We start from the raw sequence: 57671 nt of genomic DNA on the forward strand, positions 1-57671 counted from the left end.
TGGCCTGCGAAACCGAAACTGCAGCGGCGCTTTACCGCCTGGCCGATGAGCTGCACATCTCACCCAACGTGGAAGTGGCCACCGACCTGCTGCCCGTAGTGGCCGAAGACCTGGCCAAAAGGTACCAGCCGGCCCTGTTCGTGCTCAGCCAAGCCGACCCGGAAAGGGCCGAAATCAGCATCGCCGCCGACTGCGCCGAGCTGCTACGGGCAGGGCACTTTCCCGTGCTGCTGGTGCCACCCACCATTCCGGCCGACCAAGCTCCGCGCCGCATTTTAATTGCGACCGACCGCGAGCCCTTCGCCCTGGCTGCCAATGCCCAGGCCCTGCGCCAGCTGCTCGCGCTACCCGGCGCGGAGCTCATTGTGGCCCACGTATCGAGCGGGGTGGAAGACGACGAAGGCTGCAGCGCCGCGCTGCGGAACGTCCAGCTAAGTGGGCTGGTGCAGGGCCTGCCCACGCCCGAGCTGCGCGGCTACGTAAACGACGACTATGCCAAAGGCCTGCTCGCAGCCGTGCAGGACACCCAGGCCGACTTGGTGATTGTGCTGGCCCGCGAGCGCAGCTACCTGGGCGAGTTGTTTCACCATAGTGTGACGGCTTACCTGCTAGCCCACTGCCCCGTGCCAGTACTGGTGCTGCCGGTGGCACCTGTAGCCGTCGCGTCCGATTCCGGCCATCTTGCCACGGCTACTCTGCTTACCAATTCGGTGCTTTCCGGCCTGGCGCCCGCCAACTGAGCTTCTCGCCGAAGCCACGCAATACATCCGCTTTTCTTTTTCACCACGGGCTGAAACCAGCCCTTAAAACCACCCTTGCCATGATAACGCCCACCATTCTTTTCTCGGTATTTATGCTGGCTACGCTGGCCGTGTTCAGTGCTTACAAGCACGCTTCCAGCTCGAACCCGACGCCGCTGCGGTAGCGCTTTCAAGGAAGTGTTTCTACCAGCCTGATGCCTGCTACCCTGCAAGTAATTGCCCGCTTTTTTATGAGACAGAAGCCAGCGGTTGAAGCCGCTGAAATTGAAGTTCAGGCACCGCCGGCCGGCCGCGTGCTGGCCCTAAACGGCGGCTCGTCGAGCATCAAATTCGCGGTCTATGGCCTGGGCGAAACGTCGGAGCGAGGCCTGCACGGCCACCTCGACCGCATTGACCTGCCCGGCACCACGCTCACCATTGCCGATGCCGGGCAGCCGGCCACCACCGTTGCGGTGGCGGCGACCGACCAGCGCGCCGCCGTGGCTTTTTTGCTCGATTGGCTCGAAGCAAACGCCGATTTCGGCACCATCCGGGCGGTGGGGCACCGGGTGGTGCACGGCATGGCGCACCACGCGCCGGAGCGCATCACTCCGGCGCTGGTGGCCGAGCTGCGCCAGTTTCGCGCCTTCGACCCCGACCACCTGCCCGGCGAGCTGGCGCTGATTGAAGCCTTGCAAAAGCGCCACCCCAAGCTGCCGCAGTTTGCTTGCTTCGACACGGCTTTTCATCACGACATGCCACGGGTAGCGCAAATGCTCCCGCTCCCACGTCGCTTCGAGGCGCAGGGATTGCGGCGCTACGGTTTCCACGGCCTGTCTTACGCCTATTTGCTGGAAGAGCTGGGCCGACTGGCTGGCCCTGCAGTCGCGAATGGCCGCCTGATTTTGGCGCACCTAGGCAATGGGGCCAGCCTGGCCGCCGTGCACCACGGCCGCAGCCTCGATACCACCATGGGCTTCTCGCCGGCCGGCGGCCTGCTGATGGGTACCCGCCCCGGCGACCTCGACCCCGGCATCACCAACTACTTGCTGCACACCGAAAAGCTCACCGGCCCGCAGCTCAACAACCTGCTTAATCACGAAGCCGGCCTGCTCGGCGTCTCCGAAACCAGCTCCGACATGCGGGATTTGCTGGCTGCTCAGGCAACCGACGAGCGCGCCGCCGAGGCCGTGGCGCTGTTCTGCTATCAAGCCCGCAAAGGCGTGGGCGCATTCGCAGCCGTACTGGGCGGGCTCGATACGCTGGTGTTTGCCGGCGGAATTGGCGAGCACGCGGCCGAGGTGCGCGCCCGCATTTGCCAGGGGCTGGCGTTTCTGGGCATCAAGCTGGATGAAGCCCGCAACGCAACCCACGCGGGCGTGATTTCTAGCGTGGGTAGTCGCGTGACGGTGCGCGTGATTCCGACGGACGAGGAGCGCATGATTGCCCGCACAGTGGGGCGCCTGGTTTCAGTGGCAGGTAGCTAAAATCAGGCGGTCATGCTGAGCGTAGTCGAAGCATCTCTACCGCGCAACCAATCAGGTTTACTGCTGCGGTAGAGATGCTTCGACTACGCTCAGCATGACGTTCTAAATGCCCTAAAAACGACCAAAATCATAACCCCAACATGCAAACCGAAACCCTCACCGAAGCGCCCGTGGCCACGCCCCTCACGCCGGATATGCTGCGCCGCATCGACGCGTATTGGCGGGCGGCCAACTACCTGTCGGTGGGCCAGATATACCTCCTCGACAACCCGCTGCTGCGCGAACCGCTCACCCTGGCCCACATCAAAAAGATGCTGCTGGGGCACTGGGGCACCACGCCGGGCCAAAACTTCATCTACACCCACCTCAACCGGGTTATCAAGGCGCACAATTTGGACATGGTGTACCTCTCCGGGCCGGGCCACGGCGGGCCGGCGGTGGTGGCCAGCACCTACCTCGAAGGCACGTACAGCGAGGTGTACCCCAACATCAGCCAGGACGCGGCGGGGCTGAAGCGGCTGTTCACGCAGTTCTCGTTTCCGGGTGGCATTTCGAGCCACGCGGGGCCCCAGACGCCAGGCTCGCTGCACGAGGGCGGCGAGCTGGGCTACTCGCTGAGCCACGCCTTCGGGGCGGTGTTTGATAATCCGGACCTCATCGCAGCCTGTGTGATTGGCGACGGCGAGGCCGAAACCGGCCCGCTGGCCACCGCCTGGCACTCCAACAAGTTCCTCAACCCGGCCCGCGATGGCGCCGTGCTGCCCATCCTGCACCTTAACGGTTACAAGATTTCCAACCCCACGGTCCTGGCCCGCATCACCCACGAGGAGCTCGACCAGCTGCTGCGCGGCTACGGCTGGACGCCATACTTTGTGGAAGGCCACGAGCCCGCACTGATGCACCAGGCCATGGCCGAGGCCCTCGACCACATCATCGCCGACCTTTGGGATATTCAACTAAACGCCCGCGAAACCGGCGACCTCACCCGCCCGCGCTGGCCGATGCTGGTGCTGCGCTCGCCCAAAGGCTGGACCGGCCCCGCCACCGTGGACGGACGGCCCAACGAAGGCACGTTCCGGGCGCACCAAGTGCCGCTGGCGGTATCGGCCAGCGCCCCGCCCGAGCATTTGGCGCAGCTGGAAGCCTGGCTCCGAAGCTACAAGCCGGAGGAATTATTCGACATTAACGGCTGCCTGATGCCTGAATTAGCCGAGTTAGCTCCCGCCGGCACCCGCCGCATGGGCGCCAACCCGCACGCCAACGGCGGCCAGCTGCTGCGCGATTTGCGCCTGCCCGATTTCTGCGACTACGCCGTGGCCGTGCCCGCGCCGGGCGCGGTGCTAGCCAGCGACACGGCCGTGACCGGCCAATTCCTGCGCGACGTGCTGCGGCTGAACGCGGAGCCGCGCAACTTTCGGGTTTTTGGGCCCGATGAAACCGCGTCGAACAAGCTCGAAGCGGTATTTGAGGCCACCAACCGGCAGTGGAATGCTGAGGTGGAAGCCAACGACGAATTTTTGTCGCCCGATGGCGGCGTGCTCGAAATGCTGAGCGAGCACCAGTGCCAGGGCTGGCTGGAAGGCTACCTGCTCACGGGCCGCCACGGGCTGTTCAACAGCTACGAGGCCTTCGTGCACATCGTCGATTCGATGTTTAACCAGCACGCCAAATGGCTGAAGCTGACGCTGGAAATCCCGTGGCGGCGCAAGCTGGCTTCGCTCAACTACCTGCTCACGAGCACCGTGTGGCGGCAGGACCACAACGGCTTCACGCACCAGGACCCTGGCTTTATCGACCACGTTATCAACAAGAAAGCCAGCATCGTGCGCGTGTACCTGCCGCCCGATGCCAACTGCCTGCTCTCGGTGATGGACCATTGCCTGCGCAGCCGCCATTACGTGAACGTGATTGTGGCTGGCAAGCATCCCGGGCCGCAGTGGCTGAGCATGGATGCCGCCCAGAAGCACTGCACCGAAGGCATCGGCCTCTGGCCCTGGGCCAGCACCGACGCCGGCCAGGAGCCCGACGCCGTGCTAGCCTGCTGCGGCGACGTGCCGACGCTGGAAGCTCTGGCCGCCGCCAGCATCCTGCGCGAGCACCTGCCGGAGCTGAAAATCCGGGTCGTAAACGTGGTCGATTTGCTGAAGCTCCAGCGCAGCACCGAGCACCCCCACGGCCTGAGCGATGCCGACTACGACGCCCTTTTCACCCGCGACAAGCCGGTGGTATTCGCCTTCCACGGCTACCCCTGGCTGGTGCACCGCCTCACCTACAACCGCGCCAACAACCAGCACTTGCACGTGCACGGCTACCGCGAGGAAGGCACGGTTACGACGGCCTTCGACATGGCCGTCCTCAACGAACTCGACCGCTTCCACCTCGTGCTCGACGTGCTCAACCTCGTGCCCAGCCTGGGCAACAAGGGCGCCTACCTCAAGCAGTTTATCAAGGATAAGCTGGTGGAACACAAGCTCTACATCACCCACCACGGCGAGGACCTGCCCGAAATCCGGGAGTGGACGTGGAAGGGATAACTGGCTCGCGTAACCATAAAAAAAACGTCATGCTGAGTGCAGCCGAAGCATCTCTACCGCGCAACTAATCCTTTCGATTGAGTTTACTGCTGCGGTAGAGATACTTCGGCTGCGCTCAGCATGACGGCCTAGGGAATAGACTCTACATCTAGCCATTTGCCAATTGACGAATATCTCCTCCTCTTCCCACCTGACATTATGAACGTTACCGTCTTCAGCACCCTGGCCTTTGAGCGCCCTTTTCTGGAACAGGCCAATGCCGGCCGCCACGAGCTGCGGTTTTTCAAAGCCAGCCTCAACGCCATCACCGTGGCCCTGGCGCAGGGCTCGGAGGCCGTCTGCGTATTCTCCCCCGACGACGTGTCGGCTCCGATTCTGGAGCAGCTGCACGCCCACGGCGTGCGCTGCGTGGTGGTGCGCGCCGCCGGCACCGACAACGTGGACCTGCCCGCCGCCACCCGGCTGGGCCTGCGCGTGGCCAATGTGCCCGACTACTCGCCCTATGCCATCGCCGAGCACGCCGTGCTGCTGATACTGGCCCTGTGCCGCCACCTGCGCCAGGCCAGCCAGCAGCTGCGGGCCAATGACTTTTGCCTCGACGACCTCATTGGCTTCGACCTGCACGGCAAAACCGTGGGCATCATGGGCGTGGGGCGTATCGGGGGCGTGGTGGCGCGCATTCTGCACGGTTTCGGCTGCCAGCTGCTGGGCGTGGATGTGCAGCCCAACCCCGACCTGACCGCGCAGTTTGGCCTGCGCTACGTGACGCTGCCCGAGCTCTGCGCCCAGGCCGACATCATCTCGGTGCATACGCCCCTCACCGCCGAAACCCGTCATCTGATTGATGACCAGCTGCTGGCGCAGATGAAGCGTGGCGTGCTGCTGGTGAACACCGGCCGGGGCGGCGTGCTCGCCACCGAAGCCGCCCTGCGCGCCCTCGATTCGGGCCAGCTCGGCTACCTCGGGCTCGACGTGTACGAGCACGAAAAGGGCCTCTTCTTCGGCAACCACAGCACCGAGCAGTTGCGCGATGCCACCTACGCCAAGCTGCTCACTTACCCAAATGTGTTCCTCACCGGCCACCAGGCCTACCTCACCCGCGAGGCCCTCACCAACATTGCCGATGCCACCGTGGCCAGTCTCAATGCCTGGGCTCAGGGCCAGCCCGTGCCCCACCAGTTGTAAGGGGCTTGGCCGAATAGGCGAAAAAAAAACGGTTATGCCGCGCGCAGCGAACCGAAGGGCGGCGTAGCCGAAGCATCTCTACCGCGCAAGCAATTCATTTACTCTCGCGGTAGAGATGCTTCGGCTGCGCTCAGCATGACGTGCTGTTTCTCCTGCTCCCTTCTCAAATCCCTCCCGCAATGTGGTCCTACCTGTTTGTTTTTCTCGGGACCTTCCTGTTTGATGTGGTGCCGTTTCCGCTTCTGCCGGCATTCACCGTCATGATTTTTTTTGCACGTTTACTACGGGTTATCTGTGTGGCCGGTGCAGTTAATTGGGGTGGCGGGGTCCATTCTGGGGCGCTACCTGCTTACGCTTTACTTCCCGGCGCTGTCGAGCAAATACTTCAAGCCGGCGAAGAACGAAGACGTGCAGTTTCTGGGCGAGCAGCTGAAAGCCAAAGGTTGGAAAAGTCAGCTGTTCATCGTCGGCTACTCGCTGGTGCCGCTGCCCGCCACACCCTTATTTCTGGCTCGCGCCATGGCCCGAATAGTCCCCCGCTACCGCATTCCATCCTTCTTTGTGGGCAAGCTCACCCGCGACAGCGCGGCCGTGGCTACGGGTCGCTACGCCTCGCAGAACCTCAGCAGCCCGCGCGCGAAGCCGGGCGGGTTGGCCGTGATGTACTGCTCGCTCTGGACGGGCACCCCATCCGGCCCTTCGTGCACAAAAATGCCGTGGCCACCGTGGGCACCGACGGGCTGGTGGACAACACCATCATCAACCTGACCGCCGGCCCCGGCCCTGCCGCCCCGCCCGTGAACCCCGGCGACGCGCGGCAAACCCGCACGGCCGTAGGCATCGATGCCATGCTGAGCACGCTGGATGTATCCAACAAAAACCTGGTGGGCATCACCCGCGACCTGCGTGAGATTACCGGCAAGCTCAACGGCAGCAAAGCCCTCTGGGACCTGCTTAACGACCAGACCCTGGCCAGCAGCGTGCACCAGAGCATGGAGACCCTGCAGCACAATTTCCTGCTGCGCGGCTACTTTTGGCGCCAGGAAAAAAAGAAGGCGCAGGCGCTGGGTAAACAAGGGGATGCCCACATACCCAACCCGGCAGCCCGGTAGCGCGGTTTAACGGTGCCGCTGCACTAGCGCGTTAAACTTATTCCGGCAGAAATTTCATTTGGGCGTCCAGATAAGCGTATATTACATGAACTCGGGGTAATCCCGACTGAAGTGTAAGGCATAAAGCGTGCGCATTCAGGCTTGCTGCTTACACGGAGAAGAATTCTCACCGTCTGTTTTTTGGGTTACCCAATTGGGCCGCTCAGCCTGCATTCTTGCGCTGCTGCCATGCCTACTGTTGCCCCACCGCTACGCGCGGCCCTGCACTTTCCTGCCGAACTGCTACAGCCTTTGCTGGAGGTGTCGCTCACGGCCATCAACCTGCTACGGCCGGTGTACCGGCCTGATAGCGAGGAAATCGAGGATTTCACGCTGGAATACCTCAACCTGGCCGGTCAGCGCATCATGCGCCTGCCCGAGCAGCCGGACGGCACCCTGCTTACCCACCTGCCCCACGCGCTGGCCACTGGCATCTTCGCCTTCTACCGCCACGTGTACGAGACCGGCGAGGCCGGCCGCTACCACCTCAATTACCCGCACGACGGGCTCGACCAGTTCTTTCGGCTGGCCGCCCGGCGCTGCGGGGAAATGCTGCTGGTGAGTTTTACCGCCGATGAAGTTTCGCCCGACCGGGACGCCATAGAAGCTGCCTTGCGCGCCAGCCAGGCCCGCGAGCAGGCGGCCCGCACCGAGGCGGAAACCCAACGGGGCGAGTTGCAGCGCGTGGTGGAACAGGCCCCTGTGGCGCTGGCCATTGCCCGCGGCCCCGACCTGGTAGTGGAAGCCGCCAACCCGGCCATTCTCGCCCTGTGGGGCAAGCCGCCCGAAGAGGCCCTCGGCAAGCCCTTGCTTGAAGCGGTACCCGAAGCGGCGGGCCCGGGCCATCGCGCATTGTTTGAAAGCGTGCTGCGAACCGGGCAGCCGGTGGTGGCCCGCGAGCACGCGGCGCCAAACTTGTCGACCGGCAGCCAGGAGACGCCTTTTTTCGACTTTGTGTACCAGCCCCTGCGCGACGAGCAGGGCCAGGTAACCGGCGTGATAACCGTGGCCACCGAGGTAACCCAGCTGGTGCAGACGCGCCAGCAGGTGCAGGACCTCAACGAACAGCTGGCGGCCGCCAATAGCAAGCTCGAAAGCCTGAACGCGGGGCTGCGGACCACCAACGCCACGCTGCTCACCGCCCAGGGCGAGCAGCAGCAGCTCAACGACGTGCTGGAAGCCCGCGTGGCCGAGCGCACCCTGGCCCTGCAAGCGGCGCTGGCCGAAACCGAAACGCAGCGGCGGCGGCTGCACGAGCTGTTTGAGCAAATGCCCCTGGCCATTGCGGTGCTTCAGGGCCCGGAGTACGTTATTGAGATGGCCAACCCCACGGTGTGCACGTTGTGGGGCCGCACCCCGGCGCAGGCCTTGGATACGCCCTTGTTCGACCTGCTACCCGAAATCCGGGACCAGGGGTTCAAGGAGCTGCTGGACGAGGTGGTGCGCACCGGGGTGCCCTACGTGGCTACGGAGCTGCCGTCGGTGCTGCTGCGCCACGGGCGGCGCGATACGCTGTACTGGAATTTCGTATACCAGCCGCTATTTGCGCCCAGTGGGCAGGTTACCGGCATCACGGTCATGGCCACAGAGGTGAGCGCCCAGGTAACGGCGCGCCTGCACCTGGCGGCGCAGCAGCAGTTGCAGGCCGTGTTCGAGCAGGCCCCCGTGGCGATTGGGGTATTCAGCGGCCCCGACTACGTGGTGGATGTGTGCAACCCCGGCCTGCAGGCTATTTGGGGGCGCACGGCTGCGCAAGCGGTCAACCGGCCCTTGTTCGAGGTACTGCCCGAGATTCGCAACCAAGGCTTTAAAGAGCAGCTGGACGAAGTGGTGGCCACAGGGGTGCCCTACCTGGCCCACGAAGTACCGCTGCAGGTGCTCCATCAGGGCCAGCCAACTACGCTGTACGTCAACTTCGTGTACCACCCGCTGCGCGATGCCCAGGGGTACGTGAGCGCCGTGGCCGCCGTGGCTACCGATGTGACGGAGCAGGTGAGTGCCCGCCGGCAGGTGCAGCGCTTGAACGAGGCCAACGTGCAGCGCCTGAACCGGGAGCTCGCCGCCAGCAACGCCGACCTGCTCGCGAACAACCACGAGCTGACCGACACCAACCGGCAGCTCACCCGCGCCAACGTGGATTTGGACAACTTCATCTACACCGCTTCCCACGACCTGAAAACGCCCATCACCAACATCGAAGGCTTGCTGCAGGAGCTCTTATTCTCCTTGCCGGCCAGCATCCAGCGCTCCGAACCGGTGCGGGAGGTGCTGGCCATGATGCAGAAGGCCGTGGAGCGGTTCCAGCAAACCATTGTGCACCTCACCGACATTTCCCGGTTGCAGCTGGCCCATGTCCAGCCCGCCGAAGAGGTGAACCTGGCAGATGTAATAGAAAACGTGCGCCTTGATTTGACCCCCCAGCTCGCTGCCGCGGGAGCACAGCTGGAAGTGGATGTGGTCCGCTGTTCCCGCTTGTCGTTTTCGCCCAAGAACCTGCGCAGCATCGTGTACAACCTGCTCAGCAACGCGGTGAAGTACCGCGCCCCGGCGCGCCCCTTGCGGGTGCAGGTGCGCTGCCACAGTGCCGCCGGCGCGACCGTGCTCGAAGTGCAGGACAACGGATTAGGGCTTGATGCGCTCCAGCAAGGCAAGCTTTTCGGGATGTTCGTACGCTTCCACGACCATGTTCCGGGCTCGGGCATTGGGCTCTACATGGTGAAGAGAATTGCGGAAAATGCCGGCGGTACCGTAACGGTACGCAGCGAGCCGAACGTGGGGACGACCTTCGTCGTGACCTTGCCACGCATGGTCCGGGACCACGAAGCCGGCGCACATCAAGTGCCTTAGTCTGGGGTGAGGGCCATGGGCGCAAGCTTGCGCAATACCAGCAAGATGGTTTCGGCGTCGGGCAGGCGGCAGGCGCGCCACAGCTCAATGCCGTGGTGCAGGAGCACGAAACACGGCAGGTCGGTCGCGTGGAAGCTGCTTACGACGGAAGGATGGGTAGTGGCGTCGATGCGCAGCACCCGCACGGCACTGCCCAACTGCAGCTGCAGCTCCGTGAGCGCCTCTGAGCTAACCGATGGGCCCAACCGGGTGGGGCCCGGCACTGCCAGCAGCGCCAGCAGCACGGCGGCTTCGGTAGCGGGAAGCCAGGCAGAAGGTCGGGCGGTGGCCATCAGTAATTTGAACAAGCAAGCATGAGCAAATGTACCGGCCTCCCCCCGTGGCCAGCATGATGCCCATCAGGTCGCGGGCTGACGATTGTCAGGCCGGGGATATTAAATACCGACCTTGCACCCCGGCCGAAACGTGGGCCGCCCCTTACCAACGACCTTGTGCCACCATTCCTTAGCCTGCCATGCTGACGAGCTCCTACCCTGGCGTCCTGACCGACCTGCTCTACACGCAGGCCAAAGAATTTATGGGCATTTACGACCCGCAGCTGGGGTGGTTCACCCAGGTGAACCCGGCCGGGGTGCGGCTGCTGGGCTACCCCTCCGAGCCCGCCTTTCTGGCCGACCCCGACCACTCGCTGCGCACCCCGCCCTGGACCGGCGCCCAGTGGGATGCCCTGTGCGAGCAAGCCCAGCGGGAAGGCCGCCAGACGGTGCAGGCCCAAATCCGGCGCCACACCGGCGAGTCCTTCAGCGGCTACCTGGAGCTGGCGTATTTTCAGGTGGAAGGCCGGCGGTATTTTCTGGTGCACATCACCGAAAAAAGCCCGCTGCAGCAGGCCGAGCGCGAGCTGGCCCACAGCCGCCGACGCTTTGAGGCGGTATTTGCCAACGCCACCATCGGCATTGTGGTGTGCGACCGGGCCGGCAATATGGTGTCGGCCAACGAGCTCGCCGGCCAGCTGTTTGGCTACGCGGCGGCCGAGCTGCTGGGCCAGCGCATCGAAGTGCTGGTGCCCGACGCCATTGGCCGCAAGCACGCGCAGCTGCGCGAGTCCTTCAATGCCCAGCCGCAGGTGCGGAGCATGGGCGCGCACCGCGGCGATTTGGTGGGGCTGCGCAAAGACGGCTCGGAGTTTCCCGTGGAAGCCAGCCTAAGCTACTTCCACCTCGACGAGGAGCTGTACGCGGTGGCTTACATCCTCGACATCAGCGCTAAAAAGGAAGCCGAGCAGGAGCTCACGGCCCAGCAGCAGCGCGTGACGCGCCTCAACGCCGACCTGGAGCAGACGGTAGCCGACCGCACCCACGCTCTGATGAATACCCTGGAGCAACTGGAGCAGCGCGGCCGGGAGCTGGCCACGGCCCTGGCCGCCGAGCAGGAATTGGGCGAGCTCAAATCGCGCTTCGTGAGCATGGCCTCGCACGAGTTTCGCACGCCGCTCACGGCCGTGCTCAGCTCGGCCGAGCTCATTGGCGAGTACGCCGAAGGGCCGCACCAGGAAAAACAGCTTCGGCACGTGCAGCGCATCCGCTCGTCGGTGAAGCACCTGAACGATATCCTGGAAGAGTTTCTCTCGGTGGGGCGCATCGAGGAAGGCCGCATTGAGGCTCGGCCGGTGCTGCTGGACCTGCCCGGCCTGCTCCACGAAACAATGGCCGACGTGTACAGCCTACGCAAAGCCGGCCAACGCATCGAGAGCGAAATGCAGTGCCCCGAACCCCTGCGCGTGGATCCCTCGCTGCTGCGCAAAATTGTGGTCAACCTGCTGTCCAACGCCCTGAAGTATTCCGGCGAAAACGCGGTGGTGTGGCTGCGCGCCGACTGCCGCGACCAGCGCCTCACCCTGAGCGTGCAGGACCAGGGCGTGGGCATTTCCAAGGAAGACCAGGAGCATTTGTTCGAACGATTTTTCCGGGCCCGCAACGTGAGCACGGTGCCGGGCACGGGCCTCGGGCTCTACATCATTGCCAAGTACCTGGAGCTCATGCACGGCACCGTGGCCCTGCACAGCGAGCTGGGCGTGGGCACCACCGTCACCATTACCATTCCCTATGAAAACCATTCTGCTGATTGAAGACGACGACGCCATCCGCGAAAACACGGCCGAGCTCCTGGAGCTGGCCGGCTTCGGGGTGCACACCGCCGAGAATGGCCAGCTAGGCGTAGCGCAGGCGCTGGCCACCAGGCCCGACCTCGTCATCTGCGACATTATGATGCCCGTGCTCGACGGCTACGGCGTGCTCCAGATATTTAATCAGAACGCGCAGCTGGCGGGCGTGCCCTTCATCTTCCTCACGGCCAAAACCGAGCGCACCGACCTGCGCCGCGGCATGGAGCTCGGCGCCGACGACTACCTCACCAAGCCCTTCGACAAGGCCGAGCTGCTGAGCGCCATCGCGGGCCGCCTCCACCGCTTCCAGCACCTCAAGCCCGAGTACGATTTGCAGCAGGGCGGCCTGGGCGAGTTTCTGGACGACGCCCGCGTCGTGGGCAACTTGAGCAGCTTGTCGGCCGACCGCAAGGTGCACGCCATCCGCCGAAAGCAGAACATCTACCTCGAAGGCGACGAGCCCACGCGGGTGTACTTCGTGAAAGCCGGCCGGGTGAAAACGCTCAAATCCAACGACAGCGGCAAGGAGCTGATTACGGGTTCCTACGGCCCGGGCGAGTTTTTTGGGTACCTGCCGCTGCTGCAGCACACGGCGCACCACGATTCGGCCGTGGCCACCGACGACTCAGAGTTGGTGTACATCCCGAAAGACGACTTCACCCAATTGCTGCTTCGCAACCCCGAGGTAGGCCAGCAATTCATCCGCCTGCTGGCGGGCCGGGTGAGCGAGCGGGAAACGCAGCTGCTGGCCATGGCCTACAGCTCCATCCGCCGCCGCGTGGCCGACACCCTACTGCAGCTGCACGCCCAGGCCGGGCCCGACGCGCACATCCACTTCACCCGCGAAGACCTGGCCGCCATGGTAGGCACCGCGCCGGAGTCGCTGATTCGCACGCTCAGCGAGTTCAAGGCCGACGGCTTGGTGGAGCTGCTGCCCAAAAGCATTCGGGTGCTGCAGCCCGACAAGCTGCGCCAGGCGCGCTGGTAGTTGGGTTGGGATGCGGTCGGGAAACGAAAACAACGACTGTTTGGCAGGATATGGAAGGGCTTATCGGCTTATTTGAAACACCGCTTGGCTGAACAGCTGGCTACTTTGGTCAAATACTCAACCGTCTCGCCGGTTGGCCAATCCAGCTCTTCACCTTTTTATGGGCACTGCCAACTTTTGTGGAAGTTGGTAATGCCCATCCCCGCTCGCCTACGAATCTGCCCTTGCAGGGCCGACTCTTTCCCTCGTTCCTATGTGCTTCTCATTCTCATTGCCGGTGGCGTGCACGTGTTGAGAAAAAGAGGCGACAACCCTCCATTGATAAAGACGCGTGGTCCGGGCTACCCCGCACATGCATGTCAGCCTAACAAGCATCTACACGGCTATTTGGCAGAAAAATTGGCTATCACTTCGACCCGAGACCCGTCTTGATAGGTTTCTTGTGAGAATACGTAAGATAAAGTACTTGTGGTGAGGTTGGCAATTCGATAACGGTCGACGTGGGATTGGGCGTTTGTCATGACCAATTCTGTTTCATTGGAAGCAAGTGCCCAGGTTCCGGTCACTGATTGCCGCTGGGTACAAACAAGTGGTCCTTCGTCAATTGTAAACTTCCGGTCAGCATGGAATTGGGTGCGGTCATCCGAGGAGCAAGGGTCAAAAACAAAGGGGCTCGACGTAGCGACGCCCGCGGCTGTCGTTTGTACCACCCTGGAATTATCGTATATCCAAACAGGAGTTGTTAACATTTCTTCCTTTTTGGTAAGCTGCGGTACCGAGGGGTCAGCTTTTTTGCGGCACTCAGTAAGCACAAAGGTGCTACCAGTGAGCAGCGCTAGCGTTAATAGGCGCAAGGTCATAGTCATGTTAAAAAAAGGTGTGGATAGCTACAACGGCGACTGCCCTATGAATATGCGCCGAATTTGCTTTTTAATTTTAAAGGGCTGTTTCCACCCTAGAAACGACCTTTTTTTTTGCAGCACATATTCTTTGAGATGCTATGGAAATGGCAAAAATCACAACAGTGCACGTCGAGGTGTTCAACGACTACATGAAAAATTCAACCAAAAAACGTGAAAAACCGCCCGCACAGTACCGTTCAGCTAATACCCCATGAGATTGGCCCAATAAAGGTTGGGAACAGACTGGCAAAATGCCTGTTAAGGCAATTAGAGGTAGCAATCCCACCATGGCGGCAGCCGCCTACGCAAAGTCTCCTTTCGGTGAACGGCAGGAATCGGCCCAAACCCAGAGGCTAGCCTGCCCCTATAGCGCGGGTCGAGTTTAAGAAACCCGTCTACGATTCATCGTTCACGAAATACTCCGCAGAGATGAGTTTCGTAAACGCTCAAACCGGAAGTCCCGTCCCCGGCAAAGCATCACGGCGGACGCGGCGGCGCGTTTCGCTGGCCGCCAGGGCCACAGCCGGGGCTGATGAAGCTCAGGCCGGGGGGTGAAGTTTGTCAGGTGGGGGCCGAAAAGGGGCCGGTAGTTTTGGGCTATCCAATGGCAGTCAGCAAAGGGCGTTTCTGCATAAGTTGGAAAGCTCCTTTGCCAACTGTTGCTACTCACTGACCCATGACGCTGGAATTACAATTCGAACTGGCGAACAACGCGAAGGAATGGCTGCCACTGTCCATTTCCTTGGCAGAGTGGCTATCATTTGGCAACATTCACGACCCGTTTTTCCAACCAAATTTCTAATGGAGTTGACCTATCCACCCCTGAAAAGTGGCAGCCTGTTGGCAGGCAGCCACCCTGCCGCTGGCGAACAAAAAGCCTTGGTGCTACTGGAGAAAAACGGCCAGAAGGTTATCTACAAAACCTTCGCGGCCGGCGAAACCATGCCCACCCACCATGCCTCCGTCGACGTATTGGTGGCCGTGCTGGCTGGCCGGCTCACCATCACCCAAGAAGCCATTCCGACCCAGGTGAAGGCCGGTGACTACGTCATCATCCCACTGGGTGCGCCGCATTCGCTGCACTGCCTGGAAGCCGCTCGTATTCTGATATATCGGTAGCCCCCTTCCGGAGCCGTGCCAGAGCGGCAAACTAGTTGCCCAGGGTATGACGGGCAGGCACCTATGCCAATCGTTCGGCCTCGGCCAGCAGGTAATCAACCCCTTGCTGGCCAATCTGGGCCGCGATGGCGGGCTGGCACCCCAGCGCATCCAGGCTGACAAGGCGGCCGCGCACATGTCGAGCAATGCCATCGAAAAAGAAAGCAAATCCCGATTTTATCCCTTGCTCACACTGTTCAGCTTATCAAGTTTAAATAGGTTACCTTTAACCTAATTATGGTAATATTATCATAATTAAATTAAACTAAACAACATGATACTTAAAAGATTATTGCCAATCTCATTTGTAGCTTTTGCTGCATTAATGACGGGATGTTCTAAAGTTCAGTTAAACGACCTAACCCCATCGCAAACCCTGAATAATGAAACTACGCCGGCAGGCTCTTTGCCAGTAGTTAAACTTGGTCTTTCGGGTGAATACGCCATTTTATCAAAAACCGGAGTTACCAATGTTTACAAATCATCGGTTGTCGGAGATGTTGGTTCAAGTCCAATCACCGGAGCAGCTATTTTGGTAACTTGCCCCGAAGTGGTAGGAACCATCTTTTCAGTTGATGCTGCCGGCCCAGCCTGCAAAGTGACCGATGCCACCCGGTTGACCAGTTCCGTGCTTGATATGCAAGCGGCCTACACGGATGCAGCCGGACGCGTAAATCCCGATTTCCTTGATTTGGGTGCCGGAAGTATCGGTGGTAAAACACTTACCCCGGGGCTGTATAAATTCACCAGTGCCCTGCTCATTCCAACCGACATCACCATTGCTGGCGGACCAAACGATGTCTGGATTTTTCAGGTTGACGGCACGCTTACCATGAGCGATGCCGTGCGAATTACCTTAGCTGGTGGTGCACAGGCAAAAAATATCTTCTGGCAGGCTTCAGAAGCGGTTACCTTGGGAACCACCAGCCATTTTGAAGGCATTATCCTGAGCCAGACAGGCATCAATTTAAGGACTGGTGCAACGATAAACGGCAGATTGTTGGCACAAACTGCCGTAACTCTTCAAATGAGTGAAGTCACTCAACCTTGAAGCAATAAATAAGAAACGTAATTCAAAAAGAGACTGCCTTAGCAATGAGGCAGTCTCTTTTTGAATTACGAGCATGGGAGAAACCATCGCAAAGCGATAAATCCTGTATATGTTCGGTTGAAAGGAAATATCGGCGGTGGCTCAGATAAGGGTGGCAATTAAAAAATTCCTTAAATTAAGTTATCAGGCAGTAGTTGTTAGCTATTTGATAAAGACCTGGCTAACAACTAAAAACGAGCAACTGATAACTCGTTTATTTTTGAACGACCACTTAATTAGACGCTTGAAAAACCAGCCAGCGCACTGTTTCTGCTTAATGTAATTAGTTGAAGCAACCCTGCCGCCTTATTTTGGACCACCGCCCAAAAGTAAACGCAACTGCCTTGCTTGAAATGAACCGGCTTTAGCCTCCCCTGGTAGCCCGCTGCCAGACCACCACATTGTGCGGTTAATCTGGGCCCACCTTATTGCAGCGCGAGCGGGTTGCGTTCGCGTAAGCGGTGTTCAAAGAGGGTGGCAATGCTTTGGGCACGCACCTTGGCTTCCTCCGATTTAGGGCCGTTGAATAGCTCATTTACCGTCGCCTCGAACAGAGCCAACCAACGCTGAAAGTGGGCGGCCGCAATGGGCAGCGGCAGGTGCTTGGGAAAGGGCCGGCCGTGGTAACGCGTGGTGCCCAGCAGCAGGCTGCTCCAGAAATCATACATCACGGGCAGGTGGCGGGGCCAGTCGACGTGCGCGAAACCGTTGAACACCGGGTCGAGCAGGGCATCGTGGTTGACTTTGGTGTAGAATGTATCGACGAGTAGCTGCACGTCGGCTTCAGTGGTGATGTCGGGGCGAGAATTGGGCATGACAATAAAAAGGCGGCGGGCTGCCTTCACGCGACAACGGGGCAAAGGTCTGACTTCCGAAACAAAGTGACGCTGAGATGAATCAGGCAGCGAACTGATATTCATCAGCTTTGCGGGCGGGCACCAATCGGAGCTTTGAGGCTGCCATCAGCCTGCTCGCCCGTGCCCCTCACCGCTGCTCCCGAAACCCTGACCCGCGTTGCCTGCATCCACTGCGGCGGCGACTGCCCCGACGAGCCCATTGCGCTACCCGGCCACCCCGAGCTGCACTTTTGCTGCGCCGGGTGCAAGGCCGTATACGAGCTGCTGGCGGCCAGCAACCTGTGCGGCTACTACCGCCTCGACGAGCAGCCTGGGCAGCGCGTGAAGGCGGTGGAACTCCCCGGCCGCTTCGACTACCTGGACCTGGAATCGGTGCAAAGCCAGCTGCTGGCGTTTCGCTCGCCCACCCTGGCCCGGTTCACGCTCACCATCCCGCAGATGCACTGCGCCTCCTGCATCTGGCTACTCGAAAACCTGTTCAAGCTGAACGCGGGCATCCGGGAGTCGCGGGTAAATTTCCTGCGCAAAGAGCTGACGGTAAGCTACCAGCCGGCCGACACCAGCCTGAAAGACGTGGTGACGCTGCTGGCCGCCATTAACTACGAGCCGCAGATTACCCTGGCCGAGCTCGGCGCGCAGCCCCACGCCGCCAGCCGCACGCTGTACTACCAGCTGGGCGTAGCGGCCTTTGGCTTCGGCAACGTGATGCTGCTGGCCTTTCCCGACTACTTTTCCTTCACCGAAGGGCTGCAGGCCACGTTTGGGCAGTTTTTTGGCGGGCTGAGTTTGCTACTGGCCCTGCCCGTGCTGCTGGTGAGTACGCGCAGCTTTTACCAATCGGCGTGGCAGGGACTGCGGCAGCGCTACATCAACCTCGATTTTCCCATCAGCCTCGGCCTCACGGCTCTGTTTGCCACCAGCGTGTTTGACGTGCTCACGCAGCGCGGGCCGGGCTACTTCGACTCGTTCACGGGGCTGGTGTTTTTCATGCTCATCGGCAAATGGGTGCAGCAGCACAGCTACAACGCCCTGCGCTTCGACCGCGACTTCACGTCCTACTTTCCCGTGGCCGTGACCTTGCTCACCAAGTCCGGCGAACAGTCGGTGTCGGTGAAGGAGCTGCTGGCCGGGCAGCGCATTCGGGTGCGTCACCAGGAAATCATTCCGGCCGATGCCGTGCTGCGGCGCGGCGCGGGGCTGATTGACTACAGCTTCGTGTCGGGCGAGAGCGTGCCCGTGACTAAAGCCGTGGGCGACGTGGTGTATGCCGGCGGGCGGCAGGTGGGAGAGGCCGTGGAGCTGGAAGTGGTGCGCGAAGTGTCGCAGGGCTACCTCACGCAGCTCTGGAACAACCCTGCCTTCGAGAAGGAAGCCCGGCCCACACTGGAAACCTACGCCAACCACGTCGGACGCTACTTCGTGGCCCTCACGCTCACGCTGGCCGTGGGCTCGGTGCTGTACTGGTACCCGCACCGCAAATGGCTTTGCGCGCCTTCACTTCGGTGCTGATTATTGCCTGCCCCTGCGCGCTGTCGCTGGCCACGCCCTTTGCCATGGGCGCCGCACTGCGGGTGCTGGGCCGCCGCCAGCTCTACCTGAAAAACGCCGCCGTCATCGAAACCCTGAGCCGCGCCGACACGCTGGTATTCGATAAAACCGGCACCCTCACCGACGCCCACCGCGCCGCAGTCAGCTTCTCCGGCTCGGCCCTATCCCACGAGGATGAGCAGCGCGTAGCAGCCCTCGTCCGGCATTCCACGCACCCGCTGAGCCAGCGCCTGTCCGCGCATTTGGCGCCTTCTGATTTTGTGGTGGAGGAGTTCGCCGAAACACCCGGCCAGGGCATCAGCGGGCTTGTTGTCGGCACACGGGTTCGTGTGGGGTCGGCTGCTTTTGTCGGGGGTTCGTCGACCCCACCCCCTAGCCCCCTCCCCGGTTGGGAGGGGGGACTAGTTTTTAATTCTAGTTCTATCAATCTAGAGTCTAGTCCCCCCTCCCAACCGGGGAGGGGGCTAGGGGGTGGGGTCGACGCCAGCACGAAACCGGCGCATGAACCTGGAAGAGACCATAACACGCTCGCTAAAGCACCAGCAGAGCGAAGTTCGCAGGTGTATGTGGCACTGAACGGGCAGCCCGCCGGGTGTTACGACCTGCGCAGCGAGTACCGCGAGCACCTGCCAGAACTGTTGCAGCAGCTAGGCCAACGCTACCAACTGGCGCTGCTCACCGGCGATAACGAAGCGGACAGCACCCGGCTGCGCCAGTTGTTTGGGCCCGAAGCCGAACTGCGGTTCCAGCAGTCGCCGCTCGACAAGCTGGCGTTTGTGGAAGCTTTGCAAAAGCAGGGCCGCCGCGTGGTGATGGTGGGCGACGGCCTGAACGACGCCGGCGCTCTGCAACGAGCCGACGTGGGCATTGCCCTCACCGAGACCCTCACCAACTTCTCCCCGGCCTGCGACGCCATTCTGGAAGCCGGTAGCTTCGGACGGCTGGCAACCATCCTGCGCTTCGCCCGCGACTGCCGGCACATCGTGCTGGCCACATTTCTACTCTCCTTCTGCTACAACGGCATCGGATTGAGCTTGGCCGTTCAGGGCTTGCTCACGCCCATTGCCTCGGCCATTCTTATGCCCATCAGCTCGCTGAGCGTGATGGTGTTTGCCACGCTGCTGGTGCGCTACGCCGCCCACCGCCGCCAGCTTTAACGATAAATCCCATCTGATATGACCATCATCTTTCTCCTTATCGGCATCAGCCTGCTAGTTGCGCTGCTTTTTCTGGGCGCCTTTCTGTGGGCCGTGCGCTCGGGCCAGTACGAGGATACCTACACGCCCGCGGTGCGGATGTTGTTTGATGAAGAAATTACGCAGAAGAAGTAGCATTAGCGGCCAATTGTACCTTAGGGGCCTCATTGCTACTTAAATTAGGTTTCTACACTTGCTGGTATGGAAGGTTTCACTTGCTCCCGTTGCGGAGTATTTCACGCAGAATTCCCTATGTGTTTTGGGGCAGCGTTTCCTGAATATTATTTCAGCATTCCACCCGAAGAAAGAGACGACCGAGTTGAACTCACGGAAAGCCTTTGTGTGGTGGATGAAACGCATTTCTTCATTCGTGGACGCGTCGAAATCCCAATCATTGACTCTGACGAATTGTTTTGCTGGAATGTGTGGGTGAGTGTGAGCGAGGATAATTTCCGACGCACCAATGAGGTATGGAATGACCCACAGCGAGTGAACGAGCCGGCTTATTTCGGCTGGCTGCAAACGCAGCTTCCGGGTTACGCCGATACCCTCAATATCAAAACGATGGTACACACGCAAGCCGTCGGCGTCATTCCCCGGATTGAGATTGAAGAAGGCCACAACTTGGCCGAAGAGCAGCAGGCAGGAATAACGTGGCAGCGCGTTACGGAACTCGTCGAAATTGCCATGCACGAATAGCAGGGTGACAAGCCGGCCGCCTGACATCAATCAGGCGCTCGGCTGACGTTCGTCATCCTTTCAGAAACGCCCTCACGGGACCTTTGAAGCAGTAAAAACACTCTTCTCAGGCCCATGCAAGCTGAACTAGAATTACCCACTGCGGCCACGCTGCCGCTGCTGGTGGCCCCGCCGCCCGTGCGCGGAATTGAGACCTTCTTCTACGACAACAAGATTGTCCGGGACTTTGGCATTGCCACGGTGGTATGGGGCATAATCGGGATGATGGTGGGGGTGCTGGCGGCCTTTCAGCTGGCCCGGCCCGAGGTGAATCTGGGCAACGCCTACACCACCTTCGGCCGCATCCGGCCACTGCACACCAACGCCGTGATTTTCGCCTTCGTTGGCAACGGCATTTTCACGGGCGTGTACTACTCGCTGCAGCGCCTGTGCAAGACGCGCATGTTCTCCGATGTGCTGAGTAAGGTGCACTTCTGGGGCTGGCAGCTCATCATCGTCTCGGCCGTGATTTCGCTGCCGCTGGGCCTCACCACCAGCAAGGAATACGCCGAGCTGGAGTGGCCCATCGACATTGCCATTACGCTGGTGTGGGTGATGTTTGGCTGGAACATGTTCGGCACCATTGCCCGGCGGCGCGAGCGGCACCTGTACGTGGGCATCTGGTTCTACATCGCCACCTTCCTCACGGTGGCCGTGCTGCACATCGTCAACTCGGCGGCGCTGCCAGTGAACTTCATGAAAAGCTATTCGGCCTACGCCGGCGTGCAGGACGCGCTGGTGCAGTGGTGGTACGGCCACAACGCAGTAGCCTTCTTCCTGACCACGCCCTACCTGGGCCTGATGTACTACTTCCTGCCCAAGGCAGCAGAGCGGCCGGTGTATTCTTACCGCCTGAGCATCATTCACTTCTGGTCGTTGATTTTCATTTACATCTGGGCTGGTCCGCACCATTTGCTCTACACCGCCCTGCCCGACTGGGCCCAAAGCCTGGGCGTAGCCTTCAGTATCATGCTGATTGCGCCGAGCTGGGGCGGCATGATAAACGGCCTGCTCACCCTGCGCGGGGCCTGGGACAAAGTGCGCACCGAACCCGTGCTCAAGTTCTTCGTGGTGGCCATCACGGCCTACGGCATGGCCACGTTCGAGGGTCCGATGCTGGCGTTGAAAAACGTGAATGCCCTGGCCCACTTCACCGACTGGATTGTGGCCCACGTGCACGTGGGGGCCCTGGGCTGGAACGGCTTCCTGACCTTCGGCATGCTCTACTGGTTGTGGCCGCGCCTCTACAAAACGCCGCTGCACTCCACCAAGCTCGCCAATACGCACTTCTGGCTGGGCACGCTGGGCATCCTGTTCTACGCCATCCCGATGTACTGGGCCGGCTTCACGCAGGGGCTAATGTGGAAGCAGTTCAATGCCGAAGGCATGCTGCAATACCCCAACTTCCTCGAAACCGTGTTGCAGCTGGTGCCCATGTACTACCTGCGCGGCATCGGCGGGCTGCTCTACCTGAGCGGCGTGTTCCTGATGATGTACAACCTGTACCAGACGGCCAAGAGCGGCACGTTGCTGGTCAACGAAAAAGCCGAGGCGCCCGCGCTGCTGCCCGCCGCCGTAGACCCGCACGCCACCGGCGGCCACTGGCACCGCTGGATTGAGCGTCGCCCGTTTCAGCTGGCCGTGGGCGCTACGGTGGCCATCCTCATCGGGGGCATTATTGAGATGGTGCCGATGTTTTTGGTTAAGAGCAACGTGCCCACCATTGCCTCGGTGAAGCCCTATACTTCGCTGGAGCTGCAGGGCCGCGACCTCTACATCAAGGAAGGCTGCTCGAACTGCCACACGCAGATGGTGCGCCCCTTCCGCGCCGAAACCGAGCGCTACGGCGAGTACAGCAAAGCCGGCGAGTTCGTGTACGACCGGCCCTTCCTCTGGGGCAGCAAGCGCACCGGGCCCGATTTGCACCGCGTGGGCGGCAAGTACCCCCATTCCTGGCACTACAGCCACATGATGGACCCCACCAGCATGTCGCCCGGCTCCATCATGCCGCCCTACCCGTGGCTGCTCGACAACGAAATCGACTACAGCACGCTGCCCGCCAAAATCCGGGTGCTCCAACAGCTGGGCACCCCCTACCCCGCCGGCTACGACCAGCAAGCCGTGGCCGACGCCCAACAGCAAGCCCAAGGCATCGTGGCGGACCTGAAAAAGGAGGACATCGAGGTGAAATCCGACAAGGAAATTGTGGCCCTGATTGCCTACCTGCAGCGCTTAGGCACCGACATCAAGGTGAAGCCTGAGCAGGCAGCGGCCACGGCTGAAGCAGCGGCCGCGCAGTAGCCCAACCTCACCCCCGGTCCCTCTCCCGCGGAGAGGGGAGCCTGACGCCCGCGCCGAACCGGTGGCCCCTCTCCGCGGGACTCTGCGCATCAAGCAGATGCGGGGTCAGGGGGTGAGGTTCCGGCAGAGGTGCATCATTAAGCTCAGTACAACCGCCCAACGCCATAATCCTCACGCACCATGTACAAAGAAGTCCTGCAGTCCATCACGGGCATTGCCATTTACCCGCTCATCTCCTTCGTCATCTTTTTCCTCTTTTTCGTGGCCCTGCTAGGGTACGTGCTGGTGGTCAACCGCCAGCACATCAGCGCCATGAGCATGCTGCCGCTGCTGGACAACGAGCACCCCGCCGCCGAAAAGTCTGACTTCTCATGCTAACGCTTCTGAAAAACACCAGGCTGGGACTGTTGACCGCGGCCGGCCTGCTGCTGAGCAGCGTGGCCCGCGCCCAGACTCTTGAGGCCAACGCGCCGGCCAAAACCGCCGGCATGACTGAGCAGGAAATCCTGTTCTGGGGGCTGCTGGGGCTGCTGGGGCTGCTGGGCGTGCTGCTCCTGGTGTTGCTGCTGGTCGGCATCACCATCGTGATGCAGATGAAGCCGCAGCTGCGCCAGCTCTACGACCTGCCCATGGTGCATAATACCTGGAGCGGCAAGATGCTGGGCTTGCTGGTGGGCGACGCCACGCTGGTGCGCGGCGAATACAAGGATGAAATCCTCGACCACAACTACGACGGCATCCACGAGTTCGACAACGACCTGCCGCCGTGGTGGAAATACGGCTTTTACTTCACCATCGTGTTTGCCTTTGTGTACGTGGGCTACTACCACCTCACCACCAAGGGACAGCTGCAAGTAGCCGAATACGAAACTGAGATGCGCCAGGCGGCCCTGCTCGTTTCGGCGGGCGCCGACGACCCCACCAAGCTCACCACCTACGCAGCCCTAACCACCGCGGCCGACCTGAGCAGCGGCAAAAGCATTTTCACCACCAACTGCGCCCCCTGCCACGGCCAGAACGCCGAAGGCAAAGTCGGCCCCAACCTAACTGACGAGTTCTGGCTGCACGGCGGCGAGGTGAACCACGTGTACAAAACCATCAAGTTCGGCGTGACTAGCAAGGGCATGGTGGCCTGGAAAGGCAAGCTCTCGGGCAAGCAGATTCTGCAGGTGACTTCCTACGCGCTGAGTTTGCAAGGCTCCAAGCCGGCCAATGCCAAGCCGCCGCAGGGCGAGAAAGAAGCGGTCAAAGCTGGCGGAAAGCCAGTGGCGGGGCTCTAGCGAAAACAACAGGCCGTCATGCAGAGCGCAGCGAAGCATCTTGCTCGCCACCACCAATTCATGATTACTGCTGCACGCGAGATGCTTCGCTGCGCTCTGCATGACGGCGTTTTTTGATTCAACTCCCTTCTCCCATGGCCTCCACCCAATTCAAACCCGACGATGCGTACCGCGACTCCATCTCCACGGTGGATGCGGCCGGTAAGCGGGTGTGGCTATACCCCAAGAAGCCCGCCGGCCGGCTCTACCGTGCCCGCAAGTGGCTGAGCTACGGGTTCTTGGCCGTGCTCTTTGCCGGACCCTGGCTGCGGCTCAACGGCCTGCCGCTGCTGATGCTGAATCTACCGGCGCAAAAATTTATTATTCTGGGACAGATATTCTGGCCGCAGGACTTCTTTATTCTGCTGCTGGCCACGCTCACGTTTCTGGTGTTCATTATCCTGTTTACGGTGGTGTACGGGCGCGTATTTTGTGGCTGGGTGTGTCCGCAGACCATTTTTCTGGAAATGGTGTTCCGCCGCATCGAGTACTGGCTGGAAGGCGACGCGCCCCAGCAAAAAGCCTTGGACCGGCGCGAACTGGACTGGGACAAGCTCTGGCGCAAAACCACCAAGCACGTCCTGTTTCTGGCCGTGTCGTTTCTGATTGCCAACACTTTCCTGGCCTACATCATCGGCTCGGATGCGCTGGTGGCCATCGTCACCGACCCGCTCACGGCCCACCTGGGCGGGTTGGCGGCCATGGTCGGGTTCACGGGCGTATTCTACGCCGTGTTTGCGCGGTTTCGGGAGCAGGTCTGCACCATTGTGTGCCCCTACGGCCGCCTGCAGGGGGTACTGCTCGACCAAGACAGCCTTGGTGGTGGCCTATGATTACAAGCGGGGCGAGCCGCGCGAAAAGCTCCACAAAAACCAGGCGCGCACCGAAGGCGACTGCATCGACTGCCACCAGTGTGTGCAGGTGTGCCCCACCGGCATCGACATCCGCAACGGCGCCCAGCAGATGGAGTGCACCAACTGCACGGCCTGCATCGACGCCTGCAACTCCATCATGGACCTGGTGAAGCTGCCGCAAGGCCTCATTCGCCACGCCTCCGAAAACGGTATTGCCAACGGCACCAAGTTCGGGCTGACCGGCCGGGTGAAGGCGCTGTCGGGTGGGCTCCTGCTGCTGCTGGCCGTGCTCACGGGCATGCTGGTGTCGCGCGCCAACGTGGAAGCCACCGTGCTGCGCACACCCGGCCAGCTCTACCAGAAAACCGACCACGGCACCATCACCAACCTCTACAACATCTCGGTCGTCAACAAAACCAACCGCCGCTATCCCATCACCCTGCGCATCCTGGAACCCGCGCAAGGCCAGATTTCCCTTATCGGCACCAACGGCCTGAAGCTGCCCGCCCAAGGCATCACCGAAGGCGTCTTTTTCGCGGAGCTGCCCCGCAAGGCCCTGCACCGCACCAACCAGAAAATCCGCATCGGCCTGTTCAGCGGCGGCGAACTGATAAGTGAAACAAGCACCAAGTTTCTGGGCCCGTCGCAGTGATATTTTAACAACGGAAAAATTAATAAGAACGTCATGCTGAGCGCAGCCGAAGCATCTCGCTTGCAGTAGTAAATCAATCGTTCAACAATGCGAGCGAGATGCTTCGACTGCGCTCAGCATGACCGTTCTGACAAACGAATCAAGATGACCAACCCAGCCCTTTCTCCTCCTAAACGCAGCGTCTGGCCTTATGCCATTATTGCGGTATTCGTGTTGTTTGCCGCCTACATCGGCTCCATGGTCTACCAAGCCATGCAGACCGACGTGAACCTGGTTAGCGCCGACTATTACCAACAGGAATTGGCGCACCAGCAGCGCATGGACGCTGTAGCCCGCACCGCCGCGCTGCCGGCGCCCGTGCAGGTGCGCCACGAGCCCGCCAGCCACCGCCTGACCCTGGAGCTGCCGGCCGCGTTAGCTGGGCAGGCCGTGCAGGGGCAGGTCCATTTCTTCCGCCCCTCCGATAAAGCCCTGGATTTCACGCTACCGCTACAGCCCGCTGCCAACCGGCGCCAGGTCATCAACACCAGCAAAATGGCACCCGGCCTGTGGCGCGTTCAGCTCGATTTTACGGCAGGCGGCCAGGCCTATTTCCTCGAACAAGACCTTACGCTTAACTAACCGATGCTCTGGGCCGGATTTCTGTTTGGGTTGCTGGGCAGTTTTCACTGCGTGGGCATGTGCGGGGCCATTGCGCTGGCGCTGCCCGGCGGCGTCGACAAGGCCACGTCGCCGTGGCGCTACACGGGCGGGCGGCTGCTCTACAACCTCGGTCGGGTCACGACTTATGCCACGCTGGGCGCCGGCGCCGGGTTGCTGGGACAGGGCCTGCGCCTGGCCGGTGCGCAGCAAAGCCTGTCCATTGCCTCGGGCGTCCTGATTCTGGTGCTGGTAGCCGTGCCGGAGCGTCATTCCAGCCGCCTGGCGGGTTGGCTGGGGTTGAGCCGCCCGTTGGCCTGGGTGAAGACTACGCTGGGCCGCTTGTTTCAACGGCCTACGCTGCCCGCCTTGTATGGCACGGGCGTGCTGAACGGCTTGCTGCCCTGCGGCCTGGTATACCTGGCGCTGGCTGGGGCGCTGAGTGCGCCGGGCGTGGCCGGCGCGGCGGCCTATATGGCCTGCTTCGGCCTGGGCACGCTGCCGCTGATGTTCGGCTTGTCGCTGAGCGGGCGGCTGGTGCCGCTGCTATGGCGCACCCGCATGCGCCAGGCCGTACCCTACGCGGCGTCAGTGATAGCGGTGCTATTCATCGTGCGCGGCCTCGGGCTGGGCATTCCTTACCTGAGTCCCCAACTGGGCCCGCCCACTGCCAAAACCAGCCTAAACCAACCAGCCACAGTGCATTTCTGCCACTAGCTACTGGATTTTTCATCGCCTAACATAGCCTGCTGCAAACCCATGAAAACCCTCCTCGTTCCCCTTGACCACACCGCCGCGGCCGAACACACCCTCGCCTACGCCAACAAGCTGGCCGTGCGCTGGCCAGCCGAAGTGGTGCTGCTGCACTGCATCCCCAATACGCCCGCAGTAACCGCCGACGTGTTGGCCACGGAGGAGCAGCGCCTGTGCAGCCTCGTGGAGCGCCTGCGCTACCAGCAGCTCACCCGCCAGGACGGCCGCCGCATTCGCTACAGCTACCGGGTGCTACCGGGCACTTTGGCCGACCAACTGCAACCCGAGGCCGTGCGCTGCGCTGCCGACCTGGTGGTAATGGGCCTGGAACCCATCGACTGCTGCCACCAGCCTACCCCTGCCACCCACGCCGCAGCGCTGGCCGAACTGCTTGCCTGCCCGGTGCTGGTGGTGCCCGCGGGCCGGCGCTCGTTGCCCCGCCGGGTGGTGTTCTCTGCCGATTTTGGGGTGCTGGACAAAAGCTTCATCCATCGGCTTTCGGCCCTGGCAGGTGCGTTCCCGGCGCCAATGGAGCTGGTGCAGTTTTACGCGCCGCTCGACCGGCCCCAGCGACGGCCCCTGAAACAGGCGCTGCATTCCGCTGCCGCGCAGCTGGTGTGGGCCGCGCCCATCACCGAGCACCTGGTAGAGGACGAGGCGCGGCTGGAAGGCGCCGATGAGTTTTGCGCCCGCCAGCACGCCGATTTGCTGATAATTGCGCCCACCAGTGCCGGTCAGCTGGCGCAATACTTCGCCACCTGCCATACCAAAACGCGGGCCTACCACACCCAAATCCCGGTGCTGGTGCTCCCCGCCATCGGCTACCACGCGGGCCAGGAAAGCTGCTGCGAACGTTGCGCGCAGCATCCGGAGTCACTGGCGGTGTCAAGCGTCCGCTCGGTTTACCACACCATTCCGTGGGTGTAGCCATTAGCAAAGCACGGTCATGCTGAGCGCAGTCGAAGCATCTCTACAGTTCAAGTAATCATTTACTACTGCAGTAGAGGTGCTTCGACTGCGCTCAGCATGACGTTCTTTTTACTTACAAAAGCATCGATGCCAGCACCCCACCCAAATTATTTCGCTCTCATGTTAAGCCGCCACGCCATGCGCCTGCTCTCCTGGTTACCCTGCGCCACCGCCCTGCTGCTGGCAGCCTGCGACACCAAAAACCCCAACGGCATGCCCGACCAGCCCGCCGGGCAAAGCGTGGTGCAAGCCCGGCCCGCCACTGCCCCCAAGCCAGACTCGGCCGCCGCCCACACCGAAAACGCGGTGATGCCCGCCGACACTTCCGTGGCCGGGGTCTGGCTGCTGCTCGAAGGCGCCCTGCGCGGCCACGATGCCCAAGTCCTCAACCAACTCATCGACCCGGAATTCGGCCTCTGGATTCTGGAGCAGCCCGGCGCCGTGCCCACCGTGACGCGGGTGGCCGAAGTAGGTGCTTTTCATCGCGCCCACCAGGGGCAAACCTTGTTTTCGCTGGATAAACAGCTGATGACCTGCCCGCAGCTACAGGTTCTGAAGCTGCTGCCCGGAGCAGACTGCGCCCTGCAAACCAAGCAGAACGCGGGGTTTGCCCAACAAGGCTGCTTTTCCGGGCCGGCCACCGCCTTCCGCGGGCTGGACATCTGGCCCCACGCCACCGTGACAGGCGGCACTGCGGCCCAGGGGAAAGCGGCACAAGGGCGCACGGTCCGCACGGTGCTGCAAACCCGCACGGGGTTCCGGTTTCACTTCGCCAAGTCGGCGGGCGCGGGCGGGCGCTGGAAGCTCATTTTTATCGACCTGCGGGAGCCATGCAGTGCCTGACCGTTGGCCGTTACCAACAACAACGCCCGACTGGAGAACCGGCCGGGCGTTGCTGTGTGAAAAAACGGTTCTAGAGACGCATGCTTGCGTCTCGTCGTGCGCGCCGAGAGGCTGGTTTCTGTTTAACGACGAGACGCAAGTATGCTTCTCTACCCTAGCTTGAAGGTGAGCACCGGCGGAAAGGCATGGGTGGCCACGCTTTCGGCAACGCTGGTATGCAGCAGGCGGCTCAGCCCCGTGCGGCCGTGGGTGGGAACCACCAATAGGTCGGCCTGCATTTGCCGGGCGTAGGCGGAGATGCCCGAAATGGTGCTGTCATCGACATAAATGGCGGGCTGCGCGTGCTTCAGGTTGTGGCGTTCAAAGAAATCTACGATGCGGGCCTGCGCGGCGGCAACTTCTCCTTCCTTTTCCACCACTTGCAGCAGGTGGAATTGGGCATCGGGGAAAAGGGCCTGCACCTGGCGCAAACCGGGCACAGCCTGGTCGGCTTCGGCGGTGAAGTCGGACGGAAACAGGATGCGGCGCGGCGCGAAATCGGCCACGGCGTACTTCACAGTGAGCACCGGACAAGGGGCCAGCCGCACCAGCTCTTCGGTGTGGGAGCTGGTAAACAGGTTCTCCATCGCTGAATGGATTTGCGCGCCAATAACCACCAAGTCAATGTGCTGCGTTTCGATGGCCTGCAAGATGGCGGGGCCGGTGCTGTCCGTCAGCACCATATCGTGCACCGTCACGTTGGAGGCGGTGCGGGCGGCTTCGTCTATCAGGCCGTGCATGCGCCGCTTGGTGGCTTGCAGTAGCTTAATCATGAATAAGTCATCCATTCCTCCGTCGCCTCCAACCGGGCCTCCAACCGTGCTGAAGCCAGCGGTTTCGGGCACTGCCAGCACGTGGAGCAGCGTCACTGCCGCGCCTACCTGGCCGGCCAGCTGCAAGGCTACGCCAAAGGCGTGGTGCGATTCGGGAGAAAAATCGGTGGGGACCAGCAGGTTTTTCATGATAAAGGAAATGAGTGAGTCAGACCTGGCAGCAGACGAAGTCTGACGCAAATGTCTGGCGCCGGGGTAGCGTTGGACATGACAGGAACGCTGCATAAACCTGACATTTATCAGGCTTCGTTAGGCGGGTAATTCCGCAGTCATGCTGAGCTTTTCGAAGCATCTCTACCGCGTAAATAATCAGATTTAGTGCTGCGGTAGAGATGCTTCGGCAAGCTCAGCATGACGTGCTATTCACAAACATCCCCGCTCATACCAGCACCCCAGCTGGCTGCTTTTCCAGGTCGAATAGCTCGCTGAGCAGGACCACCAGCTGGCCGGGCTCGCCCCGCTTGCAGGCGGCTTTGAGGTGCAGCACGGGCTGCTTCAGCACTTTTTGCATCAACGACCGGGTGATGTCGTCCAGCAGTTCGGCTTCGGCGGGGCTCATTCGCTTGCCGAAGCGTTTCATTTCTTCCTGCCGCAGCTGCTCCAGGGCATTTTTCAGCTTTTGAATGGTGGGCGACACTTCCATTTCCTCGCTCCAGTCCTGCAGGCCCGCCATGCTTTCGGCGATGATGGCCCGCACCTGCGGCACGGCCGCCAGCCGCCGCTCCAGGGCTGCGGAGGCTTTGCTCTGGATGGCATCGAGGGAATACAGCAGCACACCGGGCACGGCTTCCACGGTCGGGGCAATGCTGCGGGGCATGGATAAATCCACCAGGTACTTGTGGCTCAGGACGGGTTGGTTGCCCAGTAGTTCAACCGTGATGAGGGCTTCGGGGCCCGAAACGGACGATATTACCACGTCGGCCTCCTGAATGCCGCGGGCTAAATCGGCAAAGTCGAGTACCTGCAGGTTGCACTCGGCAGCCAGTGCTTCGGCCTTGGCCCGCGTGCGGTTGCAAATGCTGACGTGCGCAAACCGGCTGCTGCTGCCAAAATAGCGGCCCACATCCACCCCAAAGGTGCCCGCCCCCACCAGCAGCACCCGCGGGCTGGCCAGGTGGGCCGTCAGGTCTTCCACCAGCTGCAGGGCGGCGTAGGCAACCGACGCCGCGCCGTCGCAGAAACCCGTTTCCTGGCGCACGCGCTTGTGGGCAAAAAACACGGTGTGCAGCAAGCGGTGCATAAACGGGCCGGCCGCGCCGGCATCGGCAGCCCACTGGTAGGCCTGTTTCACCTGGTGGCTAATCTGCTGGTCGCCCACAACCTGCGCATCCAGGCCCATGGCCACCTCGAACAGGTGTTGCACGGCGGCCGGCGCATTGGCGATACTTTCTACATAAGGGGCAATTTGGGACGTGTCAGACAGGTTTTTCACCTGGGCTAATGCGTTCAGAATGGCCGCGCTTTGTTCCTGGGCGGCGCTGTAGTACACTTCGGTGCGGTTGCAGGTGCTCAGCACGAGCACATCGGCCAGGCCCAACTCCTGGCTCACGGTCAGCAGCAATGCCCGACAGGCGGGTTCGTCCAATGCCCACAATTCCCGGATGGCGAGCGGCGCGTGCCGGTGAGAGAGGCAGACAACTTTGAAGCGCTGGTTCATGCGGAAAAACGAAGGATGAAGAGCGGGCCGCGCATTTCCGGGCGGGGTGGCCACCAACAAAGGTCCTTTGGCACCCAGCGGGCTGGCATGACACACGTCAGCCGACCGCCTGATAGGTGTCATATGTCCACCCCAGACGAAGCGGGACCTTTACCGGTGTCCTACTAGGCCGGGCACGTGCCGCTTGCGCCATGAAAAACCTCCTTTTGCTCGGCTCGCTTTTCCTGGTGGCCGGGGCCAGCCACGCCCAGCTCATCAGCCCCGACCAGGTGCCGCCGCTGGCCTTCGTGGCCTTGCAGCAACACTATCCCCTTGCCACCCAGGTGCAGTGGAAACGAACGCAGGGGCTGTACCAGGTCAGTTTCAACCAACCCACCGGCCAGCAATTCGTGCGGTTCACCGCCAACGGCGACGTGGCAGCCACGGGCGTGCCCCTGGCCCTGAGCGCCCTGCCGGCCAGCGTGCGCCACACGCTCACCGACCATTACCCGAGCCGGAAGGTGTGCCAGGCCGCCAAATTCGTGAATGCCCGCACAAAGGCCATTACCTACGAAACGGCCACCTGCGAAAGCAACCTGAGCCGCACGTTGGTTTTCAACGCCGACGGCACCAAGCTGCGCCGGCCCGGGCATTTGTAGGAGAGCAGTTTTAAGGACGTAGGGGCGGGGCCTGACCCCGCCCGTGCGCTCGCATCGTTGCGCGGAATCGTTGCAACGGCGCGAACGTCCGGGCGGGGACAAGCCCTACCGGGTACGACCCCGCCCCTACATCGTTCAACCTTTATACTGACTTCGGAACCGCTCTAAGCGGCTACTGCTGCCCGCGCTACCCCAACCTTCAGCACTGGAAGCTGTACCACCGAGCGAAGCTGCCGGCGGCTGATGAGCTTCTGCAGCTCCACGGCCCAGAACGCCCCGCTCGATACGGCTACGGCAATGCCCAACTCCGCCCACGTTAGCGGCTGGGTGCTGAGCAGGTGGTTGAAAAAGGGCGTGTACACAATCAGCAGGTGCAGCGCCAGGGTTAGTCCCACGGCACCCAATAGGGGCTTATTGGAGAGCAGGCCCAAGCTAAAAAAGGACTCGTGCCGCGACCGAATGGCCAGCACCAGGCCCAGCTGGCTGAAGCAGAGCACGGTGAAGGCCATGGTTTGCCAGTGGGCGATGCCGTGGCGCAGCGCCCAGGCTTCGGTGCCGATGGTGGTGCCCCCTATCAGCACCCCAACCAGGACAACAAACCAGCCCAGCCCGTTGGCGAAAATGGTTTGCCGCGGGTCGATGGGAGGGCGCTGCATGCTTTGGGCTTCGGCGGGCTCGTAGGCCAGAGCCAGCGCGGGCAGGCCGTCGGTTATCAGGTTCACCCACAAAATATGAATGGCCAGCAGGGGTACCGGCAGGCCAAACAGCGGCGCCAGAAACAGCGAGCAGACTTCCCCCACGCTGCCGGCCAGGATGTAGCAAATGAATTTGAGGATGTTGTCGAAGATGCGCCGCCCGTGCTTCACCGCTTCCACCATCGTGGCAAAGTTGTCGTCGAGCAGAATCAGGGATGCCGCTTCTTTGGCTACTTCGGTACCGTTGATGCCCATGGCCACGCCGATGTCAGCGTTTTTGAGGGCGGGCGCGTCGTTCACGCCGTCGCCCGTCATGGCCACCAGTTGGTGCCGGGCCTGCAGCGCGCGGATGATGCGCAGCTTCTGCGCCGGGTCGACGCGGGCATACACCCGCACTTTTTCGACCAGGGCCGCGAAGGCCGGCTCGGCGAGCTTGGTCAGCTCCGAGCCGGTCAGCACCAGCTCATCGGGCCCGGAAAGGATGCCCAGCTTTTCAGCAATGGCCCGGGCGGTGAGCGGGTGGTCGCCGGTAATCATGACGACCACGATGCCGGCGGCCTGGCACTCGGCCACAGCCTGCCGAGCTTCTTCGCGGGCCGGGTCAATCAGCCCGGCAAAGCCGATGAAGCGCATTCCGGTCTCGACGGTGGCAGGCGTGACATCCGTAGGCAGGTCGGGCAACAGCCGGGCGGCGTAGCCCAGCACCCGAAAGCCTTTCGCGGCCAGGGCATCGGCGCGCCGCCGCAGCTCTGAAATTTCTGCCTGCTGGTCGGCGTCAAGCTGGGCGAGTAGGGCGCCCATAGCTCCTTTGGTGAGGCACAGCACGCCTTGTTTGGTTTGGTGCAGCGTCGTCATGCACTTGCGCTGCGAATCGAACGGCAGCTCGCCCACGCGCGGAAACCGGCTTTCGAGGGCGGTGCGGGCCTGGCCCTTTGCTGCGGCGTATTGCACCAGGGCTACCTCGGTGGAGTCGCCCAGCCAGTGGCCGGCGGGGTCCTGCGTCACGTCGTGGTTCAGGGCCATGGCCGTGAGCAGGGCCGTCCCGTTATCCAGCCCCGGCAAGGCAAACGTGGGCGCGGCATAGGTGTCCTCTACCGTCATTTGGTTGAGCGTGAGGGTGCCGGTTTTATCGGTGCAGATGTAGGTGACGGAGCCCAGCGTTTCCACGGCTGGCAGCTTGCGGATGAGGGCCTGGTGCTGCATCAGCCACTTAGCGCCCAGGGCCAGCGACACGGTGACGAGGGCGGGCAACGCTTCGGGCAGGGCGGCAATGGCCAGCGAGATGGACACCAGCAGCAGGGTGCCCAGCGGCTCGCCCCGCAGCCATCCCATACCGAAGAATAGCGCCCCAATCACCAGCGCCGCCGCCGAGAGGTACTTGCCCAGCGTAGCCAGCCGCTTTTGCAGCGGCGTCACTGTTTCCTCGGTTTGCAGCAGGCCCGCAATTTTGCCCAGCTCGGTGCGCATGCCGGTGGCCACCACGTAGGCCGTGGCCCGGCCGTTGGTCACGCTGGTGCCTTTGTAGCCCATGTTGCACCGGTCGGCCAGCGGATACTCGCCGGCGGGCAGGGCCCCGGTGGTTTTCTCCACGTTCGTGGATTCGCCCGTTAGCGAGGACTCATCCACTTTCAGCGCGTGGGTTTCCAGGAAGCGCACGTCGGCCGGAATAACGTCGCCGGCTTCGAGCACGACCACGTCGCCGGGCACCAGGTCGGCGGCCACAATTTCTACGGGCTGGCCGTTGCGCAGCACCTGGGCCTGCGTCGCGGCCATCTTCTGCAAAGCCTCCAGGGCCTTATCGGCCCGGTATTCCTGCACGAAACCGATGACGGCGTTCAGGACCACAATGGTCAGAATGACGCCCGCCGGCTTCCATTCGCCTACTAAGGCCGATACCGCCGCCGCCGTCAGCAGCACCACAATCATCACGTCGGCCAGCTGGTGCAGCAGCAGCTGCCACGTGGTTTTCTTCTTCGTCTCGGTCAACACGTTCGGGCCGGATTCGAGCAGGCGCTGCCGGGCCGTGCCTGCATCGAGGCCGGCCGGGGTAGCCCGCAGTTCCAGGGCTACCTCGGCAACGGGCGCAACGTGGTATTCCATAGAAAACAGAGAGCGGAAGTAGTTGGGCAAGCCCGATGGATGGCGCGCGGCATTGGCGCGAAGCGGCAGTTCGCCGCCTATTCGGTGGCCGGCAACACCAGCACGGGCACGGTACTATGCAGCAGCACCTGCGCCGTGACGCTGTGGTGAAACAGCTCGCCGAGGAAGCTGCGCGGCCGGGCAATGAGCACGACCATATCGAAGTAGGTGGGCCGGGCCGCTTGTAAAATGCCCTCCGCTGGGGCCGGGGCGTCGATGCTCAAGCTCCGAACGGGTTGCACGAGGTCGGCGGTCAGGCCGGTGCGCTGCACCAGGGCCAGCGTCGCCGCCCCGCTTTCGCTCGGGTCAGTGTTTTCCGTTACATGAAGCAGAGTCAGTTCCGCGTGCAGGGCATCGAGCAGGTGCCGCATGGTGCCCGTGTGCTGGCCCAGCGAGAAGTCTTCGCCATCCACGGCCAGCAAGATGCGCCGCGGCGGCTTGGTCGTGTGCACATTATGCGGCACCACCAGCATCGGGTACGGGGCGGTGCGCAGGATGTCGAGGGCCGTGGTGCTGACCAGCTCATCGGGGGTTTCTTCTGTGGCGGGCCGGCCCAGCACCACCAGGGCCGGGTGGTGGCGGCTCACGGCGTCGGCCACGGCGGAGGCTACGCGGCCGTGGTCCACTTCGGCCACCACCGGCACGGGCAGGTTGGCGGTAATGCGATTCAGCGCCAGCTTAACCGCGTGCTGGTTCAGGCTCGACAGCTCGCCGGTAAGCAAGTCCGGGTCGATGATGGAGTCGCGCCGCACGTGCAGCAGCACCAGGCGCGCGCCCAGCGGTTCGGCCAGGTTGGTGGCGTAGTCGAGGGCGCGTTTGGCAGCCTGGAAAAAATCCGTGAGAATCAGCAGGGAGGGGACCATAAGGGCAGGGATGTTAGTGGTAAAACCACTGGCAAAGGACTGCCCGAGTGCCTGCGATTGGCATGCATAACGTCAGCCGTATTCCTGATTTTAATCAGGAACAATTGGGGCCCCGCTATTTCTGGAGTAGGTGGGTGGTACGGCGACCAATGGCGAAACCCACCCCCTGATAACAATCAGGCGTGAGCTCTGGAAAAATCATGGTAAACGGATGGAGCAAAGAGCAGCTTTGTGCTACCCAATCGGCTGGCTTTGCGGCACTAGCCGCAGGCAGCTCCGCGTTTTGTGAATTTTCACCCTTTTCCACCTTTTTATGCATACTCCGATGCAGACTCTCACCGACCAACTTACCACGGCTGTCGCCACCCAGTTTGACCCTGAAGCGGTGGCCACTGGCTACTCGCTGAAAGGCGTGGCCAAAACCCTGAAGCAGCTGGCGCAACAACTCACTAAGCAACAAGCGAAGCAAGAGCACGCCGCCCGGAAAGTAACCGGGCCCACCGCTAAAACCCAGCGCAAGGCATTGGCGGCGGAGCTCCTCACCGCGCTGCGGCCCCAGTTGGGCTTGGGTACCGCCACCAGCACCGCAGCGCCCAGGCCTATTACCAAGACGGTGAACCGCTTGGCTGCTAAGCTCATTAAACAGCGCGGCAAGCAAGCGAAGCAAGCTGCTAAAGCAATGCGCAAAGCGGCTAGGCAGCTACGGAAAGAGCAAACGTTGGCGCCGGTGCTGCAAGTGGTTCGGCCCACCTCCGTTGCCAATGCCCTTCCGGCTCTCGCCACCCGGCCGAACCGCGCCAGGCGCACTGCTTCGAACGGCTCCCTGACTGCTGGCTCGGCTCGTAAAGAACTCGCGGCAACGACCTAGCATTAAAAACGGCTCGGGAAACCTGCGTTTCCGAGCCGTTTTGGCACCTACTAAAATTCTCTAGAATAAGCCTAGTCCACAAAACTCGTCCCCTCTGGACATTTCGTGAACTTTGATTCGTAGACGAGTTTCGCAAACTCCCACGGCAATAAAGTAGCTTGCGAGCCATCCGGCACTAGGCCGCTGCTGGTGGTTTACCAAACGGAGGGTTAAGAAGGCAAGAGAGGAACATGCATAACTAGCGGCATCCGCCGTCAGTCCCTTTATGAAGCCGTACTTTTTCGCCGTCTGTACTTGCCTGTCTCTAACGGCCTTTTCTCAGCAATTGCCAGCAAGTGTGTGCGAGCGCACAGCCGCGACCTATCTATTTCAGGAGGTGTTCCCGAAGGATTTTCCCCGCACCAAAAAATTCGTGTATTTCGGCCATACGGAAGAACGGCCCTTTGATTTTGCTATGTACCGCCCGTGTGGCATGCTCGACTCTTTGTTGAGCACTAGCTCAGATGCAGCCTATGTTGCACGTATCGCGAGGGGGAAAACCCCACCCAAACCAGTACCGCTGGCGGTGCAAGCCAGACTTATCACGCGGTATAACGGCAACTCGCCCGCCGTTACCCTCTTTGAACACATTTCGTTTCCCGGCGTTGAAGTGGTCCCTGTGGTGGTGGCTGCTGCGCGTGGCCAATTGCACTGCTACTATGTTTTTATGAGCCCGATGGGTCGGGTAATGAGCTATTGTAGCGTGCAGGCTATTCAATAAAATTGCTGGTTACGGACTTCTGAGGGCCTGAAGCAGCTAGTTATGGAATTCAGCAAACCGTCGTTTCAAACCAATTAAGGGCTTATTTCTACGCAGCAAGATTTATGCGCTTATAGATTAGCTTTGGGGCCAACCTTTCAATTGATGGTTTTAAAACCGCTTTTTACCCCTGACATGAAAACGACTACCACTGCGCTGCTACTAACTCTTTTTGCTTTCTCGGCCAAGGCTCAGGAGGTTAAACCTGACAAGCTGGTCAAGTTGACCAATGAAGAATTGCTGGTTAACGTCATCAGTGTGAACGAACGCGAGGTTTCCTTCTCGTATCCGGGGGAAAAAGCCGTCAATGTGGTCAACAAAAACCAGCTTAAAGAAATTGAGTTTGCGAGTGGCCGCGTCGAAAAGTTTTCGGAAAAAGTGGTGATTGCCAGCGAAGAAGATTGGCAAAAAGTGGTGGTTACGACATTGGAGTCTGACGTGAGTGGCTTAAGCCGAAAGGGAGAGGTGCGCGCCAAAGCCAGCGGGGCAACTGCCTTGTCGAATCAAGCCAACATTGATGCGCGTGCCACCGAGAAGCTGAAGCGCGAAGCGGCAAAAATGGGGGCCCATATTGTGCTACTACAAGCTCAAAACACCCAGCGGGGTTCGATGGGCAACGCTTTCCAGACGGCCCAGGTCCCTACGAGTCTTAAGCAGGGCGTCGCCTACGGCTATTAACCCACGCCCCTGTGCTTGAGGCCGCGAGGGCAGATTATTCGACGCCGTTCGAAGCCGTATACGCTGCAAAACGGATTGGCCATCGGTCTGAAAGCCACGAGATGGACTCAGCGGAAGGGGCCGTGCGCTAAACGTGCTCCGTTTGGCAACAGCAAGGCTTATCGGTGCAGCTTAACCTCGAGGCCCACCGTCGCATACCCCATAAAAAATCCTTTCGTGCCCACTTGCAGCGTGAGCGGGCGAAATTCGTACGCCAACCGGCCTTGCGTGGGGCTCACCCGCAGCCCCACGCCCCCATTGGCGCTAAAATAGAGTCGGTGGAAATAGCGGGAGCCTTCGGTTGGAAGTTGCTGTTCGCCTCCCGTTCCCAACAAGCCGCGGGCATAGCTCGCCGAGCCCCCACCAGAAACGACCACGGCCACCGCCCGGTAGCGCAGCACATCGTAGTGCACGGCCACGCCCGCCGAGGTGGTGCGATAAAACTGGTCCTGGCGGTCGGTGAACCCGGCCGATGAAAATTCGCCGCAAACTATTTGGGGATTAAAGCGCCACCGGGCGGCGGCCCCCCAGCTCTTCAGGTATCCGAGGGCGTACACCACCCCCAGCCCGCCTTCTTCGTTCCCTTCCTGTGCGCCAACGCCAACGGCGGCCTGAATCGAACCGCCTTTTCCGGCAGCTTCTTGGGCGTGGACCGCTGGCAAAGGCCACAGCAATGCCGCCCAGGCCAGGACGAGGTTTTTCTTGTGCATACTAGTTCATTTGGATGGAGATGCCTCTGTGCGTAGTACCAGGTGCCCTAAGGTAAGCTGCAAAGGAAAGGCACGGTTCAGGCAACCGGCATTCAGCCAGGGTAAGCAACTTGAGTAAGAGGTCAGCGAAACGGACGGGCCGTAAACAAGGTCTGCTCAACTAAAATAAGGTCATTCTGCATGCGCTGGCGGGCTACTCATGCCCACGGCCATTGGCCCAAGCAAGCAACGCTCTGGTGTTGCCACAGGATGAACGCCCCCGACGCCTTTGGCTTGCAAGCTTACGTCGGCTTTCTCCACGATTGGTTCGCGGGAATAGTCCGGGAGCAGCGGCGAAAGCAGCATAATGTTTGCCCTGCGCTCCACTGGACGCAGGTTCAGCCCGTTATGGCAGGCTCCGCTATTACCCGTAACAAACAGAGGCTTCGCAACCCACCGCGCCTGGGCTTTTCTGTCGTTATTCTCGTTTCCTGCCATTGCGCGGACTTTAATGGGTTGCTAGCCAGAGCGATGCCACTGGTGCCTGGGTAACCAAGGGGCAGCCCGCTTTGCCTCTTGCCGCGCGAATGGGCGTTTCATACAGCATAGATTACTCGCTATTTTCCTACTTTTAGCGGATGAGCACATACGTGATAGGGCAGCGTTGGCTTGTCTGCTTAAGTTTTTTGGGGTTGCGGCCTGCTGGCGCTGCCGAACAAAACATGAGCGAACCGCTTGCTGGCGGGCCAAGGCTGGTTGACCAGCAGGGAAGAGTATGGGAGGCGGCACCGCGCGGTCTCTGGCTGAACGAGGGCGCTAAGAAAACTTATTTCACCACCCAAAATGGTCTGAGCAACGACACCATTACGGCGCTGGCGCAGGATGCCAGTGGCCAAATCTGGGTGGGTACGCGCGAAGGGCTCCAGATGTATGAGGGCACCGGCTTCCGCGAAATCAGCTACGCGCAGGGGCTGCCCAGCAAGCAAATCACCGCGCTTTATGCCCCACCCAGCGGCGACTTCTGGATTGGTACCCGGGCCGGCGCGGTACGCTACGCCGGGCGGCGGCTGGCGCCGTTGCCCGCCCTGCGCGGCCTGGCCGTGCAGTTTATCGGCGAGGATGCCCACGGCTGGGTGTTTGTCACGAATCAGGGCATCCGGCGCCTGCCGAAAGTGCAGCCGGTTAGCTGGCAATGGCTGGGCTGGACGGCGGGCGGGCTTTTAGTAGTAAGTGCCAGCCTGTGGGCCGGCTGGCAGTGGCGCCGGGGGCAGCAGGTGCAGCTGCGCCTGGCCCAAACCGAGCAGCGCGCCCTGCTGGCCCAGATGAACCCCCACTTCATCTTCAACTCCTTGCAGTCTATCCAGAACTACATCCTGCGGCATCAGGCCGAAGCCGCCCAGCACTACCTCACCCGCTTCGGCGGGCTGATGCGGCTGATTCTGGAACAGTCGCGCCAGCCGCTACTCACGGTGCGCGCCGAGCTGAGCATGCTGCGCAGCTACCTGGAGCTGGAAGCCCTGCGCTTCGAGGGCCGGTTCACCTACGAGGTGGCCGCCGAGGAGGCACTGCTGGACGAGGAAATCCCCGCCATGCTCCTGCACCCGTTCGTGGAGAATGCCGTGTGGCACGGCCTGGCACACCACGCCGGCCAGGGCCAGGTAGCGGTGCGCGTAACCCGGGAGGCTGATTACCTGGTGGCCGTGGTGCAGGACAACGGCGTGGGCCGCCAGCGCGCCGCCGGGCAGCCCGGCAACCACGCGGGCTATCCGTCGCGCGGTTCAGCCATTATGGAGGAACGCATTGCCCTGCTCAACCGACAAGCCCGGCACCCCATCACCGTCCTCATTACCGACCTGGGCAGCGCCGACTCCCCGCCCCAAGGCACCCGCGTGGTGGTCCGCATTCCGCGCTTGCATTCCTAATTTTCCGCCTTTCCCACGCTTCTGCCCGTGACCCGAACCATTCTCATTGACGACGAAACCAACACCCGCGAAGCGCTGCGGGGCCTGTTGCAGCACTACTGCCCCGACGTGACCATCATCGGCGAAGCGGCTTCGGCCGAAGCGGGCCTGCAGCTGCTGCGCGAGCAAACGCCCGACCTGCTGTTTCTGGACGTGGAAATGCCGTTGGGTTCGGGTTTCGACTTGCTGGACATGCTGGGCACGGCCTCGTTCGACATCATCTTCACCACCGCCCACGACCGGTATGCGCTGCGGGCCATCAAGTTCTGCGCCCTCGACTACTTGCTGAAGCCCGTGGGCGTGGCCGAGCTGCGCGAAGCCGTGGCCAAAGCCCAGCGCCAAAAATCCCCCGTGGCCGCGCAGCTCAACACCTTCTACGACAACCTGCGTGAGCGGAATGGACCGGCCGGCAAAGTAGTGCTGCCTACCATGCAGGGCTTTGAAGTGGTGGAAGTGGCCCGCATCGTGCGCTGCCAGGCTGACGACAACTACACGCTGTTCGTGCTCGAAGGCAAGGAGAAAATCCTGGTCAGCCGCACGCTGAAGGAGTACGAGGAGCTGTTCAGCGACTATGGCTTCATTCGCATCCATCAGTCCCACCTCATCAACGCGGCCCACGTGAAGCGCTACATCAAAGGCAGCGGCGGCTACGTGCAGCTCACCGACGACTCCATTATCGAAGTCTCACGCCGCAAGAAGGACGAGCTGATGAAGCGGTTTCAGGCGTGATGCCAGCTGCTCGTGTGGTTTAAAAACCAAACGGGCAGGGCCGTTGGCCACGCTTTTTAGATGCAGTCTAACAAACCCAAACCGCCGCAACCCTTTCCCGGCCAGCGCGGGCCGGAATCCCTTACCGCATTTCGGTTCTGAAACGGAGCACCTGCCCCCTCACTTTATGCCATTCACTTCCTGCTGCCCCGCCCATCTGCTATGAAACACCTTGCCCTCTGCCTGTTGTTGCTCACCACCGCCGCGACCCTCCGCGCCCAGTCGGCGGCCCCGCCCAGCGCCCAGCTCGACGCATACTTCGCCGCCCTCACGGCCCAGAAGAAGTTCAACGGCAACGTGCTGGTGGCCAGCCAAGGGCAGGAGCTGCTTCGCGAAACCTACAACATTCCCGGCCAGAGCGACAGCCTGCGCGTGGCCCCCGACAGCCGCTTCATCATCGCGTCGGTGTCGAAGTTGTTCATCAAATACGGCGTGCTGGTGCTCGTTCAGCAGGGCCGGCTCGGTCTGCAAGACCCCGTCAGCAAGTTCCTGCCCGATTTCCCCCGTGGCCGCGACATCACCGTGGCCCACCTGCTGAACCACCAGTCGGGCCTGCCACGGGAACTGCGTAACACCCGGCAACTCGACCAAGTGAGCCTGGTCCGCACCATTGAGCTGGCGCAGCAAGAAACGTTGCTATTCGAGCCCGGCACCCGCACCCAGTACTCCAACGTGGGCTTTTTCGTGCTCCACCGCATTGTAGACCTTGCCAGCCCCCACGGGTACACCGCCTTCGTGCAGCGCGACATCCTGCGGCCCTTCGGCATGAAGCACACCGGCGAGTTCAACGCCACGGGCCGGGTCCGCCGCTTCGCCTATGGCTTTGCGACCGACGAGCGCCGCCGCATCCGTCCCGTAGCGGCCGTGGCCATCAACCGCTTCGAAACGGGCAATTACTACGCCAGCCTCGACGACCTGGCCCGATTCGCGGCCGGCCTATTCAGCGGCCAAGTGCTCACCGCCGAGTCGGCTCAGCACTTGCTCAACGCCGAGGGGGCGGTGGTGCAGGCCGGCGGCCGCCCCGGCTACCGCGCCTATTTCTACCAGCACCCGGCTAAACAACTCACGTTTCTGCTGATGAGCAACTACTCGGATATGCCCTTCGAAAAAGTCATTCAAGACGTGCCCCGCATCGTGGCGGGCGAACCGTACCAGCTGCCCGTCGCCATGAACCGCCGCGAAGTTGCCGTGCCCGCGGCCGTACTTCAGCACTATACCGGCCGCTTCGTTCTCGAAGCCGACCCCGCCCAGGTGTTTGAAGTGCGCGTGGAAAAAGGACTGTTGCTGCTGGTGGAGAAGGACGGCACCACGACGCGGTTTCGCCCCGACGGCGAAACCACCTTCTTCGACGACCCCGAATCCGCCGAAGGCCTCCGCTTCGAGCTGGACCCAACCACCCAAGCCTACCGGCTCATTCTGCTCAGCGACGGCCTCACCTTGCCAACCAAACGATTGCCATAAGCCGCTAGTAGCCTCATGCGCGGCCTTAACCTTGGTTTAGCTTCCAGGCCAGCCTTTTAACCAAGGCTGAAAGTGTATCGGAAAGTAGACAGGTCGGGCAGTCGCACCTCATCAACGCGGCCCACGTGAAGCGCTACATCAAAGGCAGCGGCAGCTACGTGCAGCTCACCGACGACTCTATTATCGAAGTCTCGCGCCGCAAAAAGGACGAGCTGATGAAGCGGTTTCAGGGGTAATTTACCGCTTGTTGGACGACGGCCAGCCGGAGCAGCCGGCCGGATAGCCACTCGTGGGGCAGATAAGAACCTTGAAACGCCGGTTGGCGCTAGTTTTACCGGGTGAAAACAGGGCCAGTTTCAGCCGTTCGGAAGCGGTACCGTTCGGTTTTAGTGTTGGAGCCATTGCGTAAGGCTGACGCTCGGACATCCCTTCGCCAGCCCCACCAAGGCGCAAATAGTCACCTCGTGAATCCTGCCCTGTTAGCATCCATCCAAACGATTGGGCAGTTCTCAGCCCCCGAATTACAGCTTCTCGAAAGTCGGCTGCATCGTCGGGTTGTGCCTAAAGGGGCTTGGTTGGTGCAGCAGGGCCAGGTGTGTCAATCCCTGTTCTTTCTGCTGCGCGGCAGCTGCCGCTACATCACGCAGACGGAAGCGGGCGACGAACGGGTGGTGAATTTGCACATCGAGCACGATTGGATGGCGGACTACACGAGCCTGACCGCCCAAAAGCCGGCCGAAGGAGGCATTCTGGCCCAGGAAGAGTGCGAGGTGCTGGAACTGGCGCTGGCCTCGGTGCACGAACTGATAAAGGTGCAGCCGGCGTTTTTTCAGCTCGGCCGCCTCCTGGAGTTGGTCCAGCACCCTGCCACCTCCCACTCCGGCCAGCTGTCGCCCGATGCGGCGTATCAGCATCTGCTCACCACGCGCCCGCAGCTGCTCCAGAAATTCTCCCTGAAACACATTGCCGCCTTGCTGCAAATCGCGCCGGAAACGGTCAGTCGAGTGAGAAAAAGGTGGAAATAAAGCAACCTGCTGAGTGGATTTCATTTCTTGATTTCGGTCAAGGTAGCAGCAAATGAGCCCGTCTACTTTTGCCCCGAACCAATAATCAAGAACATGAACGCACAATTGAAATCGCCGGAAGGAACCTCCTTTATGCTGGGAACGGCCCTCATGATTATCACCATGCTGGCGCACCCGCACGCCGGTAGTCTGGCGGGCTTGCTGAGCGTGCCGCCCATCGTGTTTGCGATGAATATTTTCACCCATTCGATGGGGCTGCTGTCGGTGCCCTTTGTGCTGCTGGGGGCGTGGCAGCTGACCAGGCGGCTGGCCACTCCTACCGCCGCCCTCGCCTTTATTGCCATGTGCGGCGGCATGGTGGCCATTGTGAGTGCCATGACGATGGACGGACTGGTGGTTTCGGCGCTGGTGGCCGCGGCGAAGCGGCCGGGGGCCATTGCCGGCCAGCTGGCCACGCTGCTGGCTTACAATACAGCAGTCATTCAGTCCTTTTCGCTGGTCTACGTGGTAGCAGTGAGCGTTGCTGTGCTGACGTGGTCGGTGGGTATTCTGCGCTCCAAGGTCCTGCCGAAATGGATTGGGTACTATGGCGTACTAATGGCCCTGGCGGTAGCCCTAACTATGCTAAACGGCATCGCGCTGGTCGACTTTATCGGCATCAAGCTATTCGTGTTCGGGTTTGTGAGCTGGACCCTGCTGATGGGTATTTGGCTGCGCAAACCAGCCCCACTCCAACTCGATGCCATAACAGCCTGATACGACTGGGCAATGCGGGTGCGAACAGCCAGCTGAGTAAGTGAGCGAAACGGAGCAGAGAAGCGAAAAGTCGCTTCTCTGCTCCGTTTCGGCCGTTCAAAAGCCACCCCCAAACAGCGGAACTTCTAAGTCAACCCCGCCGGATTCTCGCCGGGGCTTACCACTTACTCATTGGGCCTTTCAGGGGCGAAGGAATAGGCGGATGTTTGTCCTACTAAACCGCGTGGCAGGTGCCACGACGCCACCCTTTCACTCCTGACCTGCATGGAACTGACTATCAAAAACCTGTCGAAGACCTACCCCAATGGGGTGAAGGCGCTCGATAATGTGAGCTTGACCATCCCGCAGGGCATGTTTGGCCTGCTTGGGCCCAACGGCGCCGGCAAAAGCTCGCTGATGCGCACCATTGCCACGCTGCAGGCCCCCGACAGCGGCAGCATCCACCTCGATGCCATCGACGCGCTGGAGGACAAGATGGCCCTGCGCCGGGTGCTGGGCTACCTGCCCCAGGAGTTTGGGGTGTACCCGCGGGTGTCGGCCGAGGACTTGCTCGACCACATGGCCGTGGTGAAAGGCATTGTGAACCGCGCCGAGCGGCGCGACACGGTGAAGGCCCTGCTGGAGCAAACCAACCTTTACGATGTGCGCAAGCGCAACATCAGCACATTTTCGGGCGGCATGAAGCAGCGCTTCGGCATTGCCCAGGCCCTCATCGGCCAGCCCCTGCTTATCATCGTCGACGAGCCCACGGCCGGCCTCGACCCCGGCGAGCGCAACCGCTTCTACAACCTGCTGAGCGAGATTGGCGAGAACATCATCGTCATTCTGAGCACCCACATCGTGGACGACGTGCGCGAGCTGTGCCGCAACATGGCCATCATCAACCAGGGCCAGGTGCTGTTTGCCGGGCAGCCCCAGGCCGCCATGCACGCGCTGAAGGGCCGCATCTGGGAGCGCACCATCGAGAAGGCCGAGTTGGCCGGGTACGAGCAGGAGTACGCCGTGATTTCGACCAAGCTGCTGGCCGGGCAGCCGCTGCTGCACGTGGTGGGCGATGACCTGGGCCTCGCCGGCTTTCGGGCCGTGGAGCCCAGCCTGGAAGACGTGTTTTTCTCCACCATTCAGGGGAAAGCCGTGCAGCCTACTCTCGTTCACGCCTAAGCCCGCCCGCTCATGTTTACTGCCTTTTTCCGCTTCGAGCTGGCCACCTGGCGCAAGCAGCCGCTCACCTACATCTTCCTGGCCGTCACCTTCGGGATGACGTTTCTGGCCATGCTCTGGCCCAGCCTGCAAATGGGCCAGGACCTGCGCAACCTGCACGTGAACGCGCCCTTCGCCATTCTGAACCGGGCCGCGGCCATGACCATGCTGTGCCTGCTCTTCATCACGGCCATCATGGCGAGCACGGCCACCCGCGACTCCGGCTCAAACTATGCGCAGGTGCTCTACGCCGCGCCGCTCGAAAAAGCCGGCTATCTCTGGGGCCGTTTCGCCGGCGGCCTGCTGGTAGCGGTGCTGGCGTTGCTGGGCATGCTGCTGGCCATTGCCCTGGGCACGCCGCTTAACGAGCCGGCCCGGGTGGGCGCGTTTCAGCTGGCGCCGTACCTGCAGGCGGTCGGCTTGTTTATCGTGCCCAACGTGGTGCTGGCCGGGGCCATCATCTACTGCCTCACGGTGCTCACGCGCAACACCGTATATGCCTTTATTGCCGCGCTGGGGCTGATGGTGGGCTTTCTGCTGGTGGGCCTGCTCACGCCCAACCTGGATACGCCGGCCAGCGTGCTGCTGCTCGACCCCTTCGGCCTGCGCACGCTCTCCTCCCTGACCAAGTACTGGACGGTGGCGGAGAAAAACACCGAGGTGCTGGCCTTCGCCGGGCCGCTGCTCACCAACCGCCTGGTGTGGCTGGGCATCGCTGGGGCGCTGATGGGCCTCACCCACGGCTTGTTTTCCTTCACCACCGCGACCGGCAAAGCCCCCAAGCGCCGGCTGGCCGACGCGCCCGCCTCGGTACGTACTTCACCGCCCACGCCCCGGCCCCAGGTGCAGCCGCGCCACGACCGCGGCGCGGCGCTGGTGCAGCTGGCGCAGCAGGTGCGCCTGGATTTGCTGGGCATTCTGAAAGCGGTGCCGTTCTGGATACTGCTTGGGGTGGGCGTCATCAACCTGCTCAGCATTGCGGCCACGGCCTCGGAGCGGGAGGGCGGCCACTTCTACCCCGTCACCTACACCATGCTCGATTTGATTAACGGCACCTACGGGCTGTTCGTAATAGCCGTGCTGGTGTACTACGCCGGGGTGCTGGTGTGGAAAGAGCAGGACGCCCGCCTCGACGGCATCCTGGATGCGTCGCCGCGCCCTTCCTGGGTGCCCTACACGGCCAAGATGCTGACGTTGGTGGCCGTGGCCGCCTTGCTCACGAGCGTGGGCGTGCTGGTGTGCGTGGCGGCCCAGGCGCTGCAGGGCTACACCAACTTTGAATGGAGCCTGTACGGCAAGGCCGTGTTTGGCATCGAGTTTACCCGCTACGTAATGGTGGCCGTGGGCACGGTGTTTCTGCACGTGCTGCTGCGCAACAAGTTCCTGGCCTATGGCCTCACGGTGGCCATTATCCTGTTTGAAGCCATCAGCGGCCTGGCCCTGGACTGGAACAACAACCTGCTGCGCTTCGCCGACAACCCCGCCTTCACCTACTCCGACATGAACGGCTTCGGGCCTTTCGCGGAAAGCATCGTGTGGTTCAAGCTGTACTGGGCAGCTTTCACCGTGCTGCTGGCGGCCCTCTCGGCCGGGCTTTGGGTGCGGGGCCGGGCCGTGGGCGGCACCTTTAGCAAGGCGCAGCTGCGGCAGTCGTTTACGCCGGCGCTGCGGGTGGTGGCCGCCACCGGCCTGCTGGCCTGGCTGGGCCTCGGCGGCTGGATTCACTACAACACCGCGGTGCGCAACGACTACACCACCCAGGCCCACGACCAGGCCGTGCAGGCCGACTACGAAAAGCAGTACAAGCGCTTCGAGCGCGACCCCCAGCCCCGCGTGACGGCCGTGAGCCTGCAAGTGGACCTCACCCCCGAAGCCCGCGCCGCGCAGGTGCAGGGCCGGATGACACTCACCAACAAAACCAGCCGGCCCATCGACACGCTGCGCCTGTCCTACGGCAGCTACCTCGAAGACTTCCGGTTCACCATCCCCGGCGCCCGGCCCGTGGGCAACGACCAGCGCCTGCGCTTCCGCAGCTACGCGCTGCAGCCCGCCCTGGCCCCCGGCGACTCACTGGTGCTGAGCTACTCGGCCCAGTACCGGGCCCGCGGCTTTGAGAACAAGGTTTCCCGGCCCCTGATTAACGGCAACGGCACTTTCCTCAACAACTTCGACCTGGCGCCCACCATTGGCTACACCCGCAATATGGAGCTGGAAAGCGCCACCGACCGGGCGAAATTCAACCTGCCCGAACGGGCCCGCATGGCCCCGCAGAGCGACAGCGCCGCCTACGCCAACACCTACATTTCGACCGACGCCGACCGGCTGCGCTTCGAAGCCACGGTGAGCACCAGCCCCGACCAGATTGCGGTGGCCCCCGGCTCGCTGGTGAAGGAATGGCAGCAGCACGGCCGCCGCTACTTCCACTACCGCCTAGCCGCGCCGGTGCTCAACTTTTACTCCATCACCTCGGCCCGCTACCAGGTGCGCCGCGAAAAGCTGAACGGCGTCGACCTTGAAATCTACTACCACCCCGCCCACCCCTACAACCTCGACCGCATGATGCGCTCCATGCGCGCCTCGGTGGCGTACTACGGCCAGCAGTTTGGGGCTTACCAACAGCAGCAGGCGCGCATCATCGAGTTTCCGCGCTATCAGCAGTTTGCCCAGGCTTTTCCCGGCACCATGCCCTACTCCGAAGGGCTGGGCTTTATTGCCCAGGTCAGCGACGAAGACCACGACGTGGACCGCACCTACCGCGTGGTAGCCCACGAAATGGCGCACCAGTGGTGGGCGCACCGGGTGGTTGGCGCAGCCGTGCAGGGCGCCACGTTTATGTCGGAGTCGGTATCGGAATACCTCTCGGCCCTGATGCTGGAACGGCTTTACGGCCCAGCCAAGGTGCTCACGCTGCGGCGCTACGCCCTCGACTTCTACCTGCGCGGCCGGGCCAGCGAAAAGGTGCGGGAGCTGCCCCTGCTCTACAACGAAGACCAGCCCCACATCCACTACGCCAAAGGCTCGCTGGCCCTGTACTCGCTGCGCGGCTACCTCGGCGAAAAGCGCCTCCACGGCGCACTGGCCCAATTCATGCACGACTACCAGGGCCGCCCGGCGCCCTACCCCACCTCCGAAGACCTCTACGGCTACCTGCTGCGGGCCACCCCCGATTCGCTCCACTACTTCGTGCAGGACCAGCTCAAGCGCATTACCTTGTATGACAACCAGCTGCAGGAAGTAGCTTACCAACGGTTGCCGGACGGCCGCTACCAGGCCATTGTTCAAATCGAGGCCCACAAACGCTACGCCAACGAAACGGGCAAGGAAACCGAGGCTCCTCTGCACGACTACGTTGATGTGGCGCTGTATGGAGCGGGCAACAAAGTATTGTTTCAGCAACGGGTACTGGTAACGTCTTCCCGGAAAATCATGCGCATAACCGTGCCTACCGCTCCGCAAAAGGCCGTCATCGACCCGGACTTACTGCTGGTTGACCGCCGCCCCGAAGACAACAGCCGCGCGGCCATAGAAATTGGCCGGCAACCAAGCCAGTAAGGTATTTTCTCGCTCTTGAGCAGCGGAAAGCAAACGCAACTGCTGCCGGCCATTATCGGGCGGCAGCAGTTGCGTTTGCTTGTAAAAGGCCTTCGTTACCAAGGGCTCAGTGAAACGGTCTTATTGGGGCGGGTGGTTGAATATCAGGATGAGGTCCTGTGCATCCTCGGGGCTTATTTCATACCCCGTTTCCAAGCGTTTTGTCACGTCGAGTCGCCTCTCATAAAAGGCGTTAGCGCGGACCAAGGTGCTGCAGGTTGAGCGAGGCTGGCGCCCGGGAGCTTATTCCAGGTCAATGAAAAAGGACGTGCCCTCGTTCTCCTTGCTTTCGAGCCAGATTTTGCCTTGGTGCATTTCCACTATCTGCTTGGTGATGAACAAGCCCAGGCCCGTGGTGGTGTCGCCGTACAGCCCCGGCCGCGAGGCCGACGTGAACTTGTCGAACACGTGGGGCTGCAGCGCTTCCGGAATGCCCAGCCCGGTGTCGTGCACCACGAGGCGGATGCGGCTTTTCAGCTGGCGCAGTTCCACGCGAATCTTCCCGCCAGCGGGCGTAAAGTTGAGGGCGTTGGAAAGCAGGTTGTCGAGGATGCGGCCGAACTTGTCGGCGTGGATGTTGGCGTGAATAAGGGGTTTGGGCAGCTTGAGGCGCAGGTGGATGCCCTTTTCCTGCGCCGAGAGGCGGAACACGGCCAAGCGCTTGTCCAGGAAGGCCCCCAGGTTGGTGCGGTGCTTCGTTAAGCGGGTAGATTCCAGCTGGCCCAGAAACAGCACATCTCGCAGCAAAGCGTTGGCTTTTTCGCAGGCCTGCTCCACCAGGCCCAGCAAGGCCTCCACGTCCTGCCGGGCCAGGGCCGAGTCGATGCTGAGCACCCCGGCGTGGTCGCGCAGCAGGGTTATTATAAGCAGGACGTTGGCAATGGGTACCTTGAGGTCGTGGGCAGCCAGCTGCAGGATGGTTTCCTGCGTGTCGTAGAGGTGCTGGTTGGCAAGCTCCAAATTCTTGCGCCCGGTGATGTCCTCCAGGGTGGTGTAGCCCAGCTCGCCCCCGTCGTCGGGAAAGAGCACCGACGTGACCCGGCACCAGAACGAGGACTTGTCCTGGCGCACCAGGCAGGTTTCGAGCACGAAGCTAGGCTTCTTGTGGGCCCAGAGCTGCTCCTGCAGCCGCTCCCAGTCCTTGACAAAGTCGGGGTGGGCAAAGTCCATGATTTTGCGCCCCTCCACCTGCTGCGGGCTTTTCAGGCCCAGCATGGTGGCCAACGCCTGGTTGGCCTGGCGGATGCCCAGGTCCGGGCCAATAATTTTCTGTCCCATCGGCGAGTTCTCAAACACGGTCCGAAACCGGTCCTGGGTGCGCTGGTATTGCTCGTCTACCCCTTTTTGCTCGTCATCGGAAACCTTCTGCTGCCGCAGGCGGGTGTTCTTTTGCTGCAGAGACTTGACCTGTTTGTTTTCGGGGGGCGACGAGCGGGAAGCCATACAGTGGAAGGAATAACGAAGGAAAGGCGCCGGTCCTGCCGTCAGAAAGCAGGCGCGGTTTCTGCCTCAAGTATACGCCAAACTGCGCCCCTGTAGCCGACAGAGAGGCCGCACCGGCCCGTCGGGCCCGAAGGCCGCGAACCGCCAGGTGATGCCCGTTTCGTTGCACTCGCTGCGCAAGGCGCCCCGGCACTACTTTTGTTAACGGCCGTTTAAACGCAACAGTATCGGGTCACACCCGGGGTTTCTCTGACTTGCTCCCTTTATGATAAAACTTTCCAGCGTGCTGCTGGTCGACGACGACCAACTCACCAACGACCTCAACCAACGCCTGCTGCAACAGCTTGGCGTAGCCGACCAATACCTCTCGGCCAACGACGGCGAGCAAGCCCTCGCCGTCCTGGAGCAACTAGCCCTCGACGCCCACCCCAGCAGCCCGGTCCTGGTGCTGCTCGACGTGCGGATGCCGCGCATGGACGGCATGGCCTTCGTCGACGCCTACCAGCAGCTGCCCGAAGCCCAGCAACAGGCCGTGGTCATCGTTATGCACACCGCTTCCATGAACTCAGTCGACCTCGGCCGCATCGAGTCGCTGCCCATCGCCGGCCTGGTTAGCAAGCCGCTCACCAAGGAAAAGCTCGATACCATCCTCAAGCTCCACTTCCAGCGCCGCTTTCCGGTAGCGTAGGATGCACCTAGCGCGGTTTCGGAATCAGTGGATGTAGGGGCGGGGCTTGCCCGGTAGGGCTTGCCCCCGCCCCTACATCGTTCCGGCTGTATACTGGCCACGAAACCGCTATGAGGAGCTGTTTGAGTCATTTTTCATACTAAGCAACACGAGCGGACCATCTGGCCCGCTCGCTTCATTTTTGCGCTATAGCTCACTACGAGGCCGGCCCCGGTAGCGCCGCTGTGGGGCGCCGGTTATCCGCCCTGGCTCACTTCGCCATGCTTGGGTGCAGCGCCTGGTACAGCAGCTGCGCGGCGGCATTGAGCAGGGGCTGGTCGGTGGTGCGCTCCTGGCAGCGCTGCACGTCGTAGTGGCACAGCGTGCCGAAGGCTTTGCCCTGGTCGTCGCGCATCAGCGCGCCGCAGTAGGAAATCACCGGCGTGTCGATGCCCAGCGCCTGCGGGTCCACGGCCGCGTCCAGAATCTGCACCGGCGCCTCGTAGCGGCCCACCAGCGAGCAGTACGTGGCGGCCATCGGCGCATCGGCCCCCTGGCGCACGTCGTCCAGATTCCGGTCAAACAGTACCTCGCTGCGCAGCATGTCTCCATCGAACCGCCACACGCCGGTGTAGCGGTGGGGCGTGCGGTGGTTGAGGTAGCCCAACGCCGCGTGCACCCCCTGCTGCTGCAGCAGGGTGGCAAACTCGGCAATTTCTGCCTGCAGGGGGGTTTCTTCGTTCGGGGTGGTTTCGTTTGTCATGAGGAGGAAAAAAGGCGGACACCCCACGCAATTTGTGGGCCGCCGGGCATGGGTGCAGCTTCCGGTGCTGTCACTCCAACCGCCAGGTCAGGGCGAGGTTCAGCCGGTAAAACTACGCCCCCGCCAGCTACGGCACGGGGTGGGGCCTGCGCTTCTGCCAATTCAGCCGCCACGCCAACGGGTCTTTCGCTGGTCTGCGTAGTTATTCGCCAGCAAATACGGGTTTATCCTATATCAAATACGTTTTTCTTCGGATGCATATGCGGTAACTGGCAAATCGCGGCTGGCGTAAATGAAGGCCCCACACTTTCCGCCTCATGAGCTCGCTCCTGCCTCCCATCCTGGCTACCGAACAGGGCCGTCGCCGTGCTCTGCGCGCCGCCCTGCGCCTCGCCGAAGCCACCCCACTTGCCCCCAATGCCTACGAGCAGGAGCTACTCGCCCAGTTTGTCCGGGGCGACTTAACCCTCGACCAGCTCGAGTACCGGATGGAGGTACACCGCCGGGACAACTCCCTGTGCTAAGTGCGTGTCTGGGGAATTTATTGAAACATCGCTGAGCCGTCATGCGTCGACTGAGCTCAGGATGATGGTTCAGCGTTGTTCTAAAATTTACCTGCACGTACCAAGCCATGCCTCGGCCCGCACCCTCTTCTACGCGCAGTTGCCCCTAGCCCCAACAGCGCAACCTACTGTACCCGTATAAGTAGCTTTGCCATTCGTGCGCCAAATCCGGCGGCACGCCTCCTGTCTTCCATGCCCGTCCCTTCCGCACCCGCGCCCAGCTGGCCCGCTCCCGACGACCTGCTTCGCAGCGTGTTCGACGTCTCCCTCACCGCCATCAACATATTGGGGCCGGTATATGGGCCTGACGGAGAGTTGGTCGATTTCAGCCTGGAGTACCTCAACCCCGCCGGCCAGCGCATGGTGGGCCTGCCCGAGCGGCCCGGCGGCACCCTCACCACTCGCTTTCCCGCTACGGCTTCCGCTGGCATCCTGGCCTTCTACCGGCGCGTGTTCGAGTCGGGCGAGTCGGGCCGCTACGACTTCAACTACCAGGCCGACGGCCTCGACAATTACTTTCTGCTGTCCGCTACCCGCACCGGCAACCTGCTGGTCGTCAGTTTCGCCGACACCGCCAACCAGCCCCGCACGCCGGTGGAAGTGGACTTGCGCGCAGCCCAGGCTGCCGAGCAGGCGGCCCGCGCCGAGGCCGAAAGCCAACGCCAGCAGGTGGAGCAGCTCAGCCGCGAGTTGGAAGCCCGCGCGCAGGAGCGTACCCGCGAGGCCGAGGCCGCCCGCGCCGAAGCCGACGAGCAGCGCAACTGCATGGTGCGCCTCTTTGGCCAAGCCCCGGCCCACATCAACCTTTTCCAGGGTCCCGACCACGTCTGGACGCTGGTGCATCCCCGCACTCAGGAGCTGATGCCCGACCGCCAACTGCTCGGCCTGCCCCGCCGCCAGGCCGTGCCCGAGCTGCCCGAGGCCGTGCACGAACCCTTCGACCGCGTGTACCGCACCGGGCAGCCCGTGTACCTCGTGGAAGCCAGCCGCCGCCTTGCCCGCGACGAAAACGGGGAGTTGCTTGAGGAGTTTTTCGACATCACCTTCCAGCCAAAATTCGACGCCGCCGGGCAGGTGGAAGGCGTAATGAGCTTTGCCGTGAACGTGACCGAGCGGGTGCGCGCCCGGCAGCAGGCCGAGGCGCTGCAGGCCGAGGTGCTGGCCGTGGCCCGGCGGGAAGCCCAGCAGCGGCAGGCCCTGTACCACGTGTTCGAGCAAACGTCGGCCCTGGTGGCCCTGCTGCGCGCGCCCGGCCACCGCTACGAATACGTGAACGCTGCCTATCAGGCCTTCTTTCCCGGACGCCAGCTGGTGGGCCACGACGTGGCCGGGGCTGCCCCCGAGCTCATCGAGCAAGGCTTTAGCAAATACCTGGATAAGGTCTACCAGACCGGCGAAACCTTCTTCGGCACCGAGCTGCCCTTCACGCCGCCCGTGGCTGCCGGCCAGCCGCCGCGCACGGCCTATTTCAACTTTACCTACCAAGCCTACCGCGAAAACGGGGAAATCGCCGGCGTGTCCGTGTTTGCCTACGACGTCACCGAGCAGGTGCTGGCCCAGGAGCAGCGCGAAGCCGAGCGACAACATTTGCACGACCTTTTCATGGAGGCGCCGGCGCCCATCGTTATCCTCGAGGGCCCGAACTTGGTGTTTCAGCTCGTCAACCCCGCCTACCAGCGCATTTTCCCGAGCCGCGAGCTGCTCGGGCGGCCCCTGCTGGACGCCCTGCCCGAACTGCGCGACTCGCCGGTTCCGGCCCTGCTGCAGCGGGTGTACGAGACGGAAGAAACCTACCTGGCCCAGGAGCTGCCCCTGCAGCTGGCCCGGTACGACCAGGGGCCGCTGGAGGAGCTGTACTTCACCTTCACCTACCAGGCCCGCCGCAATGCCCAGGGCACCGTCGACGGCATCATGGTATACGCCCACGAAGTCACCGACCAGGTGCAGGCCCGACGCGTGGTGGAGGAAAGCGGCCAGCAGGCGCGGGCCCTGGCCCAGGAGCTGGCCGATTCCAACCAGCAGCTGCTCCGCACCAACGTCGACCTGGACAACTTCATTTACACCGCCAGCCACGACCTCAAGGCCCCCATTTCCAACATCGAGGGCCTGCTTTACCTGCTACAAGAGGAACTACCAGCCGAAATGGCGCAGAATGGAGAGGTAGCGCCCACCCTGGCCCGCATGCTCGAGGCGGTGGAGCGGTTCGAGCGTACCATTGGCCACCTCACCGAAGTCTCCAAGCTGCAAAAGGAACACGCGCCCACCGACACGCTGGTCAATCTGGCCGCTGTGGTCGAGGACGTGAAGAAGGACCTGCAGCCCATACTAGAAGCAGCCGGTGCCCAGCTCTCCATCAACGTGCCGGCCCTGCCGCCCCTGCCGTTTGCTGAGAAGAACCTGCGCTCGGTGATTTACAACCTGCTCAGCAACGCCGTCAAGTACCGCCACCCTGACCGCACGCCCCACGTCGACGTGCGGGCCCACGTGCGCCCGGGCCACACCGTGCTCGAGGTGCACGACAACGGCCTCGGCCTCGACCCGGCCCACCTGCCGCGCCTGTTCACCATGTTCCAGCGGTTTCACGACCACGTAGAGGGCACCGGCATCGGCCTCTACATGATTAACCGCATGGTTGAAAACGCTGGCGGCCGCATCGAGGTGCACAGCCAGCTTGGAGCTGGCACCACCTTTTTCGTCTTCCTGCCCCACGCGGGCAACACTGCCGGGCACCCGTTTCCTGCTTTTCTCCCTTCCTGACCCAATGGCCGCCATTTCCTGCACCCTGCTCGTCGACGACGACGACACCACCAACTACCTCAACCAAGCCCTGCTTCGGCGCATGGCCATCAGCGACGCCGTGCTCGTGGCCGGCAACGGCCAGGAAGCCCTCAAGCTGCTGCACGCCCACTGCGAGCTGCCCACCTCGCCCACCTGCCCGGCCCTCATCCTGCTCGACATGAAGATGCCCATCATGAACGGCTTCGAGTTTCTGCAGGCCTACGCCCAGCGGCCCGAACGGGACAACCCCACGGTGGTTATCATCATGCTCACCACCTCCCTCAACCCCAAAGACATCGAGCAAATGCAGGGCCTGCCCATTGCCGGCTACCTCACCAAGCCCCTCACCCGCGACAAACTCACCCAGGTGCTGCAAGAGCATTTCGGCCAGCCCACGGGGGGGAACTAACGGCCGCTTTTACCTGCTAAGCAAAACGAGCGGACCATTTGGCCCGCTCGTTTTATGTTTGCTTTACCCCTTAAGAATCGGGGTTGCGCCCTTCGCTACCACCGGACCAGAAACCGTTTGAACAAGGGGTCGCCCACCTCGGGCGTGGGCTCCCACGTCACGCCCACGCGCAAGCTGCCATCGGGCTTGAACTGCCGCACCAGGCCCGTCACAATGCCCCGCTCAAAGTCCTTGGGCGTGGGCGTGCGGCATTCCACGCGCAGGCCCTGCGGCCCGCATGCTTCGGCGCGGTAGTAGCCAATGGGCTCGCCCTGCACGTTGAGGCGGCACGCCTCATCCAACGCCCGTACTGCCGACTCCAAATCACTCAAACCTTCGGGCCAGCGGCAATTGGCAAAGACTTGCAGGCCCACCGCATACACCGTTTCGGGGCCGTACGTCGCTTCCACGGTGGCCAATAGGTCGAGCCAGCCCTGCAGAGGGTACCACCGCCCGGCTTGGGGCGCCACTGGCAAACCGTGGCGTTTGAGGAGGTCGAGGGCCAGGGCGTCGACGTTGAACGCCGCGCGAAAGGCATGCAGGGTCTCGCCGTTTACTTCCGCCACGGGGTCAAAGGACTGGTAGGGATGCCTCATGCAATTGCGGAATGGTGAAAGTCAGGTAAGCCGCCAAATATACTGCTCACGAGAGGCCGAGCATTTACACTCCGTCTAAATGCTCCCCATTGCCCAAGGCAGCAGGTACAGGGTACCGAGCACATGCCGGAATCCTCACTCCTCGGCAGCCGTATGATGGCATCACCCAGTGTCAACGACAGTATTTAGAGCCGTTTCGGAGTCAGTGGATGTAGGGGCGGGGCTTGCCCCCGCCCGGACATTGAGGCCCGTTGACCGATTCCGTCCAACGACGGGCGGGGGCAAGCCCCGCCCCTACATCGTTCCGCCTGTACACTGACCACGAAACCGCTCTAGCTCCAACGGATTGACCTATGCCTTCTTCGCTGCCACGGCGGCGCGCAGCCGTGGCCGGCCCGCCGCGCAGCTTTCGGCAGTCGTGCAGGAGCAACACCCTGCTTCGCCACTTCCCCGGCCAATAATCAGCTTGACCTCGAATCATTTGTTCATGGCTTCCCCAACTCCCCGCCCCGCCATCGTTTTCATCACGGGTGCCGTCGTCACGGCGGCTAGTTGGGATAACTGGAAAACCTTCTTTGTGGGCGAAGGCTACACCTGCTACGCTCCCGACTGGCCTCACAAAGAGGCTCCGGCCGCCGAGCTGCGCCGCCAGCACCCGCACTCGCCCATTGCCCAAAACGGCCTCGCCGACGTGCTGCAGGTGTACACGGAGTTCATTGCCCAGCTGCCCGCCAAGCCCATTGTCATTGGGCATTCCTTCGGCGGGCTCATCGTGCAGCTCTTGCTCCAGCAAGATGCA

Annotated in this window: 51 protein-coding genes (2 of these 51 only partly in view); 40 read left to right on the plus strand and 11 right to left on the minus strand. The window is 61.9% G+C overall.

The annotated features are described in order from the left end of the window. From ABD837_RS23640 to ABD837_RS23670, 7 genes are all read left to right on the plus strand, one after another. Positions 1-740 carry the 3' portion of a universal stress protein gene (locus tag ABD837_RS23640; protein WP_345059528.1) on the plus strand. The gene continues 175 nt to the left of window position 1, outside the view, so only the last 740 of its 915 coding nucleotides appear in the window; the start codon falls outside the window, past its left edge; its stop codon occupies positions 738-740. Between the two features lie 251 nt (positions 741-991). Further along, the gene (locus tag ABD837_RS23645) at positions 992-2227 is read left to right on the plus strand and encodes an acetate/propionate family kinase (RefSeq protein ID WP_345059530.1); all 1236 of its coding nucleotides are present in this window, start codon (positions 992-994) and stop codon (positions 2225-2227) included. Positions 2228-2367: 140 nt separating this feature from the next. Next, positions 2368-4761, plus strand: a complete 2394-nt coding sequence (locus ABD837_RS23650) for a phosphoketolase family protein (protein ID WP_345059532.1) — start codon at positions 2368-2370, stop codon at positions 4759-4761. Positions 4762-4959: 198 nt separating this feature from the next. Further along, positions 4960-5946: a 2-hydroxyacid dehydrogenase gene (locus ABD837_RS23655; protein WP_345059534.1), complete on the plus strand. Its 987-nt coding sequence runs from the start codon at positions 4960-4962 to the stop codon at positions 5944-5946. A gap of 270 nt (positions 5947-6216) precedes the next feature. Continuing rightward, positions 6217-6714: a hypothetical protein gene (locus ABD837_RS23660; protein WP_345059536.1), complete on the plus strand. Its 498-nt coding sequence runs from the start codon at positions 6217-6219 to the stop codon at positions 6712-6714. Beyond that, positions 6648-7058: an MlaD family protein gene (locus ABD837_RS23665; protein ID WP_345059538.1), complete on the plus strand. Its 411-nt coding sequence runs from the start codon at positions 6648-6650 to the stop codon at positions 7056-7058. Before ABD837_RS23660 ends, ABD837_RS23665 begins: the two co-directional genes overlap by 67 nt. A 228-nt stretch (positions 7059-7286) precedes the next feature. Next, positions 7287-9944, plus strand: a complete 2658-nt coding sequence (locus ABD837_RS23670; protein WP_345059540.1) for a PAS domain-containing protein — start codon at positions 7287-7289, stop codon at positions 9942-9944. On the opposite strand, the gene ABD837_RS23675 is transcribed toward ABD837_RS23670, so the two are convergent. Further along, positions 9941-10276: a hypothetical protein gene (locus ABD837_RS23675; RefSeq protein ID WP_345059542.1), complete on the minus strand. Its 336-nt coding sequence runs from the start codon at positions 10274-10276 to the stop codon at positions 9941-9943. The two genes, ABD837_RS23670 and ABD837_RS23675, sit on opposite strands and share 4 nt — an antisense overlap. 182 nt (positions 10277-10458) lie before the next feature. Here ABD837_RS23675 and ABD837_RS23680 point away from each other — a divergent pair, with 182 nt between their 5' ends. Then, positions 10459-12072, plus strand: a complete 1614-nt coding sequence (locus ABD837_RS23680; protein ID WP_345059544.1) for a sensor histidine kinase — start codon at positions 10459-10461, stop codon at positions 12070-12072. Then, complete coding sequence (locus tag ABD837_RS23685; protein WP_345059546.1) at positions 12050-13096, plus strand: response regulator; 1047 nt, start codon at positions 12050-12052, stop codon at positions 13094-13096. The genes ABD837_RS23680 and ABD837_RS23685 overlap by 23 nt, the downstream gene beginning before the upstream one ends. A gap of 383 nt (positions 13097-13479) precedes the next feature. Here ABD837_RS23685 and ABD837_RS23690 read toward each other — a convergent pair whose 3' ends face one another. After that, entirely contained in the window at positions 13480-13962 is a 483-nt protein-coding gene (locus ABD837_RS23690; protein WP_345059547.1) for a hypothetical protein, read from the minus strand. A gap of 837 nt (positions 13963-14799) precedes the next feature. Between ABD837_RS23690 and ABD837_RS23695 the strand changes: the two genes are divergently transcribed. Together ABD837_RS23695 and ABD837_RS23705 are read left to right on the plus strand one after the other, a co-directional pair. Continuing rightward, positions 14800-15117: a cupin domain-containing protein gene (locus ABD837_RS23695; protein WP_345059549.1), complete on the plus strand. Its 318-nt coding sequence runs from the start codon at positions 14800-14802 to the stop codon at positions 15115-15117. Positions 15118-15430: 313 nt separating this feature from the next. Next, the gene (locus tag ABD837_RS23705) at positions 15431-16207 is read left to right on the plus strand and encodes an ice-binding protein (RefSeq protein ID WP_345059551.1); all 777 of its coding nucleotides are present in this window, start codon (positions 15431-15433) and stop codon (positions 16205-16207) included. A 464-nt stretch (positions 16208-16671) separates the two neighbouring features. Here ABD837_RS23705 and ABD837_RS23710 read toward each other — a convergent pair whose 3' ends face one another. Next, positions 16672-17061 (minus strand): group III truncated hemoglobin, encoded by a 390-nt coding sequence (locus ABD837_RS23710; protein WP_345059553.1) that lies wholly within the window; start codon positions 17059-17061, stop codon positions 16672-16674. 162 nt (positions 17062-17223) lie between these two features. On the opposite strand from ABD837_RS23710, the gene ABD837_RS23715 reads away from it, so the two are divergent. The 13 genes from ABD837_RS23715 (at position 17224) to ABD837_RS23775 (ending at position 28915) form a co-directional block, all read left to right on the plus strand. Then, positions 17224-18612, plus strand: a complete 1389-nt coding sequence (locus tag ABD837_RS23715; RefSeq protein ID WP_345059555.1) for a heavy metal translocating P-type ATPase — start codon at positions 17224-17226, stop codon at positions 18610-18612. Continuing rightward, positions 18582-19808, plus strand: a complete 1227-nt coding sequence (locus ABD837_RS23720) for a heavy metal translocating P-type ATPase (RefSeq protein ID WP_345059557.1) — start codon at positions 18582-18584, stop codon at positions 19806-19808. Before ABD837_RS23715 ends, ABD837_RS23720 begins: the two co-directional genes overlap by 31 nt. 18 nt (positions 19809-19826) lie before the next feature. Continuing rightward, positions 19827-19982 (plus strand): cbb3-type cytochrome oxidase assembly protein CcoS, encoded by a 156-nt coding sequence (gene ccoS, locus ABD837_RS23725; protein ID WP_345059559.1) that lies wholly within the window; start codon positions 19827-19829, stop codon positions 19980-19982. A 66-nt stretch (positions 19983-20048) separates the two neighbouring features. Further along, positions 20049-20546, plus strand: a complete 498-nt coding sequence (locus ABD837_RS23730; protein ID WP_345059561.1) for a DUF2199 domain-containing protein — start codon at positions 20049-20051, stop codon at positions 20544-20546. Between the two features lie 114 nt (positions 20547-20660). Beyond that, positions 20661-22886, plus strand: a complete 2226-nt coding sequence (gene ccoN, locus ABD837_RS23735; RefSeq protein WP_345059563.1) for a cytochrome-c oxidase, cbb3-type subunit I — start codon at positions 20661-20663, stop codon at positions 22884-22886. Positions 22887-23066: 180 nt separating this feature from the next. After that, positions 23067-23264: a hypothetical protein gene (locus tag ABD837_RS23740; RefSeq protein WP_345059564.1), complete on the plus strand. Its 198-nt coding sequence runs from the start codon at positions 23067-23069 to the stop codon at positions 23262-23264. Continuing rightward, positions 23258-24166, plus strand: a complete 909-nt coding sequence (locus ABD837_RS23745; protein ID WP_345059565.1) for a cbb3-type cytochrome c oxidase N-terminal domain-containing protein — start codon at positions 23258-23260, stop codon at positions 24164-24166. The genes ABD837_RS23740 and ABD837_RS23745 overlap by 7 nt, the downstream gene beginning before the upstream one ends. A 134-nt stretch (positions 24167-24300) precedes the next feature. Then, positions 24301-25038: a 4Fe-4S binding protein gene (locus tag ABD837_RS23750; protein ID WP_345059566.1), complete on the plus strand. Its 738-nt coding sequence runs from the start codon at positions 24301-24303 to the stop codon at positions 25036-25038. Then, positions 25025-25711, plus strand: coding sequence for a 4Fe-4S dicluster domain-containing protein (locus tag ABD837_RS23755; RefSeq protein ID WP_345059567.1), 687 nt, complete (start codon positions 25025-25027; stop codon positions 25709-25711). Before ABD837_RS23750 ends, ABD837_RS23755 begins: the two co-directional genes overlap by 14 nt. Before the next feature lie 144 nt (positions 25712-25855). After that, positions 25856-26332 (plus strand): FixH family protein, encoded by a 477-nt coding sequence (locus ABD837_RS23760; protein WP_345059568.1) that lies wholly within the window; start codon positions 25856-25858, stop codon positions 26330-26332. Between the two features lie 3 nt (positions 26333-26335). Next, entirely contained in the window at positions 26336-27067 is a 732-nt protein-coding gene (locus ABD837_RS23765) for a sulfite exporter TauE/SafE family protein (RefSeq protein WP_345059570.1), read from the plus strand. Positions 27068-27109: 42 nt separating this feature from the next. Beyond that, on the plus strand, positions 27110-28030 hold the full coding sequence (locus tag ABD837_RS23770; protein WP_345059572.1) for a universal stress protein: 921 nt from the start codon (positions 27110-27112) through the stop codon (positions 28028-28030). Positions 28031-28192: 162 nt separating this feature from the next. Then, positions 28193-28915 carry a hypothetical protein gene (locus tag ABD837_RS23775; protein ID WP_345059574.1) on the plus strand — a complete coding sequence of 241 codons (723 nt, stop codon included), beginning with the start codon at positions 28193-28195 and terminating at the stop codon, positions 28913-28915. Between the two features lie 149 nt (positions 28916-29064). Here ABD837_RS23775 and ABD837_RS23780 read toward each other — a convergent pair whose 3' ends face one another. Further along, positions 29065-29916 carry a universal stress protein gene (locus ABD837_RS23780; RefSeq protein WP_345059576.1) on the minus strand — a complete coding sequence of 284 codons (852 nt, stop codon included), beginning with the start codon at positions 29914-29916 and terminating at the stop codon, positions 29065-29067. A gap of 250 nt (positions 29917-30166) precedes the next feature. Further along, the gene (gene hemA, locus ABD837_RS23785; RefSeq protein WP_345059578.1) at positions 30167-31444 is read right to left on the minus strand and encodes a glutamyl-tRNA reductase; all 1278 of its coding nucleotides are present in this window, start codon (positions 31442-31444) and stop codon (positions 30167-30169) included. 191 nt (positions 31445-31635) lie between these two features. On the opposite strand from hemA, the gene ABD837_RS23790 reads away from it, so the two are divergent. Further along, entirely contained in the window at positions 31636-32082 is a 447-nt protein-coding gene (locus ABD837_RS23790) for a hypothetical protein (RefSeq protein ID WP_345059579.1), read from the plus strand. 164 nt (positions 32083-32246) lie between these two features. On the opposite strand, the gene ABD837_RS23795 is transcribed toward ABD837_RS23790, so the two are convergent. Then, positions 32247-34877 carry a cation-translocating P-type ATPase gene (locus tag ABD837_RS23795; protein ID WP_345059581.1) on the minus strand — a complete coding sequence of 877 codons (2631 nt, stop codon included), beginning with the start codon at positions 34875-34877 and terminating at the stop codon, positions 32247-32249. 77 nt (positions 34878-34954) lie between these two features. Beyond that, entirely contained in the window at positions 34955-35779 is an 825-nt protein-coding gene (locus tag ABD837_RS23800; protein ID WP_345059583.1) for a universal stress protein, read from the minus strand. Between the two features lie 313 nt (positions 35780-36092). Between ABD837_RS23800 and ABD837_RS23805 the strand changes: the two genes are divergently transcribed. The 3 genes from ABD837_RS23805 to ABD837_RS23815 all read left to right on the plus strand — a co-directional run bounded on the left by ABD837_RS23805 (position 36093) and on the right by ABD837_RS23815 (position 38124). Next, positions 36093-36647: a hypothetical protein gene (locus ABD837_RS23805; protein WP_345059585.1), complete on the plus strand. Its 555-nt coding sequence runs from the start codon at positions 36093-36095 to the stop codon at positions 36645-36647. Between the two features lie 265 nt (positions 36648-36912). Continuing rightward, positions 36913-37407, plus strand: coding sequence for a hypothetical protein (locus tag ABD837_RS23810; protein WP_345059587.1), 495 nt, complete (start codon positions 36913-36915; stop codon positions 37405-37407). Between the two features lie 174 nt (positions 37408-37581). Beyond that, positions 37582-38124, plus strand: a complete 543-nt coding sequence (locus tag ABD837_RS23815; protein WP_345059589.1) for a hypothetical protein — start codon at positions 37582-37584, stop codon at positions 38122-38124. Positions 38125-38282: 158 nt separating this feature from the next. On the opposite strand, the gene ABD837_RS23820 is transcribed toward ABD837_RS23815, so the two are convergent. Next, positions 38283-38873 carry a hypothetical protein gene (locus ABD837_RS23820; protein WP_345059591.1) on the minus strand — a complete coding sequence of 197 codons (591 nt, stop codon included), beginning with the start codon at positions 38871-38873 and terminating at the stop codon, positions 38283-38285. A gap of 701 nt (positions 38874-39574) precedes the next feature. Here ABD837_RS23820 and ABD837_RS23825 point away from each other — a divergent pair. The 7 genes from ABD837_RS23825 (at position 39575) to ABD837_RS23855 (ending at position 49575) form a co-directional block, all read left to right on the plus strand. Further along, positions 39575-40774, plus strand: coding sequence for a sensor histidine kinase (locus ABD837_RS23825; RefSeq protein WP_345059592.1), 1200 nt, complete (start codon positions 39575-39577; stop codon positions 40772-40774). A gap of 27 nt (positions 40775-40801) precedes the next feature. Beyond that, positions 40802-41542 (plus strand): LytR/AlgR family response regulator transcription factor, encoded by a 741-nt coding sequence (locus ABD837_RS23830; protein ID WP_345059594.1) that lies wholly within the window; start codon positions 40802-40804, stop codon positions 41540-41542. 201 nt (positions 41543-41743) lie between these two features. Next, positions 41744-43042 (plus strand): serine hydrolase domain-containing protein, encoded by a 1299-nt coding sequence (locus ABD837_RS23835; protein ID WP_345059596.1) that lies wholly within the window; start codon positions 41744-41746, stop codon positions 43040-43042. A 557-nt stretch (positions 43043-43599) separates the two neighbouring features. Next, a complete protein-coding gene (locus ABD837_RS23840; RefSeq protein WP_345059597.1) occupies positions 43600-44067 on the plus strand; it encodes a Crp/Fnr family transcriptional regulator in 468 nt (155 codons plus the stop codon). A 93-nt stretch (positions 44068-44160) separates the two neighbouring features. Beyond that, positions 44161-44823 carry a hypothetical protein gene (locus ABD837_RS23845; RefSeq protein WP_345059599.1) on the plus strand — a complete coding sequence of 221 codons (663 nt, stop codon included), beginning with the start codon at positions 44161-44163 and terminating at the stop codon, positions 44821-44823. 264 nt (positions 44824-45087) lie between these two features. Beyond that, a complete protein-coding gene (locus ABD837_RS23850) occupies positions 45088-45984 on the plus strand; it encodes an ABC transporter ATP-binding protein (protein ID WP_345059601.1) in 897 nt (298 codons plus the stop codon). Between the two features lie 12 nt (positions 45985-45996). Continuing rightward, positions 45997-49575 (plus strand): M1 family aminopeptidase, encoded by a 3579-nt coding sequence (locus tag ABD837_RS23855; RefSeq protein WP_345059603.1) that lies wholly within the window; start codon positions 45997-45999, stop codon positions 49573-49575. 282 nt (positions 49576-49857) lie between these two features. Here ABD837_RS23855 and ABD837_RS23860 read toward each other — a convergent pair whose 3' ends face one another. After that, entirely contained in the window at positions 49858-51057 is a 1200-nt protein-coding gene (locus tag ABD837_RS23860) for a PAS domain-containing sensor histidine kinase (protein ID WP_345059605.1), read from the minus strand. Positions 51058-51322: 265 nt separating this feature from the next. Here ABD837_RS23860 and ABD837_RS23865 point away from each other — a divergent pair, with 265 nt between their 5' ends. After that, entirely contained in the window at positions 51323-51745 is a 423-nt protein-coding gene (locus ABD837_RS23865; RefSeq protein ID WP_345059607.1) for a response regulator, read from the plus strand. 250 nt (positions 51746-51995) lie between these two features. On the opposite strand, the gene ABD837_RS23870 is transcribed toward ABD837_RS23865, so the two are convergent. Continuing rightward, a complete protein-coding gene (locus tag ABD837_RS23870) occupies positions 51996-52487 on the minus strand; it encodes a hypothetical protein (protein WP_345059609.1) in 492 nt (163 codons plus the stop codon). A 317-nt stretch (positions 52488-52804) separates the two neighbouring features. On the opposite strand from ABD837_RS23870, the gene ABD837_RS23875 reads away from it, so the two are divergent. From ABD837_RS23875 to ABD837_RS23885, 3 genes are all read left to right on the plus strand, one after another. Then, positions 52805-53011, plus strand: a complete 207-nt coding sequence (locus ABD837_RS23875; RefSeq protein ID WP_345059611.1) for a hypothetical protein — start codon at positions 52805-52807, stop codon at positions 53009-53011. A 231-nt stretch (positions 53012-53242) separates the two neighbouring features. After that, positions 53243-55807, plus strand: coding sequence for a PAS domain-containing sensor histidine kinase (locus ABD837_RS23880; RefSeq protein ID WP_345059613.1), 2565 nt, complete (start codon positions 53243-53245; stop codon positions 55805-55807). A 4-nt stretch (positions 55808-55811) separates the two neighbouring features. After that, complete coding sequence (locus tag ABD837_RS23885) at positions 55812-56237, plus strand: response regulator (protein WP_345059615.1); 426 nt, start codon at positions 55812-55814, stop codon at positions 56235-56237. A 95-nt stretch (positions 56238-56332) separates the two neighbouring features. On the opposite strand, the gene ABD837_RS23890 is transcribed toward ABD837_RS23885, so the two are convergent. Next, the gene (locus tag ABD837_RS23890; protein WP_345059617.1) at positions 56333-56872 is read right to left on the minus strand and encodes a hypothetical protein; all 540 of its coding nucleotides are present in this window, start codon (positions 56870-56872) and stop codon (positions 56333-56335) included. A 487-nt stretch (positions 56873-57359) separates the two neighbouring features. On the opposite strand from ABD837_RS23890, the gene ABD837_RS23895 reads away from it, so the two are divergent. Beyond that, positions 57360-57671 carry the start of an alpha/beta hydrolase gene (locus ABD837_RS23895; protein ID WP_345059619.1) on the plus strand. Its footprint extends 489 nt past the window's final position, so only the first 312 of its 801 coding nucleotides appear in the window; its start codon is at positions 57360-57362; its stop codon lies beyond the right edge, outside the window.

The sequence above is a fragment of the Hymenobacter glaciei genome, assembly GCF_039539585.1.
Taxonomy (GTDB): domain Bacteria; phylum Bacteroidota; class Bacteroidia; order Cytophagales; family Hymenobacteraceae; genus Hymenobacter; species Hymenobacter glaciei.

Bases quoted from the DNA above. Each gene is read 5' to 3' on its own strand.
- ABD837_RS23645 (WP_345059530.1), top strand. From the start codon at position 992: ATGAGACAGAAGCCAGCGGTTGAAGCCGCTGAAATTGAAGTTCAGGCA.
- ABD837_RS23650 (WP_345059532.1), top strand. From the start codon at position 2,368: ATGCAAACCGAAACCCTCACCGAAGCGCCCGTGGCCACGCCCCTCACG.
- ABD837_RS23655 (WP_345059534.1), top strand. From the start codon at position 4,960: ATGAACGTTACCGTCTTCAGCACCCTGGCCTTTGAGCGCCCTTTTCTG.
- ABD837_RS23670 (WP_345059540.1), top strand. From the start codon at position 7,287: ATGCCTACTGTTGCCCCACCGCTACGCGCGGCCCTGCACTTTCCTGCC.
- ABD837_RS23675 (WP_345059542.1), bottom strand. From the start codon at position 10,276: ATGGCCACCGCCCGACCTTCTGCCTGGCTTCCCGCTACCGAAGCCGCC.
- ABD837_RS23680 (WP_345059544.1), top strand. From the start codon at position 10,459: ATGCTGACGAGCTCCTACCCTGGCGTCCTGACCGACCTGCTCTACACG.
- ABD837_RS23685 (WP_345059546.1), top strand. From the start codon at position 12,050: ATGAAAACCATTCTGCTGATTGAAGACGACGACGCCATCCGCGAAAAC.
- ABD837_RS23690 (WP_345059547.1), bottom strand. From the start codon at position 13,962: ATGACTATGACCTTGCGCCTATTAACGCTAGCGCTGCTCACTGGTAGC.
- ABD837_RS23695 (WP_345059549.1), top strand. From the start codon at position 14,800: ATGGAGTTGACCTATCCACCCCTGAAAAGTGGCAGCCTGTTGGCAGGC.
- ABD837_RS23705 (WP_345059551.1), top strand. From the start codon at position 15,431: ATGATACTTAAAAGATTATTGCCAATCTCATTTGTAGCTTTTGCTGCA.
- ABD837_RS23710 (WP_345059553.1), bottom strand. From the start codon at position 17,061: ATGCCCAATTCTCGCCCCGACATCACCACTGAAGCCGACGTGCAGCTA.
- ABD837_RS23720 (WP_345059557.1), top strand. From the start codon at position 18,582: ATGGCTTTGCGCGCCTTCACTTCGGTGCTGATTATTGCCTGCCCCTGC.
- ccoS (WP_345059559.1), top strand. From the start codon at position 19,827: ATGACCATCATCTTTCTCCTTATCGGCATCAGCCTGCTAGTTGCGCTG.
- ABD837_RS23730 (WP_345059561.1), top strand. From the start codon at position 20,049: ATGGAAGGTTTCACTTGCTCCCGTTGCGGAGTATTTCACGCAGAATTC.
- ccoN (WP_345059563.1), top strand. From the start codon at position 20,661: ATGCAAGCTGAACTAGAATTACCCACTGCGGCCACGCTGCCGCTGCTG.
- ABD837_RS23740 (WP_345059564.1), top strand. From the start codon at position 23,067: ATGTACAAAGAAGTCCTGCAGTCCATCACGGGCATTGCCATTTACCCG.
- ABD837_RS23745 (WP_345059565.1), top strand. From the start codon at position 23,258: ATGCTAACGCTTCTGAAAAACACCAGGCTGGGACTGTTGACCGCGGCC.
- ABD837_RS23750 (WP_345059566.1), top strand. From the start codon at position 24,301: ATGGCCTCCACCCAATTCAAACCCGACGATGCGTACCGCGACTCCATC.
- ABD837_RS23760 (WP_345059568.1), top strand. From the start codon at position 25,856: ATGACCAACCCAGCCCTTTCTCCTCCTAAACGCAGCGTCTGGCCTTAT.
- ABD837_RS23765 (WP_345059570.1), top strand. From the start codon at position 26,336: ATGCTCTGGGCCGGATTTCTGTTTGGGTTGCTGGGCAGTTTTCACTGC.
- ABD837_RS23770 (WP_345059572.1), top strand. From the start codon at position 27,110: ATGAAAACCCTCCTCGTTCCCCTTGACCACACCGCCGCGGCCGAACAC.
- ABD837_RS23775 (WP_345059574.1), top strand. From the start codon at position 28,193: ATGTTAAGCCGCCACGCCATGCGCCTGCTCTCCTGGTTACCCTGCGCC.
- ABD837_RS23780 (WP_345059576.1), bottom strand. From the start codon at position 29,916: ATGAAAAACCTGCTGGTCCCCACCGATTTTTCTCCCGAATCGCACCAC.
- hemA (WP_345059578.1), bottom strand. From the start codon at position 31,444: ATGAACCAGCGCTTCAAAGTTGTCTGCCTCTCTCACCGGCACGCGCCG.
- ABD837_RS23790 (WP_345059579.1), top strand. From the start codon at position 31,636: ATGAAAAACCTCCTTTTGCTCGGCTCGCTTTTCCTGGTGGCCGGGGCC.
- ABD837_RS23795 (WP_345059581.1), bottom strand. From the start codon at position 34,877: ATGGAATACCACGTTGCGCCCGTTGCCGAGGTAGCCCTGGAACTGCGG.
- ABD837_RS23800 (WP_345059583.1), bottom strand. From the start codon at position 35,779: ATGGTCCCCTCCCTGCTGATTCTCACGGATTTTTTCCAGGCTGCCAAA.
- ABD837_RS23805 (WP_345059585.1), top strand. From the start codon at position 36,093: ATGCATACTCCGATGCAGACTCTCACCGACCAACTTACCACGGCTGTC.
- ABD837_RS23810 (WP_345059587.1), top strand. From the start codon at position 36,913: ATGAAGCCGTACTTTTTCGCCGTCTGTACTTGCCTGTCTCTAACGGCC.
- ABD837_RS23815 (WP_345059589.1), top strand. From the start codon at position 37,582: ATGAAAACGACTACCACTGCGCTGCTACTAACTCTTTTTGCTTTCTCG.
- ABD837_RS23820 (WP_345059591.1), bottom strand. From the start codon at position 38,873: ATGCACAAGAAAAACCTCGTCCTGGCCTGGGCGGCATTGCTGTGGCCT.
- ABD837_RS23825 (WP_345059592.1), top strand. From the start codon at position 39,575: ATGAGCGAACCGCTTGCTGGCGGGCCAAGGCTGGTTGACCAGCAGGGA.
- ABD837_RS23835 (WP_345059596.1), top strand. From the start codon at position 41,744: ATGAAACACCTTGCCCTCTGCCTGTTGTTGCTCACCACCGCCGCGACC.
- ABD837_RS23845 (WP_345059599.1), top strand. From the start codon at position 44,161: ATGAACGCACAATTGAAATCGCCGGAAGGAACCTCCTTTATGCTGGGA.
- ABD837_RS23850 (WP_345059601.1), top strand. From the start codon at position 45,088: ATGGAACTGACTATCAAAAACCTGTCGAAGACCTACCCCAATGGGGTG.
- ABD837_RS23855 (WP_345059603.1), top strand. From the start codon at position 45,997: ATGTTTACTGCCTTTTTCCGCTTCGAGCTGGCCACCTGGCGCAAGCAG.
- ABD837_RS23860 (WP_345059605.1), bottom strand. From the start codon at position 51,057: ATGGCTTCCCGCTCGTCGCCCCCCGAAAACAAACAGGTCAAGTCTCTG.
- ABD837_RS23865 (WP_345059607.1), top strand. From the start codon at position 51,323: ATGATAAAACTTTCCAGCGTGCTGCTGGTCGACGACGACCAACTCACC.
- ABD837_RS23870 (WP_345059609.1), bottom strand. From the start codon at position 52,487: ATGACAAACGAAACCACCCCGAACGAAGAAACCCCCCTGCAGGCAGAA.
- ABD837_RS23875 (WP_345059611.1), top strand. From the start codon at position 52,805: ATGAGCTCGCTCCTGCCTCCCATCCTGGCTACCGAACAGGGCCGTCGC.
- ABD837_RS23880 (WP_345059613.1), top strand. From the start codon at position 53,243: ATGCCCGTCCCTTCCGCACCCGCGCCCAGCTGGCCCGCTCCCGACGAC.
- ABD837_RS23885 (WP_345059615.1), top strand. From the start codon at position 55,812: ATGGCCGCCATTTCCTGCACCCTGCTCGTCGACGACGACGACACCACC.
- ABD837_RS23890 (WP_345059617.1), bottom strand. From the start codon at position 56,872: ATGAGGCATCCCTACCAGTCCTTTGACCCCGTGGCGGAAGTAAACGGC.